This window comes from Streptomyces sp. NBC_00872 (assembly GCF_045161915.1).
Taxonomy (GTDB): Bacteria; Actinomycetota; Actinomycetes; order Streptomycetales; family Streptomycetaceae; genus Streptomyces.
In genome coordinates this window covers 2,643,015-2,700,685 of the sequence record NZ_CP108806.1, presented here as the reverse complement: position 1 = coordinate 2,700,685, position 57,671 = coordinate 2,643,015, and the positions used below count along the sequence as shown (strand labels likewise).

The 57,671-nt window shown below is 70.6% G+C and carries 44 protein-coding genes and 1 pseudogene (2 of these 45 cut by a window edge); 29 read left to right on the top strand and 16 right to left on the bottom strand.

The features are described 5' to 3' along the window. The 3 genes from gatB to OG214_RS11445 form a co-directional block, all read left to right on the top strand. Nucleotides 1–41: the end of an Asp-tRNA(Asn)/Glu-tRNA(Gln) amidotransferase subunit GatB gene (gene gatB, locus OG214_RS11455; protein WP_363081920.1), read on the top strand. 1,468 nt of this gene lie to the left of the window's left edge; the window shows 41 of its 1,509 coding nt (coding positions 1,469–1,509); its start codon lies beyond the left edge, outside the window; the stop codon is at nt 39–41. Nucleotides 42–346: 305 nt separating this feature from the next. Then, nucleotides 347–1,603, top strand: coding sequence for an SLC13 family permease (locus OG214_RS11450; protein WP_363086060.1), 1,257 nt, complete (start codon nt 347–349; stop codon nt 1,601–1,603). A gap of 225 nt (nt 1,604–1,828) precedes the next feature. Continuing rightward, nucleotides 1,829–2,251 (top strand): universal stress protein, encoded by a 423-nt coding sequence (locus OG214_RS11445; protein WP_363086059.1) that lies wholly within the window; start codon nt 1,829–1,831, stop codon nt 2,249–2,251. A 13-nt stretch (nt 2,252–2,264) separates the two neighbouring features. On the opposite strand, the gene OG214_RS11440 is transcribed toward OG214_RS11445, so the two are convergent. Next, nucleotides 2,265–3,101, bottom strand: coding sequence for an oxidoreductase (locus tag OG214_RS11440; RefSeq protein WP_363086058.1), 837 nt, complete (start codon nt 3,099–3,101; stop codon nt 2,265–2,267). Nucleotides 3,102–3,300: 199 nt separating this feature from the next. Here OG214_RS11440 and OG214_RS11435 point away from each other — a divergent pair, with 199 nt between their 5' ends. From OG214_RS11435 to OG214_RS11410, 6 genes are all read left to right on the top strand, one after another. Next, nucleotides 3,301–3,876 carry a TetR family transcriptional regulator gene (locus OG214_RS11435; protein WP_405984671.1) on the top strand — a complete coding sequence of 192 codons (576 nt, stop codon included), beginning with the start codon at nt 3,301–3,303 and terminating at the stop codon, nt 3,874–3,876. A 153-nt stretch (nt 3,877–4,029) separates the two neighbouring features. Then, nucleotides 4,030–6,222 carry a phosphocholine-specific phospholipase C gene (locus OG214_RS11430; RefSeq protein ID WP_405984670.1) on the top strand — a complete coding sequence of 731 codons (2,193 nt, stop codon included), beginning with the start codon at nt 4,030–4,032 and terminating at the stop codon, nt 6,220–6,222. Between the two features lie 163 nt (nt 6,223–6,385). After that, nucleotides 6,386–6,949 carry a GNAT family N-acetyltransferase gene (locus OG214_RS11425; RefSeq protein ID WP_405984669.1) on the top strand — a complete coding sequence of 188 codons (564 nt, stop codon included), beginning with the start codon at nt 6,386–6,388 and terminating at the stop codon, nt 6,947–6,949. A 176-nt stretch (nt 6,950–7,125) separates the two neighbouring features. After that, nucleotides 7,126–7,770: a hypothetical protein gene (locus OG214_RS11420; RefSeq protein ID WP_363085255.1), complete on the top strand. Its 645-nt coding sequence runs from the start codon at nt 7,126–7,128 to the stop codon at nt 7,768–7,770. 219 nt (nt 7,771–7,989) lie between these two features. Then, the gene (locus OG214_RS11415; RefSeq protein WP_405984668.1) at nt 7,990–8,169 is read left to right on the top strand and encodes a hypothetical protein; all 180 of its coding nucleotides are present in this window, start codon (nt 7,990–7,992) and stop codon (nt 8,167–8,169) included. A gap of 109 nt (nt 8,170–8,278) precedes the next feature. Beyond that, nucleotides 8,279–11,365, top strand: coding sequence for an AAA family ATPase (locus tag OG214_RS11410; RefSeq protein ID WP_405987475.1), 3,087 nt, complete (start codon nt 8,279–8,281; stop codon nt 11,363–11,365). A 16-nt stretch (nt 11,366–11,381) separates the two neighbouring features. On the opposite strand, the gene OG214_RS11405 is transcribed toward OG214_RS11410, so the two are convergent. The 3 genes and pseudogenes from OG214_RS11405 to OG214_RS11395 all read right to left on the bottom strand — a co-directional run bounded on the left by OG214_RS11405 (nt 11,382) and on the right by OG214_RS11395 (nt 13,920). Then, nucleotides 11,382–11,546 carry a DUF6191 domain-containing protein gene (locus tag OG214_RS11405; protein ID WP_363084195.1) on the bottom strand — a complete coding sequence of 55 codons (165 nt, stop codon included), beginning with the start codon at nt 11,544–11,546 and terminating at the stop codon, nt 11,382–11,384. A gap of 39 nt (nt 11,547–11,585) precedes the next feature. Further along, the gene (locus tag OG214_RS11400) at nt 11,586–12,746 is read right to left on the bottom strand and encodes a PQQ-dependent sugar dehydrogenase (protein ID WP_405984667.1); all 1,161 of its coding nucleotides are present in this window, start codon (nt 12,744–12,746) and stop codon (nt 11,586–11,588) included. Nucleotides 12,747–12,923: 177 nt separating this feature from the next. Further along, nucleotides 12,924–13,920, bottom strand: a pseudogene (locus OG214_RS11395) (aldo/keto reductase). A gap of 72 nt (nt 13,921–13,992) precedes the next feature. On the opposite strand from OG214_RS11395, the gene OG214_RS11390 reads away from it, so the two are divergent. The 6 genes from OG214_RS11390 (at nt 13,993) to serA (ending at nt 23,990) form a co-directional block, all read left to right on the top strand. After that, nucleotides 13,993–14,943, top strand: coding sequence for a 2-hydroxyacid dehydrogenase (locus OG214_RS11390; RefSeq protein ID WP_363084192.1), 951 nt, complete (start codon nt 13,993–13,995; stop codon nt 14,941–14,943). A gap of 353 nt (nt 14,944–15,296) precedes the next feature. Then, entirely contained in the window at nt 15,297–18,134 is a 2,838-nt protein-coding gene (locus OG214_RS11385) for an EAL domain-containing protein (protein ID WP_363084198.1), read from the top strand. A 234-nt stretch (nt 18,135–18,368) separates the two neighbouring features. Then, complete coding sequence (locus OG214_RS11380; RefSeq protein ID WP_405984666.1) at nt 18,369–20,219, top strand: acetolactate synthase large subunit; 1,851 nt, start codon at nt 18,369–18,371, stop codon at nt 20,217–20,219. 51 nt (nt 20,220–20,270) lie between these two features. Beyond that, nucleotides 20,271–20,795, top strand: coding sequence for an acetolactate synthase small subunit (gene ilvN / locus OG214_RS11375; RefSeq protein ID WP_066945691.1), 525 nt, complete (start codon nt 20,271–20,273; stop codon nt 20,793–20,795). Nucleotides 20,796–20,981: 186 nt separating this feature from the next. Continuing rightward, on the top strand, nt 20,982–22,016 hold the full coding sequence (gene ilvC, locus OG214_RS11370; RefSeq protein WP_363084197.1) for a ketol-acid reductoisomerase: 1,035 nt from the start codon (nt 20,982–20,984) through the stop codon (nt 22,014–22,016). 381 nt (nt 22,017–22,397) lie between these two features. After that, nucleotides 22,398–23,990, top strand: coding sequence for a phosphoglycerate dehydrogenase (gene serA, locus OG214_RS11365; RefSeq protein ID WP_363085267.1), 1,593 nt, complete (start codon nt 22,398–22,400; stop codon nt 23,988–23,990). Between the two features lie 109 nt (nt 23,991–24,099). Here the strand turns inward: serA and OG214_RS11360 are convergent, their stop codons facing one another. Continuing rightward, nucleotides 24,100–24,615, bottom strand: coding sequence for a hypothetical protein (locus tag OG214_RS11360; RefSeq protein ID WP_363085268.1), 516 nt, complete (start codon nt 24,613–24,615; stop codon nt 24,100–24,102). A gap of 76 nt (nt 24,616–24,691) precedes the next feature. Further along, the gene (locus tag OG214_RS11355) at nt 24,692–25,810 is read right to left on the bottom strand and encodes a PucR family transcriptional regulator (RefSeq protein WP_405987474.1); all 1,119 of its coding nucleotides are present in this window, start codon (nt 25,808–25,810) and stop codon (nt 24,692–24,694) included. Between the two features lie 684 nt (nt 25,811–26,494). On the opposite strand from OG214_RS11355, the gene OG214_RS11350 reads away from it, so the two are divergent. After that, complete coding sequence (locus OG214_RS11350; protein WP_363085270.1) at nt 26,495–27,421, top strand: proline dehydrogenase family protein; 927 nt, start codon at nt 26,495–26,497, stop codon at nt 27,419–27,421. A gap of 46 nt (nt 27,422–27,467) precedes the next feature. Beyond that, on the top strand, nt 27,468–29,099 hold the full coding sequence (pruA, locus tag OG214_RS11345) for an L-glutamate gamma-semialdehyde dehydrogenase (RefSeq protein WP_405984665.1): 1,632 nt from the start codon (nt 27,468–27,470) through the stop codon (nt 29,097–29,099). A 113-nt stretch (nt 29,100–29,212) separates the two neighbouring features. On the opposite strand, the gene OG214_RS11340 is transcribed toward pruA, so the two are convergent. Then, complete coding sequence (locus tag OG214_RS11340) at nt 29,213–30,055, bottom strand: DUF1206 domain-containing protein (protein WP_405984664.1); 843 nt, start codon at nt 30,053–30,055, stop codon at nt 29,213–29,215. Between the two features lie 373 nt (nt 30,056–30,428). Here OG214_RS11340 and OG214_RS11335 point away from each other — a divergent pair, with 373 nt between their 5' ends. Further along, entirely contained in the window at nt 30,429–30,602 is a 174-nt protein-coding gene (locus tag OG214_RS11335; RefSeq protein WP_363083467.1) for a hypothetical protein, read from the top strand. Between the two features lie 64 nt (nt 30,603–30,666). Here the strand turns inward: OG214_RS11335 and OG214_RS11330 are convergent, their stop codons facing one another. Continuing rightward, nucleotides 30,667–31,125 carry a MarR family transcriptional regulator gene (locus OG214_RS11330; protein ID WP_405984663.1) on the bottom strand — a complete coding sequence of 153 codons (459 nt, stop codon included), beginning with the start codon at nt 31,123–31,125 and terminating at the stop codon, nt 30,667–30,669. A gap of 133 nt (nt 31,126–31,258) precedes the next feature. Further along, complete coding sequence (locus tag OG214_RS11325) at nt 31,259–32,872, bottom strand: purple acid phosphatase family protein (protein ID WP_405984662.1); 1,614 nt, start codon at nt 32,870–32,872, stop codon at nt 31,259–31,261. A 216-nt stretch (nt 32,873–33,088) separates the two neighbouring features. Between OG214_RS11325 and OG214_RS11320 the strand changes: the two genes are divergently transcribed. The 3 genes from OG214_RS11320 (at nt 33,089) to cimA (ending at nt 37,497) form a co-directional block, all read left to right on the top strand. Then, nucleotides 33,089–34,135 (top strand): 3-isopropylmalate dehydrogenase, encoded by a 1,047-nt coding sequence (locus OG214_RS11320; protein WP_363083460.1) that lies wholly within the window; start codon nt 33,089–33,091, stop codon nt 34,133–34,135. Nucleotides 34,136–34,394: 259 nt separating this feature from the next. Further along, a complete protein-coding gene (locus OG214_RS11315) occupies nt 34,395–35,483 on the top strand; it encodes a branched-chain amino acid aminotransferase (RefSeq protein WP_363083461.1) in 1,089 nt (362 codons plus the stop codon). A 406-nt stretch (nt 35,484–35,889) separates the two neighbouring features. Then, on the top strand, nt 35,890–37,497 hold the full coding sequence (cimA, locus tag OG214_RS11310; RefSeq protein ID WP_363083462.1) for a citramalate synthase: 1,608 nt from the start codon (nt 35,890–35,892) through the stop codon (nt 37,495–37,497). A 67-nt stretch (nt 37,498–37,564) separates the two neighbouring features. Here the strand turns inward: cimA and OG214_RS11305 are convergent, their stop codons facing one another. Both OG214_RS11305 and OG214_RS11300 read right to left on the bottom strand, forming a co-directional pair. Then, nucleotides 37,565–38,134, bottom strand: a complete 570-nt coding sequence (locus OG214_RS11305; RefSeq protein ID WP_405984661.1) for a hypothetical protein — start codon at nt 38,132–38,134, stop codon at nt 37,565–37,567. A 74-nt stretch (nt 38,135–38,208) separates the two neighbouring features. Further along, on the bottom strand, nt 38,209–40,089 hold the full coding sequence (locus OG214_RS11300) for an RICIN domain-containing protein (RefSeq protein WP_363083464.1): 1,881 nt from the start codon (nt 40,087–40,089) through the stop codon (nt 38,209–38,211). 342 nt (nt 40,090–40,431) lie between these two features. Between OG214_RS11300 and OG214_RS11295 the strand changes: the two genes are divergently transcribed. The 4 genes from OG214_RS11295 to OG214_RS11280 all read left to right on the top strand — a co-directional run bounded on the left by OG214_RS11295 (nt 40,432) and on the right by OG214_RS11280 (nt 48,265). Further along, the gene (locus tag OG214_RS11295) at nt 40,432–41,409 is read left to right on the top strand and encodes a LacI family DNA-binding transcriptional regulator (RefSeq protein ID WP_405984660.1); all 978 of its coding nucleotides are present in this window, start codon (nt 40,432–40,434) and stop codon (nt 41,407–41,409) included. Nucleotides 41,410–41,650: 241 nt separating this feature from the next. Further along, nucleotides 41,651–43,534 carry a discoidin domain-containing protein gene (locus tag OG214_RS11290; protein ID WP_363083466.1) on the top strand — a complete coding sequence of 628 codons (1,884 nt, stop codon included), beginning with the start codon at nt 41,651–41,653 and terminating at the stop codon, nt 43,532–43,534. A gap of 89 nt (nt 43,535–43,623) precedes the next feature. After that, the gene (locus tag OG214_RS11285) at nt 43,624–46,707 is read left to right on the top strand and encodes a glycoside hydrolase family 3 protein (RefSeq protein ID WP_405984659.1); all 3,084 of its coding nucleotides are present in this window, start codon (nt 43,624–43,626) and stop codon (nt 46,705–46,707) included. Nucleotides 46,708–46,915: 208 nt separating this feature from the next. Beyond that, entirely contained in the window at nt 46,916–48,265 is a 1,350-nt protein-coding gene (locus OG214_RS11280) for a hypothetical protein (RefSeq protein ID WP_405984658.1), read from the top strand. Nucleotides 48,266–48,385: 120 nt separating this feature from the next. Here the strand turns inward: OG214_RS11280 and OG214_RS11275 are convergent, their stop codons facing one another. Further along, complete coding sequence (locus tag OG214_RS11275; protein WP_363084286.1) at nt 48,386–49,006, bottom strand: YceI family protein; 621 nt, start codon at nt 49,004–49,006, stop codon at nt 48,386–48,388. 207 nt (nt 49,007–49,213) lie between these two features. On the opposite strand from OG214_RS11275, the gene OG214_RS11270 reads away from it, so the two are divergent. The 4 genes from OG214_RS11270 (at nt 49,214) to OG214_RS11255 (ending at nt 54,191) form a co-directional block, all read left to right on the top strand. Beyond that, complete coding sequence (locus tag OG214_RS11270) at nt 49,214–49,723, top strand: hypothetical protein (protein WP_363084285.1); 510 nt, start codon at nt 49,214–49,216, stop codon at nt 49,721–49,723. Nucleotides 49,724–49,865: 142 nt separating this feature from the next. Further along, a complete protein-coding gene (locus tag OG214_RS11265; protein WP_405984657.1) occupies nt 49,866–52,205 on the top strand; it encodes a polysaccharide lyase 8 family protein in 2,340 nt (779 codons plus the stop codon). 152 nt (nt 52,206–52,357) lie between these two features. Beyond that, complete coding sequence (locus OG214_RS11260; protein ID WP_363084283.1) at nt 52,358–53,941, top strand: acyl-CoA carboxylase subunit beta; 1,584 nt, start codon at nt 52,358–52,360, stop codon at nt 53,939–53,941. Nucleotides 53,942–53,987: 46 nt separating this feature from the next. Then, nucleotides 53,988–54,191, top strand: coding sequence for an acyl-CoA carboxylase subunit epsilon (locus OG214_RS11255; protein WP_363084282.1), 204 nt, complete (start codon nt 53,988–53,990; stop codon nt 54,189–54,191). A gap of 168 nt (nt 54,192–54,359) precedes the next feature. On the opposite strand, the gene OG214_RS11250 is transcribed toward OG214_RS11255, so the two are convergent. The 4 genes from OG214_RS11250 to OG214_RS11235 form a co-directional block, all read right to left on the bottom strand. Next, nucleotides 54,360–54,941 carry an ATP/GTP-binding protein gene (locus OG214_RS11250; protein WP_031229389.1) on the bottom strand — a complete coding sequence of 194 codons (582 nt, stop codon included), beginning with the start codon at nt 54,939–54,941 and terminating at the stop codon, nt 54,360–54,362. Then, nucleotides 54,922–55,533 carry a DUF742 domain-containing protein gene (locus OG214_RS11245; protein WP_363085561.1) on the bottom strand — a complete coding sequence of 204 codons (612 nt, stop codon included), beginning with the start codon at nt 55,531–55,533 and terminating at the stop codon, nt 54,922–54,924. The genes OG214_RS11250 and OG214_RS11245 overlap by 20 nt, the downstream gene beginning before the upstream one ends. Nucleotides 55,534–55,633: 100 nt before the next feature. Beyond that, nucleotides 55,634–56,047, bottom strand: a complete 414-nt coding sequence (locus OG214_RS11240) for a roadblock/LC7 domain-containing protein (RefSeq protein WP_026057603.1) — start codon at nt 56,045–56,047, stop codon at nt 55,634–55,636. Between the two features lie 10 nt (nt 56,048–56,057). Then, nucleotides 56,058–57,671, bottom strand: partial view of a nitrate- and nitrite sensing domain-containing protein gene (locus OG214_RS11235; RefSeq protein WP_405984656.1) — the 3' portion only. It continues 1,674 nt past the right edge of the window; 1,614 of the gene's 3,288 nt are visible here — the last part of the coding sequence; its start codon lies off the right edge, out of view — the gene reads right to left on this strand; it ends in the stop codon at nt 56,058–56,060.

Sequence of the window (57,671 nt, the reverse complement as noted above, 5' to 3'; positions counted from 1 at the left end):
TGCGTGAGCTGATCCTTGAGCGGCTCGCCCCGGCGGAGTAACGGGTACGGGTAACCGGCCGGGGCCCGGAGAGACGGACGGCTTCGGGCCCGGAGAGGCGGGTCTCGCCGGGCCCTTCGCGGGGTCCGGAGAGGCGGGGCGTCGCGGGACCAGGTGAGGCCGGGCATTGCGGGCCGCCGGCTTTGGCTCGTCCGTCCGTCCGTACGCCGGGCTTCGGCTCGGCCGTACGCCGGGCTCCGGTCCGTTCGTACGCCGGGCTCCGGCCCGTCCGTACTCGTACGTCATGGGGGCGGCGCACCGGGCGGTGCGCCGCCCCTGACCGTCCCCCGGAACCCGGAGTGCCAGTCTGAACACCGTCGCCGCCGAGGCACTCTCGATCGCCCTGCTGCTCGCCGTGCTGGCGTTCGCCGTCGTACGGCCACGTGGCTGGCCCGAGGCGGTGGCCGCCGTGCCCGCCGCGCTGCTCCTCATCGGCTTCGGCGCGGTCTCGCCCCAGGAGGCGGGGGAGCAGACACGCACCCTGCTGCCCGTCGTGGTGTTTCTCGCGGCGGTGCTGGTGCTGGCTCAGCTCTGCGACGAGGAAGGGCTGTTCACCGCGGCCGGCGATCTGGTGGCGCGGTACTGCGGCGGCCGGCCGAAGCGGCTGCTGGGCGGGGTGTTCGCGGTCGCCGCCGTCATCACCGCCGTACTCAGCCTGGACGCCACGGTCGTCCTGCTCACGCCGGTGGTCTTCGCGACCGCGGCCCGCGTCGGCGCCCGTCCCCTGCCGCATGTCTACGCCTGTACGCATCTCGCGAACTCGGCGTCACTGCTGCTGCCGGTCTCCAATCTCACCAATCTGCTGGCCTTCACCGCCAGCGGGCTCTCCTTCACCCGGTTCGCCGCGCTGATGGCGCTGCCGTGGCTGGCCGCGATCGCCGTCGAGTACATCGTCTTCCGGCGCTTCTTCGCCGCCGATCTGGCCGCCGGGGCGCGCACCCCGAGGACGGACGAGCGGCGCGAGGTACCGGTGTTCACGCTGGTGGTGCTGGGATTGACGCTGGCGGGATTCGTGGTGACGTCGTTCGCCGGGATCGAACCGCTGTGGGCCGCCGTCGCCGGTGCGGCCGTGCTCGCCGCCCGCGCGCTGCGCCGTCGCCGTACGACGGTGACGGGACTGGTCCGGGCCGCGTCGCCGCTGTTCTGTCTCTTCGTCCTCGCGCTGGGTGTCGTCGTCAAGGCGGTCGTCGACAACGGGCTGGACACCGGGATCGCCCGGCTGCTGCCGGACGGCTCGTCCCTGCCCACGCTGCTGGCGATCGCCGCGATCGCCGCCGTACTGGCCAATGTGATCAACAACCTGCCCGCGATCCTGGCGCTGCTGCCGGTCGTCGCGCCCGCCGGACCGGGTCCGGTGCTGGCCGCGCTGATCGGCGTCAACCTGGGGCCCAATCTGACCTATGTCGGATCGCTGGCCACCCTGCTGTGGCGGCGCGTCCTCCATGAGCACGCCATCGAGCCGAAGTTGGGGCACTTCACCCGGCTCGGGCTGCTGACCGTGCCTGCCGCGCTCGTCGCTTCGACCGTGGCACTGTGGGGCACGCTGCAAGTGATCCGAGGCTGACCCCGCGTCGGCCGAGCCCGTGCCGATGAGCCCGTGTCGGAGGCTGACCCCGTGACCGTACCGATGCCCGATTCCCCGGAGACGGGTCCGCCGGAGACCGGTCCGCCCGGTCAGCCCGGGACGGATCCGAAGTTGACGGATTCCAGGTGGACGGATTCCAGGTGGACGGATTCCAGGTGGACGGATCCGAAGGGAGCGGATCCGAAGGGGACCGTTCTCGTCTGGATCACCGAATCCACCTGGCCCGCCTGTGTGGACGCGGCCCGTGAGCGCGCCCCGCACGACACGGTGGTGCTGCTCCATGTGAGCGACGACGAGGTCGTCGCCGCCGCGCACCATGCCTACGAGGGGCTCCTCGGCCGCGGCCACCGGCCCGACCGTGACCCCGGCGCCCGGCTGGAAGCCCTGTCGGGGACGGCCGCGGCCGATCTGCTGGAGGCCGCGGCGCACCGGCTCGGACGGCCCTGCGAACTGCTCGACCACCACGGCCGCGCGGAGCACGAGGTCGTGCGCGCGGCGGCGGACGCGGCTCTGCTGATCTGCGCGCGGGACGGCGAGCGCGGCCACCCGGGACCGCACAGCCTCGGTCGCGCCACCCGCTTCGTGGTCGACCACGCGGAGTGCCCGGTGCTGCTGGTGTGGCCGTAGGGCGGGTTTCCGGTCAGCTCGTGGAGTCGTAGTCGATCGACTCGGTCAACTCACGCCACTTCGCGTCGGATTCGGTACGGGCCCGGTCGGAGGCCGTCACATATCCATAGGCGTCGCTGCCCAGCAGCAGATGGACCGGGGGCTCGTCCAGATCCGGCAGACCCAGGATGACCTGTGCCGCCCTGGCCGGGTCGCCCGTCTGCCGGCCGTCCATGCCGCGCACCATCTCGGCCATCGCGCCGACCGTCTCCCGGTACGGCTCGCTGATCTCGGGGATCGTCATCGACGACCCGGCCCAGTCGGTGCGCAGACCGCCCGGCTCGATGACGGTGACCCGTACACCCAGCGGGGCCAGTTCGCGGGAGAGCACCTCGGAGAAGCCGGCCACCGCCCACTTGGCGCTCTGGTAGGCACCGAGGCCGGCGGTGGTCATCCGGCCGCCGCTGGACGAGATCTGGACGATATGCCCGGACCCCTGCTCACGCAGGATCGGTACGGCCGCCTTGGTGACGTAGTAGACCCCGTAGAAGTTGGTGTCGATCTGCGCGCGGAAATCGGCGTCGGTGACGTCCTCGACGGCGGCGATGTCGCCGTATCCGGCGTTGTTGACGACGACGTCCAGCCGCCCGAACGTCTCGACCGCGCCCCGGACCGCCGCGCGCGCCGCGTCCGCGTCGGTGACATCGAGCGCCACGGCGCGCACCCGCTCGCCGTACTCATGGACGAGATCGTCGAGCTGGCCGGGCTTGCGCGCCGTGGCCACGACCCGGTGGCCGGCGGCGAGAGCGGCCTCGGCGATGGCGCGGCCCAGACCGCGCGAGCTGCCGGTGATGAACCAGACCTGTGACATGGTGGAGCCCTTCAGTGAAGTAACTGACTATCCAGTTACTTCACCGTAAACCCGGACCCGCGCGCATGCAAGGAGCATTGATCGGCGGTGGCACGCTGGTCAGTCGGTTTGCGTGGAAGTAACCGTACGGTCAGTTACCGCTCACGGCACGCGGTGATCGACCGGTACCGCCGTCATGGGCGCTGATTACGATGAGGGCGTGGCCAGAGACTCCCGAACCACCAAGAGCGGTCTGCTGCGCGCCGCGACCGAAGAGTTCGCCGCGTACGGCATCGCCGGCGCGCGCGTCGACCGCGTCGCCGCGGCGGCCGGATACAACAAGAACCTGATCTATGTGCACTTCGGGAGCAAGGAACAGCTCTTCGACGCGGTGTACGAGGCCGCCGTCCAGGAGATCCTCGAAGCGGCGCCGTTCGACGCCGGGGATCTGCCCGGATACGCGGGCGCGCTCTTCGACTTCCACTACGCGCACCCTCATCTCATGCGGCTGACGCGCTGGCACAGTCTGGAGCGGCCGGGGGCCGTCCTGCCGATCGCGGCGAAGGCCAACGAGGCCAAGCTCCGGGCCCTCGCCGCGGCCCAGGGCGAGGGCAAGGTCGACGCGGGGCTGCCGCCCCGTCTCCTGCTGGCGCTGCTCGTGGCGCTCACGAGCACATGGAGCGAGGGCACCCCCGAGCCGCTCGGCGAACTGATGGACGCCACCGAGATCGCCGCCAGACGCCATGCGGTGGTGGTCTCGGTGGGCCGGCTGACCCGCCCCGGCGCGACCGGCTGATCCGCCCGGTACGCACGGCTGCCCCGCCCCGGTTCCACCTCCTGGCCGCCCCCGTAGCCGCCCCGGCGCCCCCGTGCCGGCTCCCGGGGACGTTCACCTCGTAGTCGCACCTGGGACTCTTCTCTGCCATTCGCTCTCATTACCGTCCGGCGCATGTCAGCGGAGATATCGCGGAGAAGAATGGTCACCCTCGGCACAGGAGCCCTCGGTGCGGCGGCGGTCGGATCCGTCCTGCCGCCGTCCCTGCGGACCGCCCTCGCGGCGGAGCCCCCCGCCGGCGGGATGCGGGCGATCAAGCACGTGGTCATCCTGATGCAGGAGAACCGCTCGTTCGACCACTACTTCGGCACCCTGCGCGGCGTACGCGGCTTCGGTGACCGCAACGCGGTGCGGCTTCCCTCCGGCAGGCCCGTCTTCGAGCAGCCCGGCCCGCTGACCACCGTCCTGCCGTTCCCCATCAGGGACGCGGCGGCGGCACAGCACAAGGACCTCCAGTACATCGACGCCCTCGACCACTCCTGGGACGGCGGGGCCAAGGCCTGGAACAACGGCTGGATGGACCGCTGGGTCTCCGCCAAGACCGCCGCCACCATGGCTTACTACGACCGGCGTGACATCCCGCTGCACTACGAGCTGGCGGACACGTTCACGGTCTGCGACGCGTACCACTCGTCCGTCCACACCTCGACGAGCCCCAACCGCAACCATCTGTGGAGCGGCTGGACCGGCTACGAGGCCGACGGCCGGCGGGCCGTGGGCAATGACGCGTACGAGGAGGACACCCACCCCGGCTATCCGTGGCCGACCTACGCCGAGCGCCTCGAACGGGCCGGCCGGAGCTGGCGGACGTACACGGAGTGGGAGAACTTCACCGACAACAACATCGAGTTCTTCACCACCTTCAAGGACATCGCCCGCAAGGCGCTCACCGAGGCGCGTGCGCTGCCGGGAGTGCCCGACGCGGCCGGCTTCACCTATATGGAGGCCTTCTACGCCGCCGTCCGCGACACGGAGGACACCGCCGGGCGCGCGCGGCTGCTCGCCGCGCTGGACGAGGGTGTCGCCCTGCTGACCGAGCATGAGCGGTCGCTGTTCGAGCGCGGGCTGCGCCGGGTCGAGAGCGGCACCCTGGCCGAGCGGTTCCGCGCGGACGTGGCCGCGGGGACACTGCCCGAGGTGTCGTATCTGGTGCCGTCCGCGATCGACTCGGAGCACCCCGGCTCCTCGTCGCCGATCGCCAGCGCCACCCTCGTCTACCAGGTGCTCGACGCGCTCGGTGCCCATCCCGATGTCTGGCGGCACACCGTCGTACTGATCAACTACGACGAGAACGACGGCTTCTTCGACCATGTGCCGCCGCCCGTACCGCCCGCCGAAGGGCCCACCGGCTCCGCCGAGCGCTGGGAGGGACGGCCGACCGGGCTCGGTATGCGCGTCCCGCTGCTGGTCGTCTCGCCCTGGACCGTCGGCGGCTATGTCTGCTCACAGGTCTTCGACCACACCTCGGTCATCCGCTTCCTGGAGAAGTGGACGGGGGTGGACGAGCCCAACATCACCGCGTGGCGGCGCAATGTCACCGGCGATCTGACCTCCGCCTTCGACTTCCAGCGCGGCCGGACCCAGCCCGAGGTGGAACAGCCGGGCGCGATACCGCCGTTCACCGGCCGCTGGCTGCCCGTACCGCCGGACCGGCAGCGGATGCCCGTACAGGAGCCGGGCGCGCGCCCGGCCAGACCGCTGCCGTACCAGACCGACGCGTACGGCCATCTCGACGCGGGCGGGCGGACGTTCACCGTCGCGCTCAGCAACACGGGCCGTTCGAGCGCGCACTTCGCGCTCTATCCCTACGCCGGTGAGTTCGCGATCCCGCAGCACCGCGATGTAAGGGGCACGGGGCAATGGACGGTGCCCCTTACCGGGCTGGGCGGTGACGGGTACCGCTTCACCATCACCGGGCCGAACGGTTTCCGTCGCGAGTTCGCGGGGCCGGTGACCGGATTCGGCGCCGAGGTCTCCTCCGCCGTCGACCACCATGACCGCGATCTCCAGCTCACCCTGCGCAACAGGGGGGATCTGCCGGTCACCTTCACGGTGCGGCCCCTGGGCTATGTCGACGAGGCCGATCTGAACGGCTGGACCCGCCGGATCACGGTGAAGCCGGGCCGCACCCGCAATGTCGTGCACTCGGCGGCCGACGCGCACGGCTGGTACGACATAGAGATCACCGCCGAGCCGTCCACGCACGGCGGCGCCGGTGTCACAGGTGTCACCGGTGACACCGGGACGGGCTTCCGCCGTCGTCTGATGGGACACATCGAGAACGGCCGTCCGAGCGTCTCCGGCTGAGCGTCCGCCGGTGTACGGCGCTCCCGTACCGTGCCCGCCGGTGTGCGGCGGGCACGGTACGGCGGCGCCCCCTGGCCTTCGAAGGTATTTGAGCGGCCCGGAAGCCGCGGACGTGCGAGGATCCCTGGGCTCGTAACGGTACACAGTGCACAGGAGGACCCCGATGTTCGCGATATCCCTGGGTGACGGGGCGGAGCTACGGCCGCTGGAGCCGTGGCAGGCCGAAGAGTTCCTCGCCCATATCGACCGCGCCAGGGATCTGGTCGATCAGCACATCGGGTTCGCCCGAGCCGCCGCGGATCTCGTGTCCGCCGAGGCGCTGCTCACCTCGTACGCGCAGAAGCGGGCCGCCGACAGCGGACGGCTCTACGGGATCTGGCTCGACGCCACCCTGGTCGGCGGGGTGCTCTTCCGGGTCTTCGACGCCAAGGGGGGCAACTGCGAGGTCGGCTGCTGGCTGGAGCCGGCCGGGACGGGACGCGGGCTGGTCACGCGCGCCGCGCGGGTACTGATCGACTGGGCGGTCGAGAAGCGCGGGATCCACCGGGTGGAGTGGCATGTGTCGTCGGCCAACGAGCCGAGCATCAACGTCGCGCGGCGGCTCGGTATGAACCGTGAGGGGGTGCTGCGCGAGAGCTATCTCTTCGACGGGGTACGGCAGAGCACCGAGATCTGGTCGGTCCTGGCACCCGAGTGGCGCGAACAGAAGTCCGCCGCCGCTCTCTGAGCCGCGTGCGCGACGGCCGGGCCGTCCGCGAGCCGTCGAGCCGATCGAGTGCCCGTGCTTTCCGCGCGGGTGCTGGAACGCTTTCCGCGCGGGCTGCTGGAACGGTGGAACTGCCTCGTTCGGGGACGTTCCGCCGTTCTCAGGAAGTTCTCAGACGAGGCCCCTAGCGTGCGGGTATGAACCCCACCCCCGAGACCCAGAGCCCCGAGCCGGAGACGGCAGAGGCCCCCACCACCAAGGCGCCCGAGGTGCTGTCCGACTCGGCCTCGGAGGCCGAAGGTCCTTCCCTCGTCAAGGCCGGCACCCCGGCCGGTGCCGGCGGCACCACCGACGGCGCGCCCGACGGCCCTGAAGGCGTCCACGACCTGGACGACGACGAGGATCTGGACGACGACATCGCCGACGACGGGCGCCGTCCGTCCGGACTCGGCGCCGCCGCCGCGGCCGTCGTGGCGGCCTGCCTCGGCATCGTCGCCCTGACCGGCACCTGGACCGGCCGGGTCATCTCCGAGCGCGAGGCCCTCGTCGGGCAGATCACCCTCGGTCAGACCGCCACCCCGGAGCAGCAGATCGCCGAGGGCTACGGCGACGCGTGGCACGCCACCGCCGCCGCCAACGGTGTGGTGGCCCTGGTGGCGCTGCTCATCGCCGTGATCGTGCTGGTCCTGCCCCAGCGGGCCGGCTCCGGCTGGGTACGCCCCGTGGCCGTGGCCGCGGCCGTCCTCGGTCTGCTCGGTGTGCTGGTGTCCGTCGGGATGTACTTCGATCTCTTCGCGGCCCTGCCGGCCCCGCCCGCCCCCGCACCCGCCCCCGCCGGCTGAGGCCGTCGGCCTGAGGGGCTGAGGCCGTCGGCCTGAGGACCCTTAGACGTTGGCGAGGGGCCTTAGGCCCTTAGGGCCGTACCGACCCTCCCTGGTCCTTTTCTAAGGCCCGGGGGCCCGCCAGGATGCGTAACTCTCCCGATGTGCCGGTACCCCCTGGGAGACGAAGGTGGAGACGTCCACAGGACGCCAGAACACCTTCGCACCAGGGGGAGCCCGATGTTCGAGTACGAACTCCAGAGGATCCACACGGCCGAGCTGATCCGCAGGGCCGACAACCAGCGGCTCGTACGCGCGGTCCGCGAGGCACGCCGCCAGGCCCGGAGGGCCGCCAAGGACAAGGACACGGGGGAGGAGCGGGACAAGGGACCCGGCGGCCGGTTCGCCCGCGCGGCATGACGCCGTGCGCGCCCCGCCCGCGAGCATCCCGCCCGTGCGCGTCGCGATGACGGGCGCCTCCGTCGCGGGCGCCTCGATAACGGGTGCCGCGTTGTCAGAGGCCTGTGCGATGCTCGGGCCTGTGGAGACCAGGTCCGTCAGCCCGGTGTTCGTCGGCAGGGCCGGCGAGCTGACCGCGCTCACCCAAGCCCTCGCCCGCGCCACCGCGGGCGAGCCGCAGGCGCTGCTCATCGCCGGTGAGGCCGGGGTCGGCAAGACCCGGCTCGTCGAGGAACTGCATCGGGTCGCCTGTGCGCGCAAGGCCGTCGTCGCGGTCGGCGGGTGTGTCGAGATCGGCGCGGACGGACTGCCGTTCGCACCCTTCTCCACGGCCCTGCGCTCCCTGCGCCGCCAGTTGCCCGACGAGCTGGCCGCCGCGGCCGAGGGCCAGGAGGACGAGCTGGCCAGGATCCTGCCCGAGCTGGGGCAGTCCGACCGGGGCGCGCTGGGCGAGGACGGCACGGCCAGGCTCTTCGAGCTCACCGCGCGGCTGCTGGAACGGCTGGCGGCCGACCGTACGGTCGTGCTCGTCCTGGAGGATCTGCACTGGGCGGACGCCTCCACCCGCCATCTCCTGGCCTATCTCTTCCGCGCGCTGCGCCGGGGCAGGCTCGTCGTGCTCGCCACCTATCGCGCCGATGACATCCACCGCCGCCATCCGCTCCGTCCGCTGCTGGCCGAGCTGGACCGGCTGCGGTCCGTACGGCGCATCGAGCTCTCCCGCTTCACCCGCGCCGAGGTACGGCGTCAGCTCACCGGCATCCTCGCGGCCGAACCGGATCCGGCCCTGCTGGACCAGATCTTCGAACGCTCCGACGGCAACGCCTTCTTCGTGGAGGAACTGGCCTGTTCCCTCGGGACCGGGTCCGGGTCCGGGACCGGGTCCGGGTGCGGCAGTGGGCTGAGCGACTCCCTGCGCGATCTGCTGCTCGTACGGGTCGAGGCACTGCCCGAGGACGCCCAGCGGGTCGCCAGGATCGTCGCCGAGGGCGGCACCACCGTGGAGTATCCCCTGCTGCTGGCCGTCGGCCGGCTCGCCGAGGACGATCTGATCGAGGCCCTGCGGGCCGCCGTCGGCGCCAATATCCTGCTGCCCACGGTGGACGGCGACGGGTACCGCTTCCGGCACTCCCTGGTGCGCGAGGCGGTCAGCGACGATCTGCTCCCGGGCGAGCGGTCCCGGCTCAACCGCCGTTACGCGCAGGTGCTGGAGGCCGATCCCTCGCTCGTACGGGCCGATGAGCGCACCACCCGGCTGGCCAGCCACTGGTATCACGCGCATGAGGTCGCCAAGGCCCTTCCCGCCGTCCTGAGGGCCTCTGTGGAGGCACGGCAGCGCTATGCCTACTCCGAGCAACTGAAGCTGCTGGAACGGGCCATGGAGCTGTGGGACGACGCTCCCGCGAGCGTGCGCGGCACGCTGCGGCCCCCGGACGCCGCCGACACCGAGGTCTATCCCCTCTGCGGGCGCGACCCCTCGCCGCTGACCTATCTGGATCTGATGGCGGAGGCGACGGTCGCCGCCCGGCTCGGCGGCGAGCGCGAGCGCGCCTACGCGATAGCCAAGAAGGCCATCCGGACCCTGGACGGCGAGGACGGCGAGAAGGATCCGCTGCGCGCCGCGTGGTTCTGGATCCAGCGCTCCAAGATGATGCAGGAGCTGACCCGCGGCGACGGCTGGCAGGAACTGGCCACCGCCCAGGAACTGGTACGGGGACTCCAGCCGTCCGCCGTGCACGCGGAGGTCCTCGCCAGTGTCGCCGCGTGGGGCGCCCTGCACCGGCCGGGCCCCGACAGTCTCGTCGCCGCCAACCGCGCCGTGGAGTACGCCCGGCTCGTCGGCGCGGAACAGACCGAACTGCACGCCCGCCTCACCCGTGGCTGGCTCACCGCGGACGCGGGCGGCGTCGAGGAGGGCATCGCCGAGATGTACGCGGTGCGCGACCGCGCCGGCGAACTGGGCGCGGCCGGGGTGCTCGGCCGCGCCAGCATCAATCTGCCGTCCACGCTGGAGAGCATGGGCCGCTCCGAGGAGGCGGTGGCGACGGCCGACTGGGGCATCGCCGTCACCCATCGGCGCGGTCTCGCCGACACGGAGGCCTGGGTCCGGGGCAATCAGGCCCTGTCGCTCCACTCGCTGGGCCGCTGGTCCGACGCGGACGCCGTCCTCGATGCCGCGGACGGGCTCGCCCACTCGCACAAGGCCCGCGGAGTCGTCGCCGTGTGCCGGGCGGAGCTGGCCCTGACCCGAGGCGAACTCGACGAGGCCCGGCGGCAGGTGGAGCTGACCCGGGGCTTCATGGGCACGCACGACCCCCAGCCGCAGCACTTCATCACACCGGCCCGGCTGATGGTGGCCATCGCCGCGCGCAGGGGTGCGCCGGCCGACGCCAGAGCCGAGTTCGAGCGGATAGCCGAGCGGGGCTTCCCGCCGGGCACCCAGCGGTACGCGCTGCCGCTGCTGTGCGCCGTGGCGGCGATGGAGGCCGACACCAGGGGCCTGCCCGGCACCGAAGCGGGACGTGCGGCCGTGCTCGCGGCCGTACGCTCCCACGCCAAGCGGCTGCCCACGCTCGTGCCCGTCTGGCGTGCGTACGGCCTCATGCTGGAGGCCGAGCTGGCCCGCGCGGAGGGCACCGGCACCCCGGACCACTGGGCGGGCGTCGTCGCGGCCTTCGAGGAGACCGAACGCCCCTATGAACTGGCGCTCGCCCGGCTGCGCCGCGCGTCCGCGCTGCTGGACGCCCATGCCGACCGCGCGGAAGCGGCAGACCTGCTCACCCAGGCGCACACCACGGCCCGGCGGCTCGGCGCACGGCCCCTCGCCGAGGACATCGCGCTTGTCGCGGGCCGGGCCCGTATCAGTCTCTCGGCCGGCCCCGACGGCGCTTGTGAGGGCGGGGCCCCCGCCGAGCCCGCCCAGGACGCCGCCCGGTCACTGGGTCTGACTCCTCGGGAGCAGGACGTCCTGCGTCTTGTCGCCGCCGGTCACAGCAACCGCCGGATCGCCGAGGAACTGTACATCTCGCCCAAGACCGCGAGCGTCCATGTCTCCAACATCCTGGCCAAACTGGGAGTCTCGGGCCGCACGGAGGCGGCGGCTCTCTCCCACCGCCTCCGCCTCTTCCCCGACCCGGCGGACGCGTCCGTCCACTGACGCAGGCAGTCCTCGGTCAGTCCTCGGTCCGCGCCGGGACCCTTATCGTGACCTTCCCCGAGGCGAGGTCTATGGGGCCCCGGCCCGGGTCGTTGTCATCGATGTCCACCCGGCTGACTTCCAGCCGCTTCTGCTCGTCATCGGTGTGCTTGCGGCCCGGAGCGAAGATCTCTTCGATCATATTGAACACAGACTGCTCACCGTCCTCACGGCAATACCGCTACGCGACCTCCAGCAGGAGGATCCTGTCGTCCCCCGGCTTCGGTGTGCCCCGGCCGTCCGTATTGTTGGTCACCAGCCACACCCTGCCGCCGCCCGCCGAAAGCACCGTGCGCAGGCGGCCGTACTTTCCTCCGAGGAACGCCTCGGGCGGCGCCGCCAATTCCCTTCCGGCCAGTGGAGCACGCCACAGCCGCTCACCGCGCAGCGTGGCCAGCCAGATGGAGCCCTCCGCGAAGGCGATACCGCTGGGTGACGCCTCGCTCGGCGGCCACTGCGCGACCGGACTCACCACGCCGGGCCTGTCGGACTTTCCCTCGACGTCCGGCCAGCCGTAATTCTTCCCGGGCTCGATCAGATTCAGCTCGTCCCACTTGTCCTGGCCGAACTCCGAAGCCCACAGCCGTTTCCCGGAGTCCCAGGCCAGACCCTCCACATTGCGGTGGCCATAGGAATACACGACCGAATCCGCCTCGGGATTTCCATGCACGGGCTGTCCGTCCGGGGTCATCCGGAGGATCTTGCCCGCCAGCGATTTCCGGTCCTGGGCGAGCTGCCCGTCACCCGTCTCACCCGTGCCCGCGTACAGCATCTTGTCCGGCCCGAAGGCGATCCGTCCGCCGTTGTGAATCGTGCCCTTGGGGATACCGCGCAGCACCGTGTCGGGCGCGCCCATCTGCTGCCCGACGGGCTTCCTCTCGTCGTAGAGCATCCGGGCGATGCGGTTGTCCGACTCGGTGGTGAAGTACGCGTACACAAGACGGTCCGCGCCATAGGTGGGGGAGAGGGCGATCCCGAGCAGCCCGCCCTCGCCCGAGGCGGAGACCCCCGGCACCGTCGAGACCAGGGTCTTCTTCCCGCTCTCCCCGTCGACACGGGTGATCGTCCCCTCGTCGCGGGAAGAGACCAGCAGATCGCCGTCGGGCAGAGCGGCCAGCCCCCAGGGCGAGGCCAGCCCCTCGGTCACGGTCGACACCACCTTCACCGAGCCCTTCGCGGGCGCGGCCGACGGGCTGGGCGCCCCGCCCTCCGGCGAGGCGGCGGGACCCGACGCCGACCGCCGGCCCGGACCGGGAGCGGACCCGTCGCCGCCGGAGGAGCATCCGGTGGCCACGAGAAGAGCGACAGCGGCCCACACGGCCGTCACTGCTGAACGATGCACGGTTCCGATCCCTTCAACGGCGGCGCTTCCACTGTTCATACACCGCTGCCCCCGCTCAGGTTCCCACCGACGGCGCCTGCCCGGCCGAACGTACGGATCCGGCCAATCAGCGGCCGTCCGCACACCGCGACCGACCGCCGGCGAAGGCCCCGGCGAAGACCGTCGGTCTCCGGAACCTCAGTCCCATGACCCCCGCGCCGGGGGGCAGTCCCGCGATCTCCGCCAGATCCCGCGCCGTCAGCCGCACCTCGGCCGCGCGCGCGTTCTCCACCGCCCACCGCTCCCGCTTCGTCCCCGGCAGCGGCACCACATGGCGCCCCCGGTCCAGCACCCAGGCCAGCGCCACCTGCGCGGGAGTCGCGCCATGCCGCTCCGCGATCCGCCGCAACCCGGCCACCAGCGGCTGGTTCGCGGCCATCATCTCCGCCGTGAACCGCGGATGCCGCGCCCGCAGATCGTCCGGTTCGAACCCCTGCCCAGGGGTGAGCGTGCCGGTCAGAAAGCCGTTGCCCAGCGGCATCGCCGCCAGGAACCCGATGCCGCGCGCCTCGCACCACGGCAGCAGCCGCTCCAGCGCCTCCGGCGACCACACCGAGAGCTCCGCCTCCACCGCGCTCACCGGAAAGACCTGCTGCACCCGCTCCAGCTGCCGGATCGTCGCCTCGTGCAGATGCGCGCCCGATCTGCGCCGTGACGCACGCGCCCCCACCGCGCACAGCCCCAGCGCCCGTACCTTCCCGGCGCCCACCAGCTCCGCCATCGCGCCCCAGGTCTCCTCGACCGGGATCTCGGGATCCGCGCGGTGGAGCTGATAGAGATCGATGACATCGGTCTGGAGCCGCCGCAGCGAGGCGTCGCACGCCCGCCGTACATAGCCGGGGCTGCCATTGGCGACGATGTGCTGATCGCCCACGAGCAGACCGCACTTGGTCGAGACGAAGGCCTCCGCCCGCCGCTGCCCGAGCACCCGCCCCAGCAGCAGTTCATTGGTGAACGGCCCGTACATGTCGGCCGTGTCGAGCAGGGTCGTACCGGCGTCGAGCGCCGCGTGCACCGTACGGAGCGAACGGTCGCCGCGCTGCTGCGAGCCGGTGTACGCCCAGTGCATCGGCATACAGCCGAGCCCGACCGCTCCCACTTCCAGCGCCGCCGCACCGATTGTCCTGCGCTCCAACGCCGTACCCCTCCCTGTGCCGTCCTCAAGCTAACCGCATCGGTCCCGCACGCTTCGCATAGCCTCCTGACCATGACTTCTTCAGACGTGTGGATCCCGTTTCCGGCAGGGGAGTTCGAAGGGCTTCCCCCCGGGCTCGACCTCCATTTCTGGGACGGCGGCCAAGACTTCCCCGCCGATCCGGCCGACTGCGCCTTCTACGTCGTCCCGTACATGAAGGGCATGGAGATCGCCATACGGCCGCTCGCCGCGATGACGTCGGTACGCGTCGTACAGACCCTCTCGGCGGGAATCGACCATGTGACCCCCGGGCTCGGCTCGCTGCCCGCCGGGGTCCGGCTCTGCAACGCCAAGGGCGTTCACGAGGCGAGCACGGCCGAACTCACCCTCGCCCTGATCCTCGCCTCCCTGCGCGGCGTTCCCGGCTTCGTCCGGGGCCAGGACAGGGAGGAATGGCGGTCGGGCTTCTATCCCGCGCTCGCCGACAAGTCCGTACTGATCATCGGTTACGGATCGATCGGCGCCGCCATCGAGGACCGGCTCGCGCCCTTCGAGTGCGCGCGGGTGGCGCGCGTCGCGCGCTCCGCACGCACTACGGAGCGCGGTGCGGTGCACGCGTTCACCGAACTGCCCGCGCTGCTCCCCGACGCCGATGTCGTGGTCCTCTCGACCCCGCTCACCGAGACCACGAAAGGCCTGGTGGGAGCGGAGTTCCTGGCGCGGATGAAGGACGGCGCGCTCCTGGTGAACGTCGCGCGGGGTCCCGTCGTCGACACCGAGGCGCTGCTCGCCGAGGCGAAGAGCGGAAGGATCACGGCCGCTCTCGATGTCACCGATCCGGAACCCCTCCCGGCGGGGCATCCGCTCTGGCATGCTCCCGGTGTCCTCATCAGCCCCCACGTCGGAGGATCGACCTCGGCGTTCCCGCCGCGCGCCAGACGTCTGCTGGTGGAGCAGCTCACCCGGTTCGCCACCGGGGAGGAGCCGCTCAACACCGTCCTCGTCACCGGACCGCCGTCCTAGCCACCGGAGGAATCCCGTAGCCGACGCCCGCCGGTCCCCGGCCGCCCGCCGGTCTTCAGCCACTCTCCGCATCCGCCCGGACACCTTCGTGGCTGACAACCGCCCTGGTCGTCACGGAGAGTAGAAGAACTATGTCCCTGAGTGACGAGACTGGTGTATCGTCCCGATCTGGGGGCCGCACCACGCCTGGGGCGGCACGGCGGAGCGATCAGAATCCGAGGGGGGCGACGGGCGATGCACGGCCAATGGACCAACGATCCGACGCGGCAGGGACGCCGACGGCGACCTCCGGACATCCCGGTGCGCACGCCGGCCCCGTCGGCGGTGACAGCGAAGACCTCAGGGACGCTCCGGTGAGCGCCGAGGGCGTGGTCCTCCGCCGGCGGGTGCTCCCCGGCAGCGGCACGGGGCTGCTGGCCCAGCTTCTCCTCGCGCTGATCTGCGGAGGGTACGCGGCAGGGGCCGCGCTCGGCTGGGGTTCGGAGAAACTGGCCCTTTTCATGGGCGATTTCGGGCTGAGTCTCGCCGCCATGATCGCCGCCGTCTCCTGCTTCTTCTACGCACGTGTCCGTCGCGGCCCGTTCCGCCCGGCCTGGCTGCTGTTCTCGTTCTCCTCGGCGATGGCCTCCGGCGGAAACGCGGTCTGGGGCTGGTACGAAGTGATCCTGGACAAGCCCGTGCCCAGCCCCTCCCTCGCCGATCTCTTCTTCCTCTGCTTCGCGCCGCCCGCCATCGTGGGCCTGCTCGTCCTCGCCAAACGTCCGGTCAGCAGGGCCGGCTGGGTCTGTCTCGCGCTCGACTCCTGGCTGATCGGCGGCTCGCTGCTCACCCTCTCCTGGAGCCTGGCCCTCGCGCGCACCACACAGGTCAGGGGCGAGAGCGTGACCCAGGCCGCCCTCTCCCTCGCCTATCCGCTGCTCGACATCGTCCTCGTCAGCATGGTCCTGGCCCTCCACTTCCGGCGGGTCACCGGCAGCCGCTCCGCGGTGAACACCGCGATCGCCGCACTCGCCCTGACGGTCCTGTGCGACGCCCTGTTCACCTCGCCGCTCCTGCGCGAGACCTATCGCTCCGGCCAGCTCCTGGACGCCGGCTGGTTCGCGGGCTCGCTGCTCCTCGCCTACGCGCCCTGGGGTGTGCGCCGGGCCGCCGAGAGCGTTCCGCATCCGCGCCAGAGCCGGCAGAGCCGCCCCTCCGGCCATCCGATCGCGGGCTCGCTGGCCGCGATCACCCCGTATCTCGCCGCGGCCGTCTGCACCCTGGGGATCCTCTACAACGTCATCGAGGGCCGCCAGGTCGACCGGGTGGTGGTCCTCACCGGCTGCACGGTCGTGCTCGCCCTCGTCGTGCGCCAGGGCATCATGCTCGTCGACAACATCGCCCTCACCCAGGAACTGGCCCAGACGGAGAACCACTTCCGCTCCCTGGTCCAGGGATCCAGCGATGTGATCATGATCGCCGCGCCCTCCGGCATACTGCGCTATGTCAGCCCCGCCGCGGCGGGTGTGTACGGACGCGAGGCCGAGGATCTCGTCGGCGCCGAGCTGGCCTCGATCATCCACCCGGACGATCTCGGCCGGGTCGTCCACGAAGTGCGGCGGTTCCTGGCCGCTCCGCCCTCCGAGGAGCCCACCACCCGGATCGAGTGCCGCTTCAGGTCCGGCGCCGGCGACTGGCTCAATGTGGAGTCCACCGTCAACCGCCACCAGGGCGGGCTGATCTTCAACAGCCGGGATGTCACCGAACGGGTGCGCCTCCAGGCGCAGTTGCAGCACAACGCCGAGCACGACCCGCTGACCGATCTGCCCAACCGGGCCCTGTTCACCGAGCGCGTGCGCCAGGCCCTCTCCGGCCGCCGTACGACCGATCCCGGCACCGCCGTGCTCTTCATCGACCTCGACGGCTTCAAGGGCGTCAACGACCGTCTGGGCCATCAGGCCGGGGACGAGCTGCTGATCCTCGCCGCGCACCGGCTCCAGGACTCGGTACGGGCCGGGGACACCGCCGCCCGGCTCGGCGGGGACGAATTCGCGGCGATCGTCCTCGGTGACGGAGGCGGTGACCAGCGGGCCCGGGAGTACCAGGTCCACGAGATCGCCGACCGGCTCCGGCTCAAGCTCTCCCAGCCGTACCGCATCGACGGCAACGATGTCCGGGTCGCCGCCTCCATCGGGGTCGCCTTCGCCGAGCCCGGTATAACCCCCACCGATCTGATGCGCAACGCCGACCTCGCCATGTACCGCGCCAAGGCGGGCGGCAAGGACCGCGTCGAGCTGTACGCGCCCCAGATGCAGGCCGAGGTCGTCCGCAGGACGGAGCTGGCCGCCCGGCTGCGCTCCGCGCTCCACGACGGCGAGTTCGCCCTGCTCCACCAGCCCGTGGTGCATCTCGCCACCGGCCGGGTCTCCTCCGTCGCCGCCCAGGCCCGCTGGCGCTCGGCCCAGGGCATCCTCTTCACCCCGGCCGAGTTCCTGCGGGTCGCCGACGACAGCGACCGCACCGCGGAGCTCGGCCGCTGGCTGCTCGAAGAAGCCGTCTCACAGGCCGCGGAGCGCACCAGGACGGGGCATGCCGTGCCGGTGGCGGTCCGGCTCCCGGCCCGCAGACTGCTCGACCGGTCCATGCCGCTCGGCTCCATCGAGGCACTGCTGACCCGTCATGGACTGCCCTCCGGGGCCCTGGTGATCGAGCTGGCCGACACCGACCCGCGCGCCTCCCTGGACGAGCTGGAGCACCGTCTCGTCGCGCTGCGCCGGCTCGGGGTACGGATCGCGCTCGACGGCTTCGGCAGCGGTTACGCGGCGATAAACGCACTGCGGCGGCTCCCCGTCGACGTACTGAAACTGGACCGCGGTCTGGTGGAGGGGGTCGTGGAGTCCGCCCGGCTGCACAAGATCACCGCGGGGCTGCTGCGGATCGCCGGTGATCTGGGGATGCAGTCGGTGGCCGACGGTCTGGACGTACCCGAGCAGGTGCTCGCGCTGCGCGCCATGGGATGCACCCACGGCCAGGGGATGGCCTTCTCCGGGCCGCTCGACGAGTACCGGCTGCGCCGGGCCCTGGTGGGCGGCGCGTACACCCTGCCGGGCGGCGCCGTCCTGCCCGTCCTGACCGGCGGCGCGCTGCCGTTGGGACACCCGCGCCAGCAGGTTTCCGACCGGATCCCGCGTCCGCTCGATCCGCTCAAATAATGAGACTCCCGTCCCACCGGCTTGACAGTCAGGGCGCGCCGGAGGGATTGTCTCTGCCATGCGCACCCGAATTCTCGTACTTGGACAGCGCGTCGGTTGAGGCAGAGCCCGGCACCCGCTCTGCAGTCCGCACCGACGCGCTCCCCTCGCTTGCCTCACGGCACGAGGGGTTTTTTGTTGCACCGGCACACCACAAACCTCGCAAAAACCCTCAGCTTCGAGAAGAGAATGCCGATGACCGAGCAGGCCACCGGGGCCCACCATCCGCAGCCGCGGGCCCGTAACGGCGGATCGTCGTCCGCCCCCGTCGAGCACGTCACGGGAGCGCAGTCCCTCATCCGTTCGCTCGAGGAAGTGGGCGCCGACACGGTATTCGGCATCCCCGGCGGCGCGATCCTCCCCGCGTACGACCCGATGATGGACTCCACCCGGGTCCGGCACATCCTGGTCCGCCATGAGCAGGGAGCGGGCCACGCGGCCACCGGTTACGCCCAGGCCACCGGCAAGGTCGGTGTCTGCATGGCCACTTCGGGCCCCGGCGCCACCAATCTGGTCACCCCGATCGCCGACGCGCACATGGACTCCGTGCCGCTGGTCGCGATCACCGGCCAGGTGGCCAGCAAGGCCATCGGTACGGACGCCTTCCAGGAGGCGGACATCTGCGGCATCACCATGCCGATCACCAAGCACAACTTCCTGGTCACCAAGGCCGAGGACATCCCGCGCACCATCGCGGAGGCCTTCCACATCGCCTCCACGGGCCGCCCGGGTCCGGTCCTGGTCGATATCGCCAAGGACGCGCTCCAGGCCCGTACGACCTTCTCCTGGCCGCCCACCCACGACCTGCCCGGCTACCGCCCGGTGACCAAGCCGCACGCCAAGCAGATCCGTGAGGCCGCCAAGCTGATCACCCAGGCCAGGCGGCCGGTGCTCTATGTCGGCGGCGGAGTCATCAAGGCCGGCGCGACCGCCGAGCTGAAGGTCCTCGCCGAGCTGACCGGCGCCCCCGTCACCACCACCCTGATGGCGCTGGGCTCCTTCCCCGACAGCCACCCGCTGCATGTGGGGATGCCAGGCATGCACGGTTCGGTCACCGCCGTCACCGCGCTCCAGAAGGCCGATCTGATCATCGCCCTCGGCGCCCGCTTCGACGACCGCGTCACCGGCAAGCTCGACAGCTTCGCGCCCTACGCCAAGATCGTCCACGCCGATATCGACCCGGCCGAGATCGGCAAGAACCGCACCGCCGACGTGCCGATCGTCGGTGACGCGCGCGAGGTCCTCGCCGATCTGGTCCAGGCGGTCCAGGCCGAGCACACCGAGGGGCGGGTGGGGGACTACAGCGCCTGGTGGACGGATCTCAACCGCTGGCGCGAGACCTATCCCCTCGGCTACGACCTGCCCGAGGACGGCAGTCTCTCCCCGCAGCAGGTCATCCAGCGGATCGGGCAGCTCGCCCCGGAGGACACCATCTACGCCGCGGGCGTCGGCCAGCACCAGATGTGGGCCGCCCACTTCATCGAGTACGAGAAGCCCGCCACCTGGCTGAACTCGGGCGGCGCGGGGACCATGGGCTACGCCGTCCCGGCCGCCATGGGCGCCAAGGCCGGGCAGCCCGGCCGTACGGTCTGGGCGATCGACGGCGACGGCTGCTTCCAGATGACCAACCAGGAACTGACCACCTGCGCGCTCAACAACATCCCGATCAAGGTCGCGATCATCAACAACGGCGCGCTGGGCATGGTCCGCCAGTGGCAGGCCCTCTTCTACAACCAGCGCTATTCGAACACCGTGCTGCACTCGGGCCAGGACGCGGACGGCGGCCCCAGCGGCGGCACCCGTGTCCCCGACTTCGTCAAGCTCTCCGAGGCCATGGGCTGTGTCGCGATGCGCTGCGAGTCGCCCGACGAGCTGGACGCGGTCATCGCCAAGGCGAACGCGATCAACGACCGCCCGGTCGTGGTCGACTTCATCGTCCACGAGGACGCCCAGGTGTGGCCGATGGTCGCCGCAGGCACGTCCAACGACGAGGTCATGGCCGCCCTGGGCGTCCGCCCCGACTTCGGCGACAACGAAGACGACTGAGCCGGGAACGAGAGCCCGAGAGACCGAGAGCACGAGAGAAGAGACCGACACATGACCAGGCACACGCTCTCCGTTCTGGTGGAGAACACCCCCGGCATCCTCGCCAGGATCGCCGCCCTGTTCTCCCGCCGCGGCTTCAACATCGACTCCCTCGCCGTCGGTGTCACCGAACACCCCGACATCTCCCGCATCACCATCGTGGTCAATGTCGAGGAACTGCCCCTGGAGCAGGTGACGAAGCAGCTCAACAAGCTGGTGAACGTCCTGAAGATCGTCGAACTCGAGCCCGGCGCCGCGATCCAGCGCGAGCTCGTCCTGGTGAAGGTCCGCGCCGACAACGAGACCCGCTCCCAGATCGTCGAGATCGTCCAGCTCTTCCGTGCCAAGACCGTCGACGTCTCACCCGAGGCCGTCACGATCGAGGCCACCGGATCGAGTGACAAGCTCGACGCCATGCTCAAGATGCTGGAGCAGTTCGGCATCAAGGAGCTGGTGCAGTCCGGGACGATCGCCATAGGGCGTGGCGCGCGGTCCATCACGGACCGCAGCCTGCGGGCGCTCGACCGCAGCGCGTAGGCCGACAGGACCTGGGCCCCGCCCGGCCCGTGCCGGGCAGGCCCCGGCACGTCCGCGCCCCTCCGCGCCCGCCCGTCTCTGTCAACCCGGGTCCGGTTCCGGTTCGTATGGCGAGACCGGAAGGCCGTCCCCACCCGCCCCGCCGTACGGTGGGACGCAAGCTGCGCATCACACGACAAGCTGCGAATTCACAGAAGTGCACACCAAGGAGAAGACCCAGTGGCCGAGCTGTTCTACGACGACGATGCCGACCTGTCCATCATCCAGAACCGCAAGGTCGCGGTCATCGGTTACGGCAGCCAGGGCCACGCCCACGCGCTGTCGCTCCGTGACTCGGGTGTCGATGTCCGGGTCGGTCTGCACGAGGGCTCCAAGTCCAAGGTCAAGGCCGAGGAGCAGGGCCTGCGCGTGGTGACGCCCGCCGAGGCCGCCGCCGAGGCCGACGTCATCATGATCCTGGTGCCGGACCCGATCCAGGGCGAGGTCTACGAGAAGTCCATCAAGGACAATCTGAAGGACGGCGACGCGCTGTTCTTCGGCCATGGCCTCAACATCCGCTACGGCTTCATCAAGCCGCCGGCCAATGTCGATGTCGCGATGGTCGCTCCCAAGGGCCCCGGCCACCTGGTGCGCCGCCAGTACGAGGAGGGCCGCGGCGTTCCGTGTATCGCCGCCGTGGAGCAGGACGCCACCGGCGGTGCCTTCGCGCTGGCCCTCTCGTACGCGAAGGGCATCGGCGGCACCCGGGCCGGCGTCATCAAGACAACTTTCAAAGAGGAGACCGAGACCGACCTGTTCGGTGAGCAGGCCGTGCTCTGCGGTGGTACGGCCGCGCTGGTCAAAGCGGGCTTCGAGACGCTGACCGAGGCCGGCTACCAGCCGGAGATCGCGTACTTCGAGTGCCTCCACGAGCTGAAGCTGATCGTGGACCTGATGTACGAGGGCGGCCTGGAGAAGATGCGCTGGTCGGTCTCCGAGACCGCCGAGTGGGGCGACTACGTCAGCGGCCCGCGCATCATCAACGACCAGACCAAGGCCGAGATGAAGAAGATCCTGGGCGAGATCCAGGACGGTACGTTCGCCAAGAACTGGATGGACGAGTACCACGGCGGTCTGAAGAAGTACAACGAGTACAAGAAGGCCGACAGCGACAGCCTGCTGGCGACCACCGGCGCCGAGCTGCGCAAGCTCATGAGCTGGGTCGACAACGACGACGCGTGACACCGCGCGGGGGCGGCCCCGGTCCGTCCGGGCCGGGGCCGCCCCCGCAGGCACGACGCGGGACCGCGACGCGGGACCGCGACGCGGGACCGCTACGGGGAACCTGGACGCGGGACCTGGACGCGGGACCGCGACGCCGGATCGTACGACGCCGTGTCGTACGCGGACGCCGGATCGCACGTATGAGTGATCCTGTCGCTCGGGCGGATCACCCGCCCCGTGACAGCACTACACTGCTCAACACATACGCGTCAGGCCCACAGCGTTGTGCGTCTTCCACGCGGCTAGGTTCTGTCCTGTCCGACCGGGCACGCCCTAGGACCCCTCCACCGCCTGCGGCCGTCGGGACGGCCGTCCGCAATGGGACTTGTGAGGACTCACGTGAGCTCGAAACCTGTCGTACTCATCGCCGAAGAGCTTTCGCCCGCCACTGTCGACGCGCTCGGTCCGGACTTCGAGATCCGGCACTGCAACGGCGCCGACCGCGCGGAGCTGCTGCCCGCCATCGCCGATGTGGACGCCATTCTCGTCCGTTCCGCGACCAAGGTCGACGCCGAGGCCGTCGCCGCGGCCCCGAAGCTCAGGGTGGTCGCCCGCGCCGGGGTCGGTCTCGACAATGTCGATGTCTCCGCCGCCACCAAGGCCGGCGTGATGGTCGTCAACGCGCCGACCTCCAATATCGTCACCGCCGCCGAGCTGGCCTGCGGACTGCTGGTCGCCACCGCGCGCAATATCCCGCAGGCGAACGCCGCCCTGAAGAACGGCGAGTGGAAGCGCTCCAAGTACACGGGCGTCGAGCTGAGCGAGAAGACGCTCGGTGTGGTGGGCCTGGGCCGGATCGGGGTGCTGGTCGCCCAGCGCATGTCCGCCTTCGGAATGAAGATCGTCGCGTACGACCCCTATGTACAGCCCGCCCGTGCCGCCCAGATGGGTGTCAAGCTGCTGACGCTGGACGAGCTGCTCGAGGTGTCGGACTTCATCACCGTGCATCTGCCCAAGACCCCCGAGACACTGGGTCTGATCGGCGACGAGGCACTGCACAAGGTGAAGCCGACGGTACGGATCGTGAACGCCGCGCGCGGCGGGATCGTGGACGAGGAGGCGCTGGCCTCCGCGCTCAAGGAGGGCCGGGTCGCCGGCGCCGGTCTGGACGTGTACGCGAAGGAGCCCTGCACGGACTCCCCGCTCTTCCAGTTCGACCAGGTCGTCTCCACCCCGCACCTCGGCGCGTCCACCGACGAGGCGCAGGAGAAGGCCGGTATCGCGGTCGCCAGGTCCGTACGGCTCGCGCTCGCCGGTGAGCTGGTGCCGGACGCGGTCAATGTCCAGGGCGGGGTCATCGCCGAGGACGTCAGGCCGGGGCTGCCGCTCGCCGAGAAGCTCGGCCGTATCTTCACCGCGCTGGCGGGCGAGGTCGCGGTCCGGCTCGATGTCGAGGTGTACGGCGAGATCACCCAGCACGATGTGAAGGTGCTCGAACTCTCCGCGCTCAAGGGCGTGTTCGAGGATGTCGTCGCCGAGACGGTGTCCTATGTGAACGCTCCGCTCTTCGCGCAGGAGCGCGGTGTCGAGGTCCGGCTCACGACATCGAGCGAGTCCCCGAACCACCGCAATGTGGTGACGGTGCGCGGCACGCTCTCCGGCGGCGAGGAGGTCTCGGTCTCCGGCACGCTGGCGGGTCCCAAGCACCTCCAGAAGATCGTCGCGATCGGCGACTACGACATCGATCTGGCGCTGGCCGATCATATGGTCGTCCTGCGCTATGAGGACCGTCCCGGCGTGGTCGGCACGGTCGGCCGGATCCTCGGCGAGGCCGGGCAGAACATCGCGGGGATGCAGGTCTCCCGGGTGGAGGAGGGCGGCGAGGCGCTGGTCGTGCTCACCGTCGACGGCACCGTGCCGCAGGCCGTGCTCACCGAGATCGCGGAGGAGATCGGCGCGACGTCGGCCCGCTCGGTGAATCTGACCGACTGACCCGAAGCAGAGGAAGGGCCCGGTTTCCGCCGGGCCCTTCGTGCTGTGTCTGTCCGGGCTGTGCCTCTTCGCGCTGTGCTCAGAGGTCCGTGACTCAGAGGTCCGTGACTCAGAGGTCCGTGGCTCTGAGGTGGTAGGTCGTGTCGACCCAGAAGCCGTGCCCGGTGTCCGCCTTGATCTCCAGCACATACTGTCCCGGGGCCAGGGGCGCGACACCCGCCCAGATACCCCAGGCGCTGCGGCGGATCAGTGTCGCCCAGAACGGTGGCGCGGTGAACTCCCGCAGGGGGAGCGGTGCGCCGTTCAGATACGCCTCCGCCCGCGCCACCGGCAGGGTCAGCGGCACCCGTGAATACAGATGCGCGTGCTGGATGTTGAGAACGGGGAAGAAGAGCGGCCGGTCGGTGGGCACATCGCACCGCCGCTCGACCCGGCCGCCGTACGTCCCGGCGAGAAACCACAGATCCTTCGGCTGTTTCCAGCCCGCGTGCACGCCGGTCACATCCGCGACCGGGCTGCGTCTTTCAGGCGCCGACAGCGCCCACTTCCACCAGCGGGCCGACAGCGCCCCGCCCTCCTCGTCGGTCAGCGCCCATGAACTGTCCCCCGGCTTCGCGTCACTCATGTACGTCCCCTCCCCTGAACGGCCCTCCGGCCGCGCCCACTTGGGCCCACTCGAACGGACAGACCCTACGAGGGCTTCAGAGCCGGGCCGCCTTCAGGGCCATGTGGAGGAGCAGGCGGTCCTCGCCGGAGTCCAGGTCGAGACCGGTGAGCTGTTCGATGCGGGACAGGCGGTAGTAGAGCGTCTGGCGGTGGATACCGAGGGCGGAGGCGGTACGGCCCGCCTGGCCCGCGTGGTCGAGGAACACCTCGGCGGTACGGGCGAGTTCGGCGTGGGCCGGGGCCAGCAGGGGGCGGACCGCGGGGTCGGGGCCGGGGGGAAGCGCGGTGAGCAGACGGTACGGGCCGATCGCGGACCACTCCGCCACCGGACCGAAACGGGGCTCGGCCAGGGCCGCGCGGGCCGCCGCGACCGCCTCCCGCCAGGCCTCGGGCAGCTCGGCCAGCCCCCGGCGCGGGGCGCAGGCGCCGGCGGCGACCGCGGGGCCCGCGCTCTCGCAGAGCCGGGTGACGGCCGCGAGCACCGGCGCGAGCGCGTCCCCCGAGCGGAGCCGTACGAGGAGTGCCACCGCCTCCGGGGCACTCTCCTCGCCCGGACCCGTCACCTCGCCGGAGCCGCCGGACCCGCTGGAGCCGCCGCCCGTCCATCCGGCCACTTCGCCGGACTCCGCCGCACGGCCCGCCGGCCCGCCGCCGACCACCGCCCGAGCCTCGCGCCGCCCGTCCGTCGTCCGCCGCCCGTCGGCCGCCGCCCCGCTCGACAGCACCGGTCCCGCCGGCCCCGCGGTCCGCGTCGTCCGGTCGGCCGTGCCTTCCTGCGGCCGGTGTCCGGCCGGAGCGGCGGAGCCGGCCGGGCCGTCGGGCACCGGGCCCGTCCGCTCGCCGCCCGAGGTACGAGCGGCCCCGAGGGCCCGGTCCGTACGGCCCGGCCCGCCGGGGCCGCCCGACCGGCCTGATCCACCGGGTTGGTCGCTCCGGGGCCGCCCGCCGGAGCGGCCGGACCCGCCGCCCGGAGACGCCCCCGCCCCCACGCCCGCCCCCGCGCCCCCGTCCGGATATGGCAGCGCGCACAGGGCCGCCGTGCCCGGGACCGCCCGCAGACGTGGTTCCTCCAGTCGCCAGGGGGCCACGCACACCAGGACATGCAGACCGTCCGCGCTCGGACCCAGGGCCGTGCGCAGCGTGGCCAGGGCCATGTCGCGCTGCCAGCCACGCTCCGCCGTGAGCGCGGCGCGCAGCTCGCGCGCCAGATCCGCGCCCGCCTTCGCCTCCTCGGCGAGGAGGTCCCCGATCCGGGCCGTCACCTCCATGGCCGCCGCCAATCGGGAGTCGCCCGGACCCGGGTCGGAGTCGTCGAGCAGCCATACGTAACCCAGCACCACGCCCCGGTGCCGCACGGGCAGACAGATCCGGCCGCGGAAGACCCCCGCGTCCGGAGCGGCCGGGATACGGACCGGACCCCTCGCCCGGGTGATACCGAAACCCTCGAACCACGCGCGCACCGCCGGTGTGGACTTCCGGGTCAGGATCGAACGCGTCCTGACCGGGTCCATCGCCGTGTCGTCGTCACTGTCGTGCGCGCCGAAGGCGATCAGTCCGAAATCCCGGTTCTCCAGCGTCGTGGGGACGCCGAGCAGCGCCGTGATCTCGTCGACCAGCTCCTGGTAATCGCCCTTCATCCAGACATTCTCGCACCGCCTTCAGACATGTGTCTGAGGTCCTGGCCACGGATGCGTGACACCTGTCGATGGCAGAGGATCGGAGCGATCCCTAGGTTTCACCGTGGTACTCCGCGCCGTACGGATCCGGTCCGGTCCGCCCCGTCCCGGCCCCCGGCCCGCTCCGCGCCGGCCTGTTCGATCTCACCATGGAGGTGCCCTGTGCTGGGTCCCGTGATCCTCGCCGCCTCGCGCAGCGACAGAATGCGCCGCGCCGTCTCGGCCGCGCCGGTCACCAAGCCCGTGGTGAACCGTTTCATCGCCGGTGAGTCGATCGAGGAGACAGCCCCGGTCATCGAGGCGATGGCCGGCCGCGGCCTTGAGGTCACGCTCGATGTCCTCGGCGAGGACATCACCGATCCGGCCGAGGCGCTGCTCGCCCGTGACGCCTACCTCCGGCTGATCGAGGCCCTCACCCCGCTGGAACTGGGCGCCCGCGCCGAGATGTCGGTCAAGCTCTCCTCCTTCGGCCAGGCGCTCCCCGGCGGACACGACCTCGCCCTGAAGAACGTCACCGCCGTCGTCGAGGCCGCCGCCGCGATCGGCACCACGGTCACCCTCGACATGGAGGACCACACCACCATCGATTCGACGCTCGCCATCCACGCCGAGCTGCGGGAGCGCTTCCCGGAGACCGGCGCCGTCGTGCAGTCGTATCTCTTCCGCACCGAGGACGACTGCCGCGCGCTGGCCGCCGCGGGCTCGCGCGTACGGCTGGTCAAGGGCGCCTACAAGGAGCCGGCCTCCGTCGCGTACCAGGACAAGGCCGAGGTCGACCGGGCCTATGTCCGCTGTCTGAGGATCCTGATGGACGGCTCGGGCTATCCGATGGTCGGCTCCCACGATCCGCGTGTCATCGCGATCGCCCAGGATCTCGCGCACCGCGCGGGACGCAAGCTCGACGAGTACGAGTTCCAGATGCTGTACGGCATCCGCGAGGCCGAGCAGAACCGCCTCGCGGACGAGGGACACCGGATGCGTGTCTACATCGCGTACGGCACCGACTGGTACGGGTACTTCATGCGCCGTCTCGCCGAGCGCCCCGCCAACCTCGCGTTCTTCCTGCGTTCGCTGGTCAGCCGCGGCTGAACCCCCGACTGCCAACTGACCTACTGATGAAGGAGATTCGGCAACCATGGACGCTGTGACCCAGGTTCCCGTGCCGGTCAACGAGCCGGTGCGCGGCTACGCGCCCGGCTCCCCCGAGCGGGCCCGGCTGGAGGTCAGGCTCAAGGAGCTGGCCGAGAATCCCGTCGACCTGCCGATGACCATCGGCGGCGAGAAGCGGATGGGCGGCGGCGAACGCGTCGATGTCGTACAGCCGCACAACCACCGGGCCGTGCTCGGCACCTTCGCCGGCGCGACCCGGCGGGATGCCGAGGACGCGGTCGAGGCCGCCCTGGCCGCGGCCCCCGGCTGGCGCGCCACGGCCTTCGACGACCGCGCCGCGATCATCCTGCGCGCCGCCGAACTGCTCGCGGGTCCGTGGCGCGAGACGATCGCCGCCGCCACCATGCTCGGCCAGTCGAAGACCGCGCAGCAGGCCGAGATCGACGCGCCCTGCGAGCTGATCGACTTCTGGCGCTTCAATGTCGCGTACGCCCGTGATCTGCTCGCCGAGCAGCCGGTGGCCAACTCGCCGGGTGTCTGGAACCGGCTCGACCACCGCCCGCTCGAAGGCTTCGTCTACGCGATCACACCGTTCAACTTCACCGCGATCGCGGGCAACCTGCCCACCGCGCCCGCGCTGATGGGCAATGTCGTGATCTGGAAGCCGTCCCCGACGCAGACGCTGGCCGCCGTGCTGCTGATGGAGCTGCTGGAGGAGGCCGGGCTGCCCAAGGGCGTCATCAATCTGGTGACCGGGGACGGTATCGCCGTCTCCGAGGTGGCCCTGAACCACGCCGACCTGGCCGGTATCCACTTCACCGGCTCGACCAGGACCTTCCAGCACCTGTGGAAGACCGTCGGCGAGAACATCGAGAAGTACCGCTCCTACCCGCGCATCGTCGGCGAGACGGGCGGCAAGGACTTCGTCGTCGCCCACCCGAGCGCCGACCGCGCCGTCCTGAAGACCGCGCTGACCCGGGGCTCCTTCGAGTACCAGGGCCAGAAGTGCTCGGCCTCCTCCCGCGCGTACGTACCGGCGTCGATCTGGAACGACGGCTTCCAGGACGAGTTCGCGGCCGAGATCGACGGGATCGCCATGGGCGATGTCACCGATCTGACGAACTTCATCGGGGCCGTCATCGACGAGCGCGCCTTCGCCAAGAACAAGGCCGCCATCGACCGCGCCGCCGCCGACCCGACCTGCACGATCGTCGCGGGCGGTACGTACGACGACTCCGTCGGCTACTTCGTACGGCCCACCGTCATCGTGTGCACCGACCCGGAGAACGAGGTCTTCACGACCGAGTACTTCGGACCGATCCTCGCGGTGCATGTCTACGACGACGCCGACTACGAGGCGGTGCTCGCCCAGATGGAGTCCGTCTCGGCGTACGCGCTGACCGGCTCGGTCATCGCCAACGACCGTGCGGCGGCGGCCGACGCGATGGCGAAGCTGCGGTACGCGGCGGGCAACTTCTACATCAACGACAAGTCGACCGGCGCCGTCGTCGGCCAGCAGCCCTTCGGCGGCGGCCGGGCGTCCGGCACCAACGACAAGGCGGGCGCGCCGCAGAACCTGATGCGGTGGACGCTGACCCGTTCCATCAAGGAGACGCTGGTCCCGCCGACCGACTACCGCTACCCGCACATGGGCTGACGGCTCCGCCCCCACCATCCCGCCCCCGTGCCGGCGCCCCCCTCGTCGGCACGGGGGCGGCTCCATGACGAGGGGGGTGAGGGGGACACGGCACCCCTCACTCCCCCCGCGACTCACACGGTGCGACGCCGCGCCATCATGAAGGAGAAGATCCCGAACAGCGCCAGACCGGCCGCGACCGCGCCCAGCAGCCACGCACCCACCGGGGTCCCGGCGAAGGAGCGCAGCGTGTCGTCCAGGCCCTTGGCCTCGTCCGGTTCGTACGCGACCGCCGCCCGCACCACGAACACCCCCACCGCGGCGAAGAGCACACCCCGGGCGACACCGCCGGCCACCCCGGTGACATCGGCGAACCGCTTCTCCCGGCGGGACATCCGGCTCAGCTTGAGATGCTTGTGGTATTTCCGCAGAGCCGCGCGGGTGCCGATCCACACCCCCGCGCCCGCGATGCCGACCCCCGCGATCCCCACGATCCACTGGCCGCCCGGTATCTCCAGGGCCCTGGCCGTGATGTCCCGGGACTGCTGGTCACTGGAGCCGCTGCCGCTGCCCGCGTCCCCGGCGGCGAACGCCAGCACCGAGTAGGCCACGAACCCGTAGAAGACGGCGCGCCCCGCCGACAGCAGCCGCTTGCCCGTCTTGTGCCCGTCCGGACCGGCCGCGCCGAAGAGCGCCTCGGAGAGCCGCCACAGCGCCATGCCCGTCAGTCCGAACCCCAGGGCCCAGAGCAGGACGGAGCCCATCGGCTGCTGCGCCACCTCCGCCAGGGCTCCGCCCCGGTCCGCCTGTTTCCCCTCGCCGCCACCGAACGCGATCCGAAGAGCGAGCACGCCGATGAGCAGATACAGCACCCCGCGCGCGGCGAAGCCCCAGCGGGCCGCCATGTCCATGGCCGAACTGTTCGCCGCCTGCCGCGCCTTGCCCCGCCCGCCGAGTGACACCGTCCGTGCGTTCATGGTTGACCTCCGATGGTCCGGGTGCCCCCGCGCCCAGGGTGGAAACGGCGACGGTCGGACGGGACCTCCGGCGTTAGGGGCGTGGCGGCATTCGACCGGAGCGAGGGTGATGTGCTCCGAGCCCGCGATGTGCCCGGAGACCAACCGGACATCGATTCGGACACCGGATCGAATACCCGCAGGTCGGAGGGGGTGCCGTCTCAGATAGTAGGAAGTCCGAGTAAATATGGAGACAGAGCGGCTCCCCTCGCTTAGCGTGGAAGGGCCGAACGTCTCGCTCCATCCAGCGAATGGCGGTCGTGGGCCGGCGCCCCCAGCAGGCAACCCCTGCGGCGCACGCCCCCCGCCCCTTCCGGCGCCTCGTAGATGCCTCATGCGACCCCACCGCGTGCTCAGCTATCTCAAGGAGTCGATCATCATGGCCGAGACAACAGTCCGCCGCGTCCGTCACACTCCCCGTACGAGCGAGTCCGACCGCAAGAACGCCGCCGCCGCGCTCCAGCGCGCCCTGGACCGCCGCGACAACGGCGGTGCGACGGGCCACTGACCACCCGGCGTCCGGTCCCGGACGCGTCGGGCGGGTCGGGCGGGTAGAGGCGTCCACGTGTGTCTCAGTCGGGCAGGTCGCCGTTGCCGCCCAGGTTGGCGACCATGCGGCGCAGGACATTGATCGTGGTCACGAAGTCGGCCGTGTCGATGCCTTGGTGCGTCTGCTGATGGACGCGTAGGTTGCGTTCCCTGGCCCGGACACGCCCTGACTCCCCGGCATCGGTCAGAGTCATCGTCCCCGAGTCCTCCGTCAGCCACCCCCGAGCGACGAGGTCGTCGAAGACACCGTCGAAGTCGATCCCGAGGTCGTCGTACTTGGTCAGGCGCTCGATCAGGGTCGCACGGGTCCAGCTGCCCGGGTCCCCCGCGACATGGTTGAGCGTCCACCAGTGCGGCTGCGTGAGGTTCTCCACCGCCAACTGCTCACGGAGAGCCCCGACCACCCGGCGGTACGCCTCGCCACTCCACGCGCCGATGGGCTGTGCGGCCAGCTCGTCCTGCGGGTATTCCTTGATCGTCATGGTCCCGAGCCTCCATCGAGTGATCGCCAGAACGCGATCACCGTAGAACCCCAAGTTGACTTGAGGTCAAGGCGGGCCCGGTGAGCGGCTTTTTTACGCCGTCATCCGTGGCTCCGGGGCACGTCGGCGGCGGTCAGCGATGGGTGATCGTGAAGTGGTCCACGCGCTCGCCGTTCTCGGCGAGGGCGGTGACCTTCAGTTCCGGGCGGGGGCCGGTTGTCACCTCGACGGCGAGGAACGAGAAGCCGGTGTAGCGGACGCGGGACCATTCCACCGTTTCCGGGGTCTTGGCGCCGTCCGGGGACCAGCTGTAGGAGGGGACGGACTCCACCTCGGCCGGGCGGCCCTCATAGCTGTCCGGTACCGGGAAGCTGTAGAGGGCCTTGCCCGCGCCGCCCGCCGTGACATACACGATGCCGTCCCGTACGGAGCTGACGGATCCGCCGATCTCCACCCGGCGGGCGGTGGCGCCGCCGCGCAGGGCGTCGGTGCGCTCGTAGACGTGGTTGTGGCCGTTGACGACCAGATCGACGCGGTGCTTGTCGAAGAGCGGCACCCATGCCTCGCGCACCCCGCCGTCCGAGGCGTGCGCGCTGGTCGTCGAGAACGCGCAGTGGTGGAAGAAGACCACGACGAAGTCGATGTCCCGGTCCGCGCGCAGCTCGCCGAGGCGCCGGTCCAGCCAGCGGGTCTGGGCGCCGTCCGTATAGCCGGTGTTGGCGCGGATCTCGTGGGAGACATCGTTGGCGTCCAGGGCCACCACGCCCACATTGCCGTAGACGAAGGAGTACACACCCGGCGCCTTCACCGGGTCGGGACCGCCGCCCGGCAGGGTCCAGCGCGCGTTCTGGCCGCCGTAGCCCTCGGGGGAGTACCACGCCTCCATGTCGTGATTGCCGGTGGTCACCATCCACGGCACCCGCGAGGCCACGGTCTCGGTCTGGGCGAGGAACTGGTCCCAGACCCGCGCGTCATAGGTGTCGGAAGCGGCCCCCTGGCCGCTGCTGTCCGCGTAGCAGAGGTCCCCCGCGTGCAGATGGAAGGCCGGGTTCTGGCCCAGGATCACCTGGTCGTTGGCGAGCGCGTCGTACGAGACGCCCTGGTCGCCGAAGGCGGTGAACACGAAGGACTCGGCGCGTGCCCCGGCGGGCGCGGTACGGAAGGTGCCGATGGCGGACAGCCGGCGCGGGTCGGCCGGGTCGAACCCCTCGTGGCCCACGCCGTAGTAGTACGTGGTCCCCGGGCGCAGCCGCTCCAGCGCCACATGCAGGTAGTACTGGTCCACCGCGGGCAGTCCGGCCGCCAGGGACGGGGTGTGCAGCGGCCGTACCTCCGCCTCGATCCGCCGGCTCAGCTCCCAGGGCTTCGGTCCCACCCGCAGGAACGGCTTCCTGACGGGGAAGGGCACCTGCCAGGAGACCGTCATCCGGGTCTTCGGGTCGGAGCCGAAGGCGAGATGGCGGCCGAAGGGCGCCACCAGCGATCCGTCGACCCGGGCGGTGGCCGGGGAGGTCAGAAGGCCCGGTCCGGTGAGGGCGGCGTCCGCGGAGGCTCCGGCGGGTCCCGTGCTGGAGCCGAGCAGGCCCGCGCCGGCCACCGTGCCCGCGAGGAGCGTGCCGCCCCTCAGCAGCCCGCGCCGGCCGATCCGGCCGGCCTGGCCGATCCGGCCACGCAGATACTCATGCTGTTCCGGCATGGTCATACGGGCGGCGAGATGGTCGGGGATCCCGACACGAGGGGTATCCATGGACAGACCGTGACACCGGTGGGTGGCTTTCGCGTGGATCCTGGGCATCGAATCGGTGACGAGCCGCGCCTCGCGGCCGGTGCTGCCGCGTCCCGCGATCGGTGCTGCCGGCCCCCGGTCGGTGGCAGGAATGGGCCGCGGCCCGTTGCGAGACATGGCCTGTCCACAGAATGGACGCACCATGTCATGGGATGGGACGCGGAGTAGGGTGCCGTCATGTCTCGCAGCATCAATCTCGCAGTGATCCCCGGTGACGGCATCGGCCAGGAGGTCGTGGCCCAGGGCCTGAAGGTCCTGACGTCCGTCCTTCCTCAGGATGTGAAGCTGGAGACCAAGGAGTACGACCTCGGCGCCGGCCGCTGGCACCGTACCGGGGAGACCCTCCCGGACGCGGAGCTGGAGGCCCTCAAGGGCCATGACGCGATCCTGCTCGGCGCGATCGGCGATCCCTCCGTCCCCTCGGGTGTGCTGGAGCGCGGGCTGCTGCTCAAGCTGCGCTTCGCCTTCGACCACTATGTGAATCTGCGTCCCTCGAAGCTCTTCCCCCGTACGGCCACACCGCTGGCGGGTCGCCCGGACATCGACTTCGTCGTCGTCCGCGAGGGCACGGAGGGCCCGTACACGGGCAACGGAGGTTCGCTGCGCACCGGTACGCCCGCCGAGGTGGCCACGGAAGTGAGCCTCAATACGGCGTACGGCGTGGAGCGGGTCGTCCGTGACGCGTACCGCCGGGCGGACGCCCGTCCGCGCAAGAAGCTGACGCTGGTCCACAAGAACAACGTCCTCGTCTACGCGGGCCATCTGTGGAAGAACATCTTCGACCGTGTCGGCCGTGAGTACCCCGACGTCACCACCGACTATCTGCATGTCGACGCCGCGACGATCTTCTTCGTCACCCAGCCGGAGCGCTTCGACGTGATCGTCACCGACAACCTCTTCGGTGACATCCTCACCGACCTGGCCGCCGCCATCTCCGGCGGTATCGGTCTGGCCGCGTCCGCGAACATCAATCCGGACCGTACGTTCCCGTCCATGTTCGAGCCGGTCCACGGGTCGGCGCCGGACATCGCGGGCCAGGGCAAGGCCGATCCCACGGCCACGGTCCTCTCCGTCGCGCTGCTGCTGCGTCACCTCGGCTTCGACGCCGAGGCCGTCCGGATCGAGGAAGCCGTCGCGGCCGACCTCGCCGAGCGGGACACCACGGCTCCCGCGCGCACGACCGACGAGATCGGTGACGCGCTCGCCGTACGCGTAGCGAGCTGACCCGTCGACTCCTTACAGCCGCCGGGTCCAGGGACCCGGCGGCTGTGCTGTGCGGCCACCGGGTACCACCCCCTCATCCCAAGGGATCCCAAGGGCAGCCCTTGGGCAGGCATTGGGCCGCATTCACCCGTTTCCTCCGCCGTCCGTTCACGCGATAATCTGCGTGGGCCGCGGCATGCGGGAATGCTCGGACGTCCTAGTAGCAGTAGCGGCGTGAGCGCGGTCCGTCATATACAACCGGTGAAGGACGAGAGTATTCATGACCACGCCCACGATCGAGCTCAAGCCCTCCGCGCATCCGCTCTCCGACGCGGAGCGCGAGGCGATTCTGGCCAACCCCGGTTTCGGCCGCCACTTCACCGATCACATGGTGACGATCAAATGGACGGAGGGGCGGGGCTGGCACGACGCGGCACTCGTCCCGTACGCGCCGCTCTCGATCGACCCGGCCACCATGACGCTGCACTACGCGCAGGAGATCTTCGAGGGCCTCAAGGCCTACCGCCGCCCCGACGGCACGGTCGCCACCTTCCGTCCCGAGGCCAACGCGGAGCGGTTCCAGGTCTCCGCGCGCCGGCTCGCGATGCCCGAGCTGCCGGTCGAGACCTTTATCGCCGCGTGCGACGCGCTGGTCGAGCAGGACAAGGCATGGGTGCCCGCGCACGGCGGCGAGGACTCCCTCTATCTGCGTCCCTTCATGATCGCGACCGAGGTCGGACTCGGGGTGCGGCCCGCGAACGAGTATCTGTTCCTGGTGATCGCGTCCCCGGCCGGCGCGTACTTCCCCGGCGGGGTGAAGCCCGTCTCGGTCTGGCTCTCGGAGGACCGTGTCCGCGCGGTGCCGGGCGGCATCGGCTTCGCCAAGACCGGCGGCAACTACGCGGCGTCCCTGCTCGCCCAGGCCGAGGCGGCGGAGAAGGGCTGCGAGCAGGTGGTCTATCTGGACGCGCTGGAGCACCGCTGGGTCGAGGAACTGGGCGGGATGAATCTGTACTTCGTGTACGGAGACCGCATCGTCACCCCGGAACTGACCGGCTCGCTGCTGGCGGGCATCACCCGTGACTCGCTGCTCGCCGTGGCGCGCGACCTCGGCTACACCTCCGAGGAGGGCCGGATCTCCAAGGAGGACTGGCGCCGCGACACCGAGAACGGCACCCTCACCGAGGTCTTCGCCTGCGGCACGGCCGCGGTGATCACCCCGGTCGGCACGGTCAAGTCGACGGGGGCCGAGTGGATCCAGTCGGGCGGCGAGCCGGGCAAGGTCACCATGGAGCTGCGTACGGCCCTGCTGGACATCCAGCGGGGCGTGGCCCCCGACCCCCATGGCTGGATGCACGAGCTGGGCTGACCCGCCGGGCGGGTGGACGACCCACCGCCCGAACCGCTCGTACCGCTCGAACCGCTGTCGACGCGCCCCCGATCGCTCTGATCGGGGGCGCGTCCGTACCGTCGTGACCGGCGGCGGAGCCGGATGCGACCGTATGGTGAGACGGTTCTGCCCATCCGCGCGAGCCATGCGAAAATCGGCTCGTGCTCTCGCTCGCCATGATTATCGGCAGCAAGCGCGCCGGTCCGCAGTGATCGCCTCGTACCACCATGTACGGCGCGGCCACCGTGCCTCAGACCCGCGCGCAGACCTCTCGCACCCGCGAGGGGTTTTTTCGTTTTCCGGCCCCACCCCGGCGGAAAACGGGCGGCGCGCGAAGATGGGGGCAAGTGGAGCCAGACCATCCACTCGACAGGAGCAACGCACCATGACCCCAGAGTCCACGGAGAGCGACGACAGTTTCCATGTCTTCGACACCACCCTGCGCGACGGGGCGCAGCGTGAGGGCATCAATCTGACCGTCGCCGACAAGCTGGCCATCGCCCGGTACCTGGACGAGTTCGGCGTGGGCTTCATCGAGGGCGGCTGGCCCGGTGCCAATCCGCGTGACACCGAGTTCTTCGCCCGCGCCCGGCAGGAGATCGAGTTCCGGCACGCCCAGCTCGTCGCCTTCGGCTCCACGCGGCGGCCCGGAGCCAAGGCGTCGGAGGACCCGCAGGTCAGAGCACTGATCGAGTCCGGTGCCCCGGTGATCACCCTGGTCGCCAAATCGCATGACCGCCATGTCGAGCTGGCACTGCGCACCACCCTCGACGAGAACGTCGAGATGATCCGCGACACCGTCTCCCATCTGCGGGAGCAGGGCCGCCGGGTCTTCGTCGACTGCGAGCACTTCTTCGACGGGTACCGTGCCAATCCCGAGTACGCCAAGACGGTCGTACGGGCCGCCGCCGAGGCCGGCGCCGATGTGGTCATCCTCTGTGACACCAACGGCGGGATGCTGCCCGCGCAGATCCAGGCCGTCGTTTCCACCGTGCTGGCCGACACCGGAGCCCGGCTCGGTATCCACGCCCAGGACGACACGGGCTGCGCCGTCGCCAACACCCTCGCCGCCGTCGACGCGGGCGCCACGCATGTGCAGTGCACGGCCAACGGGTACGGCGAGCGCGTCGGCAACGCCAATCTCTTCCCGGTCGTCGCCGCCCTGGAGCTGAAGTACGACAAGCGGGTGCTGCCCGCGGGCGCGCTCGCCGAGATGACCCGGATCTCGCACGCCATCGCCGAGGTGGTCAATCTCGCGCCCTCCACCCACCAGCCGTACGTCGGAGTCTCCGCCTTCGCCCACAAGGCCGGGCTCCACGCCTCCGCGATCAAGGTCGACCCGGATCTCTACCAGCACATCGCGCCCGAGCTGGTCGGCAACAGCATGCGGATGCTCGTCTCCGACATGGCCGGCCGCGCCTCCATCGAGCTGAAGGGCAAGGAACTCGGCATCGATCTGAGCGGCGACCGCGATCTGGTCGCCCGGGTCGTCGGCCGGGTCAAGGAGCGTGAGCTCAAGGGCTATACGTACGAGGCGGCCGACGCCTCCTTCGAACTGCTGCTGCGCGAGGAGGCGGAGGGCAGGCCCCGCAGCTACTTCCGTACGGAGTCCTGGCGCGCGATCGTCGAGGACCGGCCCGACGGTACGCACGCCAACGAGGCCACCGTGAAGCTGTGGGCCAAGGGCGAGCGCATCGTCGCCACCGCGGAGGGAAACGGCCCGGTCAACGCGCTGGACCGGGCGATGCGGGTCGGTCTGGAGCAGATCTATCCGCAGCTCGCCAAGCTGGAGCTGGTCGACTACAAGGTCCGCATCCTGGAGGGCCGGCACGGTACGGAGTCCACCACCCGGGTACTGATCACCACCTCGGACGGCACCGGCGACTGGGCCACGGTCGGTGTCGCCGAGAATGTGATCGCGGCCTCCTGGCAGGCCCTGGAGGACGCGTACACCTACGGTCTGCTGAGGGCCGGCGTCGAACCGGCGGAGTAGCCCGGACCCCGGCCCCGGGCCGGACTCCGACCTCGGGCCGGACCCCGGGCCGGACCCCGGCCCCGGGTCAGCACTGGTCCGCCACGACGTCATCGAACTCGTCCATGCTCATGGCCCGGCCGTCCGCCCATACCTGGCCGGGCCTGAGCGTGGCGAGTTCCTCCGTGGACGCGAAGACGCTCCCCCGGTAGACACTGCTGTCGGCCCCGACGCGGAACGTCAGGCCGTAGGTGTATCCCGGGCGCAGCTCCTGCGGCCCCGTCGCCTCGGCCCGCCAGGATTCCGGGGGTTCGAAGAGGGGGAAGCGGACGCGCCCCGTCGGAGTCATGGACCAGGTACGCCACCCGGTGCTGTCATCGATGGTCGGTTCCGGCTCCGGTTCCGGTGACGGCGAGCCGCCGGAACCGGCGGCCTCGGAACCCGCCGTCTCGGAACCGGCCGTCTCGGTCTCCTCGGTCGGCCAGCCGCTGAGATGCGGAGAGTTGAGCAGATCGTCCCCGCAGGGCCGCAGCTCCGCCCACCACCGGCCGTCCTCACCCTTCCACAGCGCCGCCAGCCTCAGATCCGGCGGGCTGCACCCCGTCAGCAGTACCGCCGTGCACAGAGCCCCCGTCACCGCCGTGATCGCACGCCGCATGCGCCCACCCCCCCTCGCGGAGTGTAGGAGGGGCGGACGCACGGAGGCATCACGGCCGGATCACATCGGGGTCTCTACGCCAGACGCCACTTCTGGTTGCCGGCCCCGGTGCAGGTCCAGAGCTGGGTCGTGGTCCCGTTCGCCGACGAATTGCCCGTCACATCAAGGCACTTGTCGGCCGGAACGTTCACCAGATCGGCCGAGCCCGACTCGTATCTCCACTGCTGCGCCCCCGACCCGTTGCAGTCGTAGAGCTGGACCTTCGCGCCGTTGGCCGTCGACGCCGCCGCGACATCCAGGCACTTGCCCAGGGCCTGGACGGAGCCGTCCGCCTTGAGGGTCCAGCGCTGGGCCGTCGAACCGTTGCAGTCGTAGATCTGTACGGCCGTGCCGTTGGCGTTGCTGCCGCTCGCCACGTCCAGGCACTTGCCGCCCAGTCCGACCAGCGTGCCGGTCCTGTCCGAGCCGCCGGACTGGGTGCCCGCCCAGGTGAAGGTGGCCGAGGTCTTGCCGGGCAGGGAGTAACTGAAGTTCTGGCCGCCCCAGTTGACCCGTACCTGCTGCGCCCCGGAGCCGTCGTTGTAAGCGATCAGCGCCTTGGAACCGTCGGGATTGCGCCAGGCGACATTGGAGACCGTGGTGCTGGCGGTGGAGGCGACGCGCTCCGCGCCCGGCTTCACGAACTTGGTCAGATGACCCATCGTGTAGTACTCGATGGTGTAGTCGACCTGGCCGTGCCGCGCGTCACCGTTGTGGACGGTGATCAGACCGTCGCAGGTGCCGCAGCCGCCGTTGTGCGGACCGCGGTTCTGGTCCACCGCCAGGGACCACTTGGTCACCGACTTCGCCCAGTGCCGGGTGTAGTCGATGATGTTCGCCATGTCCTCGCGCTGCTGATTGGCGATCCAGGTACCGCCGGAGTGCTCGGTCTGGAAGGCGTTCAGCTGCGGATACTGGTTGTGGACATCCGTCTGCTTCTGGATGTTCCCGCCGTAGCCGTGCCAGGCGACCCCGCCGAAGTTGGGGTGGTTGCGCACCGCCGCGTCGTTCACGGTCTCGGCCGCGTACGCGTCGTAGGTGTCCCAGTTCCAGTCGTGCGCCAGGACCTTGGTGGACAGGCCGGCGCCCTGGAGCTTCGGCAGCAGGTTGCTCTTGGTGAAGAACGCCAGACCCGAGCCGTTCCAGCTCATCGACGGGTAACCGCCGCAGCAGGTGGGCTCGTTCTGGGCCGAGACATAGTCGACCGGTATGCCCTGGTCGCGGTAGGCCTGGAGATACTTGACGAAGTAGTCGGCGTAGGTGCCGTAGTTCTCCGCCTTCAGCCAGCCGCCGTTGAGCTGTCCGCTGTCCTTCATCCAGGCCGGTGCCGTCCACGGCGAGGCCATCGTCGACAGGGCCGGGTTGAGCTGCTTGGCCTGCTTGGTCAGCGGCAGCACATCCGCCAGGTCGTGCGCGATCGAGAACCGGGAGAGCGCGGGGTCGGTCTGACCGGCCGGCAGATCGTTGTACGTGTAGCCGAACCGGGCGAGGTCGGAACCGCCCATCGGGTTACGGATGAAGGAGAGCCCGATGCCCTCGGTCGGCGAGAACAGCTTTCTCATCGTGTCGTCACGGGTCGCCTGGGAGAGCGCTCCGCTGCCCTTCATCAGCCAGGCCGCGGTGTCCGTGAAGGAGGCGCCGCCGCCGGTGAAGGTCTGATAGCGGGTGCCCTCGTCGACGGTGATGTTCGTCCCGCTGCCGCCGCTGCCCGGCTGGAAGGTGACGGGAGTCTGCTGCTGGAGCCCGCGGGTGACATGGCGTCCGCCCGCGTCGTCCGTCGTCGTCAGCCAGATGTTGACCTGTTCGCCCGCGGCCTGGGCCGTACCCGCTGAGAGGCCGGTGAGCCCGGCGGTGGCGAGGGCGCCGGCGAGGAGAACCCTCGTCAGCCGGCGCCCGGTACCTGTCGATCTCGACATAGAACTGCTGCCCTTCTCGGCAGAGATGTGGGGGGTGGTGCACTCGGTGCGTGGTGCGTGGTGCGTGGTGCGTGGTGCGTCGTGCGGGGTCGGGTTGCGCTATGGCTCCCTGCGGCGTGAGTGAACTGCTGTTGCGAACTCCCGTCAAGAGACAGCGCGTTCACGAACTGAACGCATAACACCTCTGACCTGCTACCCGCCTGGTACGTAACAAAGGTTCGGACCAATCTCGACGTGAAGTATTGACGACTGTGTTGCGTGCCGGTTAACTCACCGCCCAACGCCGGTACCGGTTCCGGAAGCGGTTGCGGTACCGGTTCCACACCTCGGAGCGGAGGCCCGATGCGTGTCACGATCGCCGACGTCGCCCGTCAGGCGGGTGTCAGCAAGACGACCGTGTCCCGGGTGATCAATACCAAGGGCGAAGTCGACCGGAGTACGGCGGCCCGTGTCCGGGCCGTGATCGCCCAGCTCGGCTATGTGCCCAGTTCGGGCGCCGTCGGACTGGCCCGTGGCAGCAGCCGTACGGTCGGCATGCTGGTGCCCTCGCTCACCTGGCCGTGGATGGGCGAGGTCCTCCAGGGAGTCGTCGACACGATCGAGGCCGCCGGCTACGGCCTGCTGCTCTTCACCTGCAACCGGGGCGCCGAGTCGGTGGAGCACTTCACCACCCAGGTCTCGGCCCGCGCGTTCGACGGACTGCTCGTGGTCGAGCCCGAGAACACCCTCGACACCATCATCGGCCTGCACCACAAGGGCCTGCCCGTCGTGCTGATCGACGACCGCGGCAGCCACCCCGAGGACTTTCCCTCCGTCGTGACCACCAATCGCGAGGGAGGCGCGTCCGCGGCCCGTCATCTGCTCGCCGACGGACGCAGCAGGCCCCTGGTCATCACCGGGCCCGCGCATTTCGGCTGTGTACGCGACCGGCTCAGCGGCTTCCGTGAGGTGCTGCCGACCGATCTGGTCGTGGTGGGGGACTTCACCGAGCTGTCGGGACGGCTCGCGGTGGAGAAACTCCTCGCCGGCGAGGTCCCCTTCGACTCCGTCTTCGCGCAAAACGACATCAGCGCGGCGGGCGCGATGCGGGCCCTGCGGGCCGCCGGGCGGAGCGTTCCCGGCGACATCGCGGTGGTCGGGTTCGACGACATCCCGATGGCCCAGCACACCGAGCCGCCGCTGACCACCGTCCACCAGCCCGCGCGTGAGATGGGCGAGACGGCGGCGACGATGCTGCTCGGACATCTGGGCGGGGCGTCCGCGCCGGACGAACCGGTCGTCCTGCCCACCGAACTGATCGTGCGGAAGTCGGCCCCGTAAAACCCCGTAAAGGCCTGAAGGCTCCGTGATCGCCACGGAGACCACCGTCGGGCGCCCCACACAGCCCAGCCCCACCCGGCACGGACACCAGCGGTACCCAGCACCCAGCAACCAGCAGCGCCCAAGTACCCAGCAGTACCCAGCAGCACTCCGCTCGACGTACTCAGCACTCCGCACAGCACGGCAGCACCCCGTACGGACATCGCTCCACCCACCCGCACTCCCCCCACAGGAGGCATCGATGCCCTCACGTACGACTCTGGTGGCCGCCACCGCGGCGCTTCTCGCGCTGTCGGCCCCTCTCGCGTTCAGCGCCCCCGTACCCCAGCAGTCCGCTCAGGCCGCGGCCGTGGCGGCGGCCTGGAACACCGACCGGGCGGCGTCGGCCTATGCCGCCAGCCCCGCCGCCGTCACCGCGTCGGGCGTCGAGAACCCCGACACCCCGGCCTCGGGAGCCGTCGACGGCAACGCCGCCACCCGCTGGGCGAGCGACTTCACGGACACCGCCTGGATCAGGATCGACCTGGGCAGCGTCATCCGCGTCAACCAGGTCAAGCTCGAATGGGAGGCGGCCTACGGCAAGCAGTACGTCCTGGAAGCCTCCAAGGACGGCACGAACTGGACGAGCTTCTACACCGAGACCGACGGCACCGGCGGCACCGTGACCGCCCACACCTATCCCCAGGAAGTCACCGCGCGCTATGTCCGGATGCGCGGTGTGCAGCGGGCGACCGCCTGGGGCTACTCCCTCTTCTCCTTCCAGGTGTACGGAGGCGAGCCCGCGCCCGCCTCCACCACCCGTACCAACCTCGCCCTCAACCATCCGGCGTACGGCAACCTCTACCAGCACGCCGGGAATTCCCCCGCCTATGTGACCGACGGGGGCTGGCCCGCGGATCTCAAGGGCGACCAGACCCGCTGGGCCAGCGACTGGAACGCCGACCGCTGGGTCGGTGTCGATCTGGGCACTCCGTCCCGGATCGAGGCGGTCGACCTGTACTGGGAGGCGGCGTACGCCGTCGACTACGAACTCCAGGTCTCCGACGACAACCGGACCTGGCGTACGGTCCACCGGCCGTCCGCCGGTGAGGTCGCGGCCCGCCGCGCCGACATCAAGGCTCCGGGGGAGGCCGCGGGCCGGCGTGACACCGTCACCCTCTCCACCCCGGCGACCGCCCGCTACATCCGGATGCTGGGCAAGGAGCGCCGCTCCTTCTACAACCCGGCGCCCTCGACCGCCCAGTTCGGTTACTCGCTGTACGAGTTCCAGGTCTGGGGCACGGGCGGCACCGCGGCGGCGGCCTATCCCGCGCTGCCCAAGAACTCCGGCGCCGCCTACCGTACGACCTTCTTCGACGACTTCACCGGCTCGGGACTCGACCGCAACAAGTGGCGGGTGGTCCGTACCGGTACGGAGATGAACTCGGTCAACGGGGAGTCCCAGGCCTATGTGGACTCGCCGAACAACATCCGTACCGAGAACGGCAGCCTGGTCCTGGAGTCGAAGTACTGCAAGGGCTGCACCACCGTGCCCGGCGGCGGGACCTACGACTTCACCTCCGGCCGTATCGACACCAACACCAAGTTCGACTTCACCTACGGCAAGGTCAGCGGCCGGATGAGGCTGCCGGTCGGCGACGGCTTCTGGCCGGCCTTCTGGCTGCTGGGCAGCGATGTCGACGACCCGGCCGTCTCGTGGCCGGGCTCGGGCGAGACGGACATCATGGAGAACATCGGGTACGGGGACTGGACCAGCACCGCGCTGCACGGTCCCGGCTACTCGGCCGACGGCAACATAGGCAAGACACAGACCTTCCCGAACGGCGGGCGTGCCGACGAGTGGCACACCTACGCGGTGGAGTGGCAGCCCGAGGGCATGCGCTTCACCGTCGACGACCGGGTGGTGCAGGAGACGTCCCGCCAGAAGCTGGAGTCCACGCGGGGCAAGTGGGTCTTCGACCACAACCAGTACGTGATTCTCAATCTCGCGCTGGGCGGGGCCTATCCGGCGGGCTGGAACAAGGTCACCCAGCCGTACTGGGGCCTGCCGCAGTCGAGCGTCGACCGGATCGCCCAGGGCGGCATCAAGGCCGAGATCGACTGGGTCCGGGTCGAGCAGAAGTAGCGGCGGCGTCGAACGGACGCAACGGCGACAGCGCCCCCGGCGGCACCAGAGCCGCCGGGGGCATCAGCGATACAAGGAGCACGAGCACGATGCGAGGCACACGTGTCAGACCGCGGCCCGGCACCAGGACGGCGGCGCTTCTCGCCGCCGCCGTCCTGGCGGGGCTGCTGCCCCTCGCGGGAGCCGGTCCGTCCGCCGCGGCGGACGAACCGGCCCCGGTGGCCGTCGACCGTTTCGAGGGCGAGGTGCCCTTCGCGGGGCCGCCCGAGGGAGGCATCTTCACCTGGGGCGGCGACGCCGACGACCCGCCGCAGCTGAGTCTGGCGGAGCGCGCCGACGCCCCCGAGGGCGCCAAGGTCCTCGAAGGCGCTTACGACATCAACGGGTACGGCGGGTTCAGCCATGACTTCGCCTTCGACGAGCCGTCCCACGACTGGTCGGCCCACCGGGGCATCCGCTTCTGGTGGTACGGCCAGAACACCGCGCCCCTGCCGCCCGGTTCCGGCAAGCGGATCAACTTCGAGATCAAGGACGGCGGCGCCAACGGCGAGGCCTCCGAGCTGTGGACGACGTCCTTCACCGACGACTGGGAGGGCTGGCACCAGGTCGAGATACCCTTCGCCGACTTCCAGTACCGCACCGACTATCAGCCGGTCGGCGGAATCGACCAGGTCCTCGGTCTGACGGAGATGTGGGGCTACGCCGTCACCCTGCCGACGGGCGCGCCGGGCCGGTTCGCCCTCGACGGGGTGGAGCTGTACGGCAAGGCCGATCCGAGCCTGACGGCGAGCGTCGTCACCGACGCGGCTGTATATCCCGTCGCCGAGGGCACCGCGGCCAAGGTGCGGATCTCGGTCGCGACGACCGGCTCCGGCCCGATCGAGGAGCCCGTGACGGTCGACTACACCGCCGGGGGCGGCACGGCGGAGGCGGGCAAGGACTACCCGGCCGTCTCCGGCTCGGTCACCTTCCCGGCCGGCAGCGCCTCGGGCACCTCACGGACCGTCGAGATCCCCACGGTCAAGGACAGGGCCGCCGAGAGCGCCGAGACCGTACCGCTCGCGCTCACCGTCACCGGCGCCAAGGCCCCGGCCGAGAACCCGCAGGCCGTCATCGACGCCCACGGTCTGCCGTACCTCGACGCCAAGTTGCCGGTGAAGAAGCGGGTGGCGGACCTCGTCTCCCGGCTCTCCCTCGCGGAGAAGGCCGGCCAGATGACCCAGGCCGAGCGCAACGCGCTGACGGCCCAGGGCGACATCGCCGCCTACGACCTCGGCTCGCTGCTCTCCGGCGGCGGGTCCGTACCGACGCCCAACACCCCCGAGGCCTGGGCGAAGATGATCGACGCCTTCCAGCTCAGGGCGCAGGCCACCCGCTTCCAGATCCCGCTGATCTACGGCGTGGACGCGGTGCACGGCCACAACAACGTCATCGGCGCGACGATCATGCCGCACAACATCGGTCTCGGCGCGACCCGTGACCCGGCGCTGGCGGAGCGGACCGGCGCGGTGACGGCGAACGAGGTACGGGCCACGGGCATCCCGTGGGACTTCGCGCCCTGCGTCTGTGTCGGCAGGGACGAGCGCTGGGGCCGTACGTACGAGACCTTCGGCGAGGACCCCGCGCTGGTCGTCGCCATGGACACCGTCGTCAACGGTATGCAGGGCCCCGCGTCCGGCAGCGGTCTGGACCGCAACGACAAGGTGCTGGCGACGGCGAAGCACTTCGTCGGTGACGGCGGCACCGAGTACGGCTCGTCCACGACCGGTTCGTACACCATCGACCAGGGCGTCACCAAGGTCACCCGCAAGGAGCTGGAGACCATCCATCTCGCGCCGTTCGAGGACGCCGTGAAGCGGGGCGTGGGCACGGTCATGCCCTCGTACTCCTCGCTGGAGATCACCGACGAGAACAGGCCCGCGGTGAAGATGCACGCCGACGGCGCCATGATCAACGGTGAGCTGAAGGACCGGATGGGCTTCAAGGGCTTCGTCATCAGCGACTGGCAGGCGATCGACCAGATCCCCGGCGACTACGCGAGCGATGTCCGTACCTCCATCAACGCCGGACTCGACATGATCATGGTCCCGACGGCGTACAAGGACTTCACCCGGACCCTTCAGGCCGAGGTCACGGCCGGCCGGATCAGCCAGGCCCGGATCGATGACGCCGTGTCCCGCATCCTGGAGCAGAAGTTCAGGCTCGGCCTCTTCGAGAAGCCGTACGCGGACACCACCAACCGGTCGAAGATCGGCTCGCCCGAACACCGGGCGGTGGCCCGCGAGGCGGCGGCCAAGTCGCAGGTGCTGCTGAAGAACGAGGGCGCGGTCCTGCCGCTCAAGCCGTCGCAGAAGGTGTACGTGGCCGGCTCCAACGCCGACGATCTGGGCAACCAGATGGGCGGCTGGACCATCACCTGGCAGGGCGGCTCCGGGCGCACCACCACCGGGACGACCATTCTGGAGGGCATGCGGAAGGCCGCTCCCGACGCCGCCCTCACCTACTCCGAGGACGCCACCGCCCCCACCGGGGGCCATGACGTCGGAGTGGTCGTCGTCGGCGAGAAGCCGTACGCCGAGGGCCAGGGCGATGTCGGCAACGGCCATGACCTGAATCTGTCCGAGGAGGACCGGCAGGCCGTGGACACCGTCTGCGCCGCCATGAAGTGCGCCGTTCTGATCGTCTCGGGCCGTCCGCAGCTCATCGGTGACCAGCTCGGTGACATCGACGCGCTGGTGGCGTCCTGGCTGCCGGGCAGCGAGGGCGACGGTGTGGCCGATGTCCTCTACGGCAGGAAGGCCTTCACCGGTCAGCTTCCGGTGACCTGGCCCAAGTCGGTCGAGTCGCTGCCGATCAATGTCGGTGACACGGTCTACGACCCGCAGTTCCCGTACGGCTGGGGGCTGACGACCCTCAAGGCACCGCCCGGCGGCGGGCAGTTGACCCTCGCCGCCCTCGGTGTCGCGGCCCGTGTGCTGGAGAAGGCGGGGCTCGGCAGGTCCGCGCAGGGCAGGGAGCTGGTCGGCCAGGCCAGACTGCTCGTCCAGCAGAGGATCGGGGACGACATCACCCCCGCCTCGGCGAAGCCCTTCGCGGACGCGGACCATCTGCTGCTCACCGGTGATCTGACCGGTGCGGTGGAGAGGCTGACGGCGGCGTACAGGGCCGCCTGACCAGCCCTGGAACCCCCATGGGTGAGGCACCCGGGCCGGCGGGCCCGGGTGCCTCACCCTTTTCCTCTCCGGCGCTCTTCCACGACGTACTTCTCCGGCGCTTTTCCCGGCGCTCTTTTCCTGGCGCTCCCGCTTCTTTCTCTGTCGCTCTGCTTTCGCTTTTGCTCACCCCTGCCCCATCTTGGCGCGTTTCGGGTAGCGTCAATGTATGAGGACGAGGCTGTACTCCACGCTCTCCGGGATGCTGCTCGCCGGCTCGGCGGCGGCCCTGGGAATGGCGCCCGCCGCGGAGGCCGCCACCGGCCCCGAGACCGTGGCCGAGGCTCTCAAGGACGGACCCGTCTATGTGGACCCCGGGGCCGCGAGCCGGCTCTCGACGTCCGAGGCCGAGGCCCTGGCCAAGAAGATCAAGGACGCGGACAAACCGCTGTTCGTGGCCGTCCTGCCCGATACGGCCCAGTTCCCCGCCGCCACCGTGCTGAACTCGGTGCGGGCCGAGACCGGGATCACGGGCCTGTACGCCATCCGTCTCGGTGACGGCTTCGACGCGGGCGCCGACTCCGCCGTGCTCTCCCAGCAGGCGGTCCGCGATCTCACCAGCGCGGTCAAGGCGGGCGGTCCCGTGGACGCGGCGACCGAGCTGAACAACTTCGTCGACCAGGCGCTCCCGCAGATCCGTGGCCAGGCCCCGGCGTCCTGGGACACGACGGGCTCGGGCGACGCCGGCAGCTCGTCCACCGGGCTGATCGTGCTCGGCTCGGTGCTCGTGGCCGGCGGCGCGGGTGCCTACGGCGTGGCGCGGCACAACCGCCGCAAGCGGACCGACCGGGAGCGCGAGGCGCTGGACAAGCTGCGGGTCGTGGTCGACGAGGACATCACCGCGTTCGGTGAGGAGCTGGACCGGCTCGACTTCCACCCCGCCGAGGCGGGTGCCGACGACGCGATGCGCACGGAGTACGAGCGTTCCCTCGACGCGTACGAGAAGGCCAAGTCCCTGATGGGCTCGGCCCAGCGGCCCGACGACGTACGCGGGGTGACGGAGGCGCTGGAGGACGGCCGGTTCTCACTGGCGGTGCTGGACGCGCGCAGAAAGGGCGCCCCGCTCCCCGAGCGGCGTTCGCCGTGCTTCTTCGACCCGCGCCACGGCCCCTCGACGGCCGACGCGGAGTGGGCCCCGCCCGCCGGTGTACGGCGGACCGTGCCGGTCTGCGCCGCCGACGCGGCCCGGCTGGCCGAGGGCGACGACCCGATGACCCGTACGGTGCAGACGGCGAACGGCCCCCGTCCCTACTGGGAGGCCGGACCCGTGTACGGACCGTGGGCCGGCGGCTACTTCGGCGGCGGGCTGCTGCCGGGGCTGCTGGTGGGCACGATGCTCGGCTCGGTGATGGCGACGCCCGCCTACGCCGCGGACTTCGGCGGCGGCGACTACTCCGGCTACGGCGGCGGCGACTACTCGGGCGCCGACTACAACCCGGACGACTTCGGCGGCGGAGGCTTCGGCGGGGGCGGGGACTTCGGCGGCGGCGGAGGGTTCGACGGCGGGGGCGGTTTCTAGGCCCTGTCCGACCGGACAGGGCCCGGGTCCCGCCCGCGCCCGGACCGCGGGTCCTGCCCGCGTTCCCGCGTCCCCGCCGCTCCCCTCACCGTCGCCCCGCGCCCGGTATGACGCGCCCGGTCAGGCGGCTTCGGCGGCTTTCTTGATCGCGGAGATGTCGAAGGTCAGCTTGACCTTGTCGCTGACCATCACACCGCCGGTCTCCAGCGCCGCGTTCCAGGTCAGGCCCCAGTCGGAGCGCAGGATGGTCGCGCTGCCCTCGAAGCCGACCCGCTCGTTGCCGTACACGTCGGTGGCGGAGCCATGGAACTCCAGGTCGATGGCGAGCGGCCGGGTGGTGTCCTTGATGGTCAGATCGCCGGTGACCCGGTAGGTCTCGGCGTCGATCTGCTCGGTCGACGTGGAGCGGAACGACATCTTCGGGAAGGTCTCCGCGTCGAAGAAGTCGGCGCTGCGGAGGTGTCCGTCGCGGTCGGGGATCCCGGTGTCGACGCTGGCGATGGAGACGTCGATCGAGGCCGTGGAGGCCGCCGGGTTGGAGCCGTCGAGGTTCAGGGTGCCCTCGTGCTCGTTGAACGAGCCGCGGACATTGGTGACCATCGCGTGCCGCACGGTGAAGCTGATGGTGCTGTGCGCCGGGTCGATGGTGTACTCGCCGGTCAGCGCGGTCAGAGCGGGGTCGGCCACCGCGGTGCCCGAGCCGGCCGGAGCGCTGTCGTTCTTACGGCCGAAGAGGGCCATGGTTCCTCCTGAGAATGCGGTCGCTTGGTTGTTAAACCTTGAACTACGGTGACCATAGACCTGTCTCGTTCAAAATTCAACAATGTCATCCGATCGAGTTCCCCGCACCCTGGCGGACGCGCGTAGACATCGGGCACCATCTGTCTGCTACCACCTGCACCGCTGCCCCATCGACACCAACGGTTCCCAGCAGGAGGCAATCCCCCCATGAAACTTCGCTCGGTACTCACCGCGTTCGCCCTGGTCCTGGGCGCGCTCTTCGCCCCCGGCTTCGGCGTGTTCAGCTCGGCGGGCGACGCCCACGCGGCGACGAAGATCACCCACGCGACGGCGACCTCGATGTTCAGCTCACGGGGCATCACCTGGTCCTCGTCCGGTGGCTGTTCCAACCGCAACAACCCGACCTGCACCTCGTTCGACCAGCTCAACCTGGAGTCGGCGCAGGGCGCGCAGACCCTGCGGAGCGCCAGCGGCTGCGCCCTGAACATCACGGGCGGTACGGAGACGGGCCACGCGAGCGGCACGTACTCGCACTGGAACGGCTACAAGCTCGACTTCGGCAAGGCCACCTGTCTCACCAACTACGTCAAGAACAACTTCACCTACATCGGCCCGCGCGGTGACGGCTATCCGCAGTGGCAGTCCGGCGCCGGCAACCTCTACGCCGACGAGGGCAACCACTGGGACGTGACCTTCTACAACTGCGGCGGCTGCTGACCGTCCCACCCGTGGAACCGCTGCCCCGCTCCCCGGCCGACCGGGGAGCGGGGCAGTGCCCTTCCGCGGCAACGCACGCCGGACCCGTGCTGGACCGTGCTAGACCGGTTTCTACCGGTCCGTCCCCAGCGCGGAGGTCCCCGTGTCGCCGTTGTCCCGGTCGCCGCTGTCCCGCCGCGCCCTGCTGGCCGTGACCGGAGCGGCCGCCCTCGGCCCCGTACGCGAACGAGCGCCCTCCGCCGACGAGTTCGACGAACTGCGGCTGCGCTGGACGGGCCTTCGGCTCGGCACCGGCTACGACCCCGCCGCCGAGCCCTACGCCTACCGGCTCGCCGGCACCGCCGCACTGGCCGCGGACTTCCAGCGGTCGATGGCCCCGGCCGCCACCCGTCTCTGGCCCGGGATCCCCTTCGATCCGCCGGCCGGAATCACCCGGAGCTACAGCAGGCTCTGGACCATGACCCAGGCGTACGCCCGGCCCGGCACCGCTCTCACCGGCGACCCGGCCCTCCTCGCCGATGTCGTACGCGGTCTCGCCCATCTCTCCGCCACCGTCTACCGCCCCTCGGCCACCCCCTACGGCAACTGGTGGGAGTGGCGGATCGGCAGCCCCCGGCTGCTGATGGACATCACCGCCGTCCTGTACGGCCGGCTCGGCGAGGAACTGCGCGCGGCGGCCTGCGCGGCCGTCGACCACTTCGTCCCGGACGCGCTCCTCGGCCCGTACACAGGCATCAGCACCGGCGCCAACCGGGTCGACCTCTGCCGCTCCGTCGCCCTGCGCGGGGTCCTCGGCCGGACCCCCGCCAAGATCGCCCTCGCCCGTGACGCGCTCTCCCCCGTCTTCCCCCATGTCACCGAGGGGGACGGGCTCTACGCCGACGGCTCCTTCGTCCAGCACACCTGGGTCGCCTACTCCGGTACGTACGGACAGGTCCTGCTGGACGGTCTGGGCCGGCTCTTCTCCCTGCTCGCCGGGTCCTCCTGGGCCGTCACCGACCCCGGCCGGCGGACCGTACTCGACAGCGTGGAGCACGCCTACGCACCGCTGATCTACAACGGTCTGATGATGGACTGCGTCAACGGACGTGCCATCAGCCGCGGTCACCTCAAGAGCGACGAACGGGGCGTGCCGCACGGAGACCACTTCCACGGGCAGGGGATCGCCGCGGCCGTCGCGCTGCTCGCGGGCGGGGCGCCGCCGGCCGCGCGCGAGCGGTGGACCGGGCTGGTCAAGGGCTGGATCGAGCGGGACACCGTGTCCCCGGTCCTCACCGCACCGCGGTTCGACGTCGACGATCTCGCCCGGCTGCACACGCTCGCCGCCTCGGACGTACCCGCGGTTCCCGAGCCGGTCGGCCACCGGCTCTTCGCCTCGATGGACCGGGCCGTGCACCGGGGGCCCGGCTGGGCCGCCGCGCTCTCGATGGCCTCCGAGCGGATCGCGCACTACGAGTGCGGCAACGGCGAGAATCCGCGCGGCTGGCACACCGGCGCGGGAATGCTCTCCTGGTGGTGCGCGGACCGGGGCAACGACCAGTACACCGACTGGTTCTGGCCCACCGTCGACCCGTACCGGCTGCCCGGTACCACCGTGTCCACCAGGCGCCTCGCGGACCGGGAGGGCGGCGAGTGGGGCGCGCCCAGGCCCGCCGTACGGTGGGTGGGCGGCACGACCGACGGGACGTTCGCCGCCGTCGGACAGCATCTCAAGGGCCTCGGCTCCACCCTCGAAGCCCGTAAGTCCTGGTTCTTCCTCACCGACGCCGTCGTCTGTCTGGGCGCCGGGATCACCTGTACGGACGGAGTGCCGGTCGAGACGGTCGTCGACAACCGCAACCTGGGGGAGCGGGGCACCCGCGCCTTCACGCTCGACGACCGCGCCCGCCCCCGCTGGGCCCATCTCGACGGGCACGGCGGCTGGCTCTTCCCCGGCGGCGCGCGGCTCGGGACCCTCGCCGAGGAGCGCACCGGCGCATGGAGCGACATCAACACCACCAGTTCCCCCGAACGGCGTACACGCCGCTACCGGACCCTCTGGCTCGACCACGGCATCGATCCGAGGTGCGCGGGCTATGCCTATGTGCTGATGCCCGGTGTCTCCCGGCGGGCCCTGGCGGCCCGCGCCGCGGACCGTCACTGGCTGGAGATCCTCGCCAACACGGAAGGCTGCCAGGCGGTCGCGATCCACCCGCTCGGCTGCACCGCCGTCAATTTCTGGCGCCCCGGTACGGCTGGGCCGCTCACCGCGACCGCGCCCGCGAGCGTCCTCGCCGTGGTCCGCGGCCGTACCGCGACGCTCCGTGTCGCCGAACCCCCGCGTTCAGGACGGCCGCTGGAGGTCCACTGGGACCGGAGGGTACGGCGCGTCACGGCCCACGACCCCTCGGTCGAGGTGCTCTCGGCGGGGCGTACGCTACGGCTGAGGATCGACCCGGGGACGGCTGGTGCCACCCATCGCTGTGAGATGTCGTTCATCTGACATCTAGGGGAATCCCACAAGAGCCGGGGGTACGTTGCTGTCCGGGGACCCCGCATCCGGCCGGGTTCTGTCCAGGCCCACCAGGAATACCGCCAGGAGACTGTGTGGAGTCTACGGCGTGTTTTCCCCGGTGCTCTTCGTAGGGTTGGCACATGACCGTAGTGGACGAGACGCCGAGCGAGCCCACCGATGCCCGGGGGCGTGTGGCCGAACTGCACGCCCTGCGTGAGGCAGCCCGCCGAGGGCCCAGCGACCGCGCGACCGAGGCCCAGAAGGCCAAGGGCAAGCTGACCGCGCGCGAGCGCATCGAGCTGCTGCTCGACGAGGGATCGTTCAAGGAGGTCGAGCAGCTCCGCAGGCACCGCGCCACCGGCTTCGGCCTGGAGGCCAAGAGGCCGTACACGGACGGTGTCATCACCGGCTGGGGCACGGTGGAGGGCCGTACGGTCTTCGTCTACGCGCATGACTTCCGTATCTTCGGCGGCGCCCTCGGCGAGGCCCACGCCACCAAGATCCACAAGATCATGGACATGGCCATCTCGGCCGGTGCCCCGCTGGTCTCGCTCAACGACGGCGCGGGTGCCCGGATCCAGGAGGGCGTCTCCGCGCTCGCGGGCTACGGCGGCATCTTCCAGCGCAACACCCGTGCCTCCGGCGTCATCCCGCAGATCAGCGTGATGCTCGGCCCCTGCGCGGGCGGCGCCGCCTACAGCCCCGCCCTCACGGACTTCGTCTTCATGGTCCGCGAGACCTCGCAGATGTTCATCACCGGTCCTGACGTCGTCAAGGCGGTCACCGGCGAGGAGATCACCCAGAACGGCCTCGGCGGCGCGGATGTGCACGCCGAGACCTCGGGCGTCGCGCACTTCGCGTACGACGACGAGGAGACGTGCATCGCCGAGGTGCGCTATCTGCTGTCGATGCTGCCGCAGAACAACCGCGAGAACCCGCCCACGGTCGCCTCCCAGGACCCGGTGGACCGCCGCTCCGACGTACTGCTCGATCTGGTGCCCGCGGACGGCAACCGCCCGTACGACATGCACAAGGTGATCGAGGAACTGGTTGACGAGGGCGACTTCCTTGAGGTCCACGAGCGCTGGGCGCGGAACATCATCTGCGCCCTGGCCCGGCTGGACGGCCAGGTCATCGGCATCGTCGCCAACCAGCCGCAGTCCCTCGCCGGCGTGCTGGACATCGAGGCGTCCGAGAAAGCTGCGCGCTTCGTCCAGATGTGCGACGCTTTCAATGTCCCGATCGTGACGCTGCTGGACGTGCCCGGCTTCCTGCCGGGGGTCGACCAGGAGCACGGCGGGATCATCCGGCACGGTGCCAAACTCCTGTACGCCTACTGCAACGCCACCGTGCCGCGGATCTCCCTGATCCTGCGCAAGGCGTACGGAGGCGCCTACATCGTGATGGACTCCCAGTCCATCGGAGCCGACCTCACCTACGCCTGGCCCACGAACGAGATCGCGGTGATGGGCGCCGAGGGTGCCGCCAATGTCATCTTCCGCAAGCAGATCGCGGAAGCCGCGGACTCGGAGGCCATGCGCGCTCGGATGGTCAAGGAGTACAAGGCCGAGCTGATGCATCCCTACTACGCGGCGGAGCGCGGACTGGTCGATGACGTCATCGACCCCGTCGAGACCCGTGAGGTGCTCGCGAGTGCGCTCGCGATGCTCCGCACCAAGCACGCGGACCTGCCGTCCCGTAAGCACGGCAACCCCCCGCAGTGACCCTGCGTCCCGCGCCCTCCCGCCGAGAAGACGGAGATACGACTCCATGAGCGAATCCACGAACGAATCCCTGCTGCGCGTCGAGAAGGGGCAGGCCGGCCCCGAGGAGCTGGCCGCCATCACCGCCGTCCTGATGGCCCGCGCCGCGGCCCGCCAGGACGCCCCGGCCCACCACGGCAGCTCCACGGCCGGCTGGCGCCGCCTTGAGCGCACCCCCGGCTTCCGTGCCCCGCACAGCTGGCAGGGCTGATTCCCAGGACTCACTCCGCCTGTACGAAGGCCCCCGCACTCCTCGTGAGTGCGGGGGCCTTCGTCTGCGCGTCCGCCGCTTGTGCGGCTGTGCGTCCGTTCTACGGCTGTGCGTCCGTGTACGGGGCGCGACCGTGACCGCGGGCATGGCGGCCACGGTCGCGCGGAATCACCGGAGTCGTGCCATGAGGGCGTGTTCGACGAGGGTGATGAGTCCGCTTTTGGCGTCGGCGCGGTGGCGTGCGTCGGTGGTGATGATGGGGGTGTCGGGGCCGATCTGGAGTGCTTCGCGTACTTCGTCGGGGGTGTAGGGCTGGTGTCCGTCGAAGCCGTTGAGGGCGATGACGAAGGGGAGTCCTGAGTTTTCGAAGTAGTCGACGGCGGGGAAGCAGTCGGCGAGGCGGCGGGTGTCGACGAGGACGACGGCGCCGATGGCGCCGCGGACGAGGTCGTCCCACATGAACCAGAAGCGGTCCTGTCCGGGGGTGCCGAAGAGGTAGAGGATGAGGTCTTGGTCGAGGGTGATGCGTCCGAAGTCCATGGCCACGGTGGTGGTGGTCTTGTCTCCGGTGTGGGTGAGGTCGTCGATGCCTGCGGAGGCGCTGGTCATGACGGCTTCGGTACGCAGCGGGTTGATCTCCGAGACGGCGCCGACGAACGTGGTCTTGCCCACGCCGAAGCCGCCCGCCACCACGATCTTCGCGCTGGTGGTTGAGCGGGCTGCACCGCCGCTAGAGCTTGCGAAGTCCACTGAGCACCCTTTCGAGCAGTGTCACGTCTGGCTGGCCACCGGCGGCCTCGTCGCCGCCGGGCTGATGGATGGCGACAAGTCCGGCCTCCGCCAGGTCGGCTACGAGGATCCGGGCGACGCCCAGGGGGATGGAGAGGAGCGCCGAGATCTCGGCGACCGATTTGATCTCGAAACAGAGCCGGCAGATCCGCTGGTGCTCGGGCAACTGCCCTTGGAGCTGGGACGGATCGGCCGTCGTGCTGACCAGTGCCTCGATGGCGAGCTGGTACCGCGGCCTCGTCCGGCCGCCGGTCATGGCGTACGGACGGACCAACGGGTTGTGCGTATTCATGGCGGGAGCGGGCTGCTCCTGGCCCTGCCGCGGCGGTACCGGCTGGATACGGGGCCGCCGTGGCCGCTCGTACGGCTGCCGCTGAGGCGGTTCGTACGGCTGCTGCTGGGAATGGTAAGGCTGCTGCGGGCGTCCCGCGCCCTGACCGGGCATCTGACCGCTCGGCGCGGAGGGGAAGTTGAAGCGGTTCCGCGCGTGCTCGCCCGGGGACCGCTGTACACCGTCATAGTCATAGGGATGTCCGTCCGGGGGTGTAGCCACGTTTCCTCCTCCGACTGCCGGTCGCCGGGCCGATGCTGACGGGCCTGTGGGTCCGCGCCACCGCACCTTAATGGTGCGGTGGCGAGCAGCGCACTGTCTGTCAGTTGAGCAGACTTCCCTGGAGCTCGGCCCGGAGATCCGGGGTGAGGACCGTACCGGCCCGGTCGACCAGAAGAGCCATCTCGTATCCCACCAGGCCGATGTCGGCCTCCGGGTGGGCCAGGACGGCCAGGGAGGAACCGTCCGAGATGGACATGATGAAGAGGAAGCCCCGCTCCATCTCGACGACGGTCTGGTTGACGGCACCGCCTTCGAAGATCCGGGACGCCCCCGCGGTCAGCGAGGTCAGACCGGACGCCACGGCCGCGAGCTGATCGGCGCGGTCACGCGGGAAACCTTCGGACATGGCCAGCAGGAGTCCGTCGGCGGAGACCACCACCGTGTGGGACACCCCGGGGGTGTTGTCCACAAAGTTGGTGATCAACCAGTTCAGATTCTGCGCCGCCTGGCTCATCGGGCTCACACTAACGCTCCTGGTTGTAGGTACTGCCCGGGCCATGGCCCGGTCCGTTCGTGTCCGCTCCCGCCTTGCGGCCCCGCTGGACGCCCTGCCGCAGGTTGCTCAACCTGCCGCGGATGTCCTCGGGGGCCCGGGAGACCTGGGTGCCGCCCTGCGGGGTCTGCTCGGCCGCTCCCTCGATCAGATTGGCCTTGGGTACCCGGCGGGGGAGACCGGACGAGGTGATTCCGCCCGCCTTGGGCTCACGGAGCTTCTCCGCCCGGTGCCAGCGCTCGTCGTTCCTCGAACGCCAGTCGTCCGAACCGGCCGCCTCGCTCTGCCCGTTGCCCTGAGCGCCGCTGTGCCCGCCGCCCTGGCCGTCGCCGAGACCGTTCGACGGAGTCGGGGTGGCCGCCGGTGCGGACGGTCCGGCGTCCTGCCCCGTCGGCTGCCACTGCTGCTGTGGCGGCTGGCTGCTGCCCCGGCGCGGCAGACCCGCGTCCGTCAGCGTGTGACTGCTGCTCGGGGACGGGCCCGGACGGTCGAAGCCTACGCGGTCCTGAGCGATCTCGGGAGCGTCGGCGACAGATTCCGGTTCAGTTCGCCGCTCGGTCTCGTAGGTGTCCTGATACGTGCTCTGACCGGCCCACTCGTCCTGATGGGGCGGTGGGGCGAAGGCGTTCTCGTAGGACGCCTCGGGGCTCGGCGGCTCCGGGTGGACGGCCTCCGCATACGGCTGGCCCTGGGGCTGCTGGTACGCGCCGTAGCCGGCGTCGGGTCCCGGGTATCCGGCGGCGGGGTCGGCGGGCTGCTGGGGCGCGTACCCCTGCTCGTACGACGCCTCCTGGGGCACGTACCGACCGTCGACCTCCTCGCGGTAGTGGCTGTCGGCCCGCTCGCCGAAGACGGGCTGTCCGTCGCCCGCGGGGCCGCCCAGGGCCGCCCGTCGCTCCTCGCGCCTGAGCGTGCGGTTGACGGGGTCGAGGGCGCGGTCGCCGTCGGCCGGTCGGCCGGTCTGGTCCTCGTACCGCGAGTCGTCGAAGCCCAGTTCCGCGGCGGTCAGCATCGGGGCGGTGCTCTGGAACACCGGCTCCTCGGCTGGGGCCGACTGGTCCGGGATGAGCTGCGAGACGGTGAAGTCGTCGGCCGGAACCGGTTCGCCGCCACCGCCGTGGGTGATCGCGTCCGGGAGCATCACCAGCGAGGTCGTACCGGCCTGCTCGCCCGAGGGGCGGAGCTGGACCCGGATACCGTGCCGGTCGGCGAGACGGCCGACCACGAAGAGGCCCATGCGCTGGGAGACGGTGGCGTCCACGGTCGGCGGGTTGGCCAGCTTGTGGTTGATGTCCGCGAAGTCCTCGGCGGTGAGGCCGATGCCCTTGTCGTGGATCTCGATCATCACCCGGCCGTCGGGCAGCCGGGTGGCGGTCACCCGCACCTTGGTCTGCGGCGACGAGAACGTGGTGGCGTTCTCCAGCAGCTCGGCGAGCAGATGCACCAGGTCGGTCACCGACTGGCCGTGGATCTCGGTCTCGGGGACGCCGGTCAGCTCGATACGCGCGTACGACTCCACCTCGGAGGAGGCGGCGCGGAGCACATCCACCAGCGGTACCGGCTGGTTCCAGCGGCGGCCCGGCTC

What these genes read in the sequence shown, in the direction of transcription:
- pruA (WP_405984665.1), top strand. Translation starts at nt 27,468, where the DNA reads ATGGACGCTGTGACCCAGGTTCCCGTGCCGGTCAACGAGCCGGTGCGC.
- OG214_RS11380 (WP_405984666.1), top strand. Translation starts at nt 18,369, where the DNA reads ATGACCGAGCAGGCCACCGGGGCCCACCATCCGCAGCCGCGGGCCCGT.
- OG214_RS11260 (WP_363084283.1), top strand. Translation starts at nt 52,358, where the DNA reads ATGACCGTAGTGGACGAGACGCCGAGCGAGCCCACCGATGCCCGGGGG.
- OG214_RS11285 (WP_405984659.1), top strand. Translation starts at nt 43,624, where the DNA reads ATGCGAGGCACACGTGTCAGACCGCGGCCCGGCACCAGGACGGCGGCG.
- OG214_RS11300 (WP_363083464.1), bottom strand. Translation starts at nt 40,089, where the DNA reads ATGTCGAGATCGACAGGTACCGGGCGCCGGCTGACGAGGGTTCTCCTC.
- OG214_RS11405 (WP_363084195.1), bottom strand. Translation starts at nt 11,546, where the DNA reads ATGATCGAAGAGATCTTCGCTCCGGGCCGCAAGCACACCGATGACGAG.
- OG214_RS11320 (WP_363083460.1), top strand. Translation starts at nt 33,089, where the DNA reads ATGTCTCGCAGCATCAATCTCGCAGTGATCCCCGGTGACGGCATCGGC.
- OG214_RS11340 (WP_405984664.1), bottom strand. Translation starts at nt 30,055, where the DNA reads ATGAACGCACGGACGGTGTCACTCGGCGGGCGGGGCAAGGCGCGGCAG.
- OG214_RS11280 (WP_405984658.1), top strand. Translation starts at nt 46,916, where the DNA reads ATGAGGACGAGGCTGTACTCCACGCTCTCCGGGATGCTGCTCGCCGGC.
- OG214_RS11335 (WP_363083467.1), top strand. Translation starts at nt 30,429, where the DNA reads ATGCGACCCCACCGCGTGCTCAGCTATCTCAAGGAGTCGATCATCATG.
- OG214_RS11290 (WP_363083466.1), top strand. Translation starts at nt 41,651, where the DNA reads ATGCCCTCACGTACGACTCTGGTGGCCGCCACCGCGGCGCTTCTCGCG.
- OG214_RS11430 (WP_405984670.1), top strand. Translation starts at nt 4,030, where the DNA reads ATGTCAGCGGAGATATCGCGGAGAAGAATGGTCACCCTCGGCACAGGA.
- OG214_RS11275 (WP_363084286.1), bottom strand. Translation starts at nt 49,006, where the DNA reads ATGGCCCTCTTCGGCCGTAAGAACGACAGCGCTCCGGCCGGCTCGGGC.
- OG214_RS11390 (WP_363084192.1), top strand. Translation starts at nt 13,993, where the DNA reads ATGACTTCTTCAGACGTGTGGATCCCGTTTCCGGCAGGGGAGTTCGAA.
- ilvN (WP_066945691.1), top strand. Translation starts at nt 20,271, where the DNA reads ATGACCAGGCACACGCTCTCCGTTCTGGTGGAGAACACCCCCGGCATC.
- OG214_RS11425 (WP_405984669.1), top strand. Translation starts at nt 6,386, where the DNA reads ATGTTCGCGATATCCCTGGGTGACGGGGCGGAGCTACGGCCGCTGGAG.
- OG214_RS11255 (WP_363084282.1), top strand. Translation starts at nt 53,988, where the DNA reads ATGAGCGAATCCACGAACGAATCCCTGCTGCGCGTCGAGAAGGGGCAG.
- OG214_RS11295 (WP_405984660.1), top strand. Translation starts at nt 40,432, where the DNA reads ATGCGTGTCACGATCGCCGACGTCGCCCGTCAGGCGGGTGTCAGCAAG.
- OG214_RS11415 (WP_405984668.1), top strand. Translation starts at nt 7,990, where the DNA reads ATGTTCGAGTACGAACTCCAGAGGATCCACACGGCCGAGCTGATCCGC.
- OG214_RS11305 (WP_405984661.1), bottom strand. Translation starts at nt 38,134, where the DNA reads ATGCGGCGTGCGATCACGGCGGTGACGGGGGCTCTGTGCACGGCGGTA.
- OG214_RS11330 (WP_405984663.1), bottom strand. Translation starts at nt 31,125, where the DNA reads ATGACGATCAAGGAATACCCGCAGGACGAGCTGGCCGCACAGCCCATC.
- OG214_RS11360 (WP_363085268.1), bottom strand. Translation starts at nt 24,615, where the DNA reads ATGAGTGACGCGAAGCCGGGGGACAGTTCATGGGCGCTGACCGACGAG.
- OG214_RS11270 (WP_363084285.1), top strand. Translation starts at nt 49,214, where the DNA reads ATGAAACTTCGCTCGGTACTCACCGCGTTCGCCCTGGTCCTGGGCGCG.
- OG214_RS11355 (WP_405987474.1), bottom strand. Translation starts at nt 25,810, where the DNA reads ATGGCCCTGGCCACGCTGCGCACGGCCCTGGGTCCGAGCGCGGACGGT.
- OG214_RS11440 (WP_363086058.1), bottom strand. Translation starts at nt 3,101, where the DNA reads ATGTCACAGGTCTGGTTCATCACCGGCAGCTCGCGCGGTCTGGGCCGC.
- OG214_RS11410 (WP_405987475.1), top strand. Translation starts at nt 8,279, where the DNA reads ATGCTCGGGCCTGTGGAGACCAGGTCCGTCAGCCCGGTGTTCGTCGGC.
- OG214_RS11240 (WP_026057603.1), bottom strand. Translation starts at nt 56,047, where the DNA reads ATGAGCCAGGCGGCGCAGAATCTGAACTGGTTGATCACCAACTTTGTG.
- OG214_RS11325 (WP_405984662.1), bottom strand. Translation starts at nt 32,872, where the DNA reads ATGGATACCCCTCGTGTCGGGATCCCCGACCATCTCGCCGCCCGTATG.
- cimA (WP_363083462.1), top strand. Translation starts at nt 35,890, where the DNA reads ATGACCCCAGAGTCCACGGAGAGCGACGACAGTTTCCATGTCTTCGAC.
- OG214_RS11420 (WP_363085255.1), top strand. Translation starts at nt 7,126, where the DNA reads ATGAACCCCACCCCCGAGACCCAGAGCCCCGAGCCGGAGACGGCAGAG.
- OG214_RS11315 (WP_363083461.1), top strand. Translation starts at nt 34,395, where the DNA reads ATGACCACGCCCACGATCGAGCTCAAGCCCTCCGCGCATCCGCTCTCC.